Raw genomic sequence first — 57,671 nt, forward strand, 5'->3', positions numbered from 1 at the left:
CCAATATCAATACCGGCATCAGCTTTAATAAACTCTACCAAAACAGGATCTTTAAGCTGGCCATAGGCCTGTGTAGCCATCGCTCCGCCTGCTTTATGAATAGGCACAACACTAACGATTTCTAAACGTTCTTTTCGAGCTAATTCTCTTTCTACTACCAGTGCTCGATTGAGGTGTTCACAGCATTGAAATGCTAAGTGGACACCCGTTTTTTTCCGAAAATCTGCTAGTGTATCAAAAATCATTTCTGCGACTTCCATTGCGCCTGCGGTTCCTATTTTTTCACCAATTACCTCGCTTGTACTGCATCCAATGACAAGTGTATGTTCTGAAGACAACTGCACTTGTGCTAAAAAATCAGATAAAACTGTTTCCAACTGCTCTTTCCATTTCGTAAGTTCAGACACGTTTTTCTTCCTTTCTTTCATTGAATACGTTCACATTATACAGTTACTGTTGCATCGCTTTGCTGCTCATACTGTTTAATTTTATTCACGCGATTTTCATGGCGACCGCCTTCAAATTCCGTCATTAACCAAATTTTCGCAATTTCACGTGCAAGCCCCGGCCCAATGACGCGTTCACCCATCGCCAAAATGTTGCTATCATTATGTTCTCTTGTTGCTTTTGCACTGAATGTATCATGCACTAGAGCGCAGCGAATTCCTTTTACTTTATTAGCTGCTATACTCATACCGATGCCTGTTCCACAAATAAGAATGCCTCGGCTTACTTCTTGGCTCGCCACTTTTTGGGCAACGGGAAGTGCATAATCCGGATAGTCGACAGATGCTGAGCATTCACACCCTAAATCCACATATTCAATATTTAATTCTTCCATTAAAGAGATAATTTCCTGTCGCAAATTTATACCGCCGTGGTCAGATGCAATAGCTACTTTCATCTTTGTTTCCTCCTCATACATACCTTCGTCTTATATTAAATTTCTGTTCATTTTAAGCCAGCAAAAATTTATGGGACCTTTTATAATTTGTCGACTATTTTGTTAATCATACGCTCTAACTCTTCTAAAGTCTGTTCGTACGTCTGTAATGATCCGCCAAACGGATCAGATACTTCACCTTGCTCGTCGGCAAATTCTTTTAGCGTAAATAATTTATCACTTACGTATGGAGCTTGGTTCAAAATCAGCATTTTATGCTGCTCCGTCATCGTAAAAATATAAGTAGCCCACATCAATTGTTCTTCCGTTAATGCTGCCGAAGCATGAGAACAAGCTATGCCTTTCTGTTGAAGGGCAACTTGTGCATGAACAGAAGCTTCGCTTCCATTTGAAGCGAATACACCTGCAGACTTCACGTTTATTCCATCTATCTCTTTTGCTTTGAGCAACGCTTCTGCCATAGGGCTGCGGCACGTGTTTCCTGTACATACAAATAAGATGTTTTTCAAGATACATCCTCCCTTGCTTTCACTATGTTCGACTATGTTGACATTCCACCCTATTGTATCTCTATTGCTTGCATAAATCCAGTTCGCTTTTCTGGGTATTTTTTATCCATTACCGCTTCATCCATCTCGAAAAAACGACTTCGCTTTCCTTCTTTTATCGCTACAATCCAAAAGAAGCAAAAAAAGACCATAACCTGCATGGTCATGATCCTTTACCAATTTATATATATTTAAAAAGGTAGTAACAATTTGATTCCAAAAGCTAATAAAATGCTCCCGCCCAGCGCCTCACTATATGAACCAAGCCAACCTTGTACTCTTCTGCCTAGCAGCAGTCCTAACCAAGTTAATAGCATACTCACTACACCAAAAACAATAATGGTCAAAAACGTTCTTGCCCCAAAAATACCTAAGCTAAGTCCAACAGAAAAACTATCTAGACTCACGCTGAGCGCAAAAAATAACAGTCCAAAGCCAACTGGTTTGATAAACGGCGTATCGTCATGCTTAAAGGAGGAATAAATCATCTGGGCTCCAAGAATCAGCAATAAAATCCCACCGCCATAGGTAGCAAACATTCCAAGTTTATCAGACAAAAGTCGTCCAATAAACATGCCTAACAGTGGCATCCAAATATGAAATACACCGATAACAACACCAATGTAGAAAATTTGGCGAAAGCGTAAACGAATTAATCCCATTCCCAAACCAACTGAGAAAGCATCCATTCCTAAGGCAAACGCCATAATGACTAACGTGATCATTTCACTAATTAACTGAGATACATTCATCTTTACCCTCCTCGGACGTGCTCCTATTTCAAAATATGCACATTCGAAAAGGTTTAGAAGATGAATTTTATTGCTTAATCACATGATGTCCTGCCGCTTTCATTAATCGATTCATAACGGCATGACCGACTCCTTCTTCAGAAAAACTTTCACTAACGATAATATCTACATCACACTCATTAAATGAACGAAGCGACTCGTATAAGTGGCTAGCAACCGTCTCTAAATTTGAACGAGATCCACATGTGATAACCGCATCCGCTTTATACGCATCTTCATGTTCAGATGTCGTTAATACCCCCACTCGCTTACCCCGATCTTTATAGCGATCAATAATAGATTGGAAAAAATCTGAACTGCCGTCAACGATGACAAGCGGTGCATCAGGTGCGTAATGCGTATATTTCATACCTGGAGATTTTGGCGCTTCTTTATCACTTAATAACGCTCGATCTACTTTTACGGGACCAATTACATTTTCCAACTCTTTCTGAGTAATGCCGCCCGGCCGTAAAATAATAGGAATCTCTTCGGTACAGTCAAGGACAGTCGACTCTACTCCTACCCCTGTTGCTCCTCCATCCACAACTCCGCTAATACGCCCTTCTAAATCATTCATCACATGATGAGCTAGAGTGGGACTTGGCTTGCCGGAAAGGTTTGCACTAGGAGCTGCGATAGGCAAAGCCACTTTCTTTAATAATGCGAGGGCTACCGGATGTGATGGCATTCTCACTGCAATGCTGTTTAAACCAGCCGTAACCTTATCTGAGACTCCATCTTTTTTGGGTAATATTACTGTAAGAGGGCCCGGCCAAAAAGCATCGATCACTTTCTCTGCTTTTGAAGGAATCGACTCTACAAATGTATGAAGCTGCTCTTTATCTCCAATATGAACAATAAGAGGGTTATCACTAGGACGTCCTTTCGCTGCAAAAATTTTATCCACAGCTTTATCTGATGTGGCATCTCCTCCTAATCCATACACCGTTTCTGTAGGAAAAGCAACTACTTCGTGATTGCGCAGCAAATCTGCCGCTTCTTCTATCTGTGGATAAATACCTTTTTCGTTCATAAAATTATCCACAACCCATAACTTAGTTTCCATCTTCTTCAACTCCTTTTTCTTTCTATATCTAGGTTTTTTTTACTTTAAAAGTACAATATGTATTAAAAGCAGTAAAATACATGCATTCATTATATCAACAAACAAGCTTTATCCACAAAATGTGGATAAAGCTTATATTTTTGTGAATAACATTGTGGATACCCCGTTAAAATGATTTATCCACATTTTCTTTTAACTAGCTGCATAAAACATCACGTAGACCTCCTGAGGGTTTGGTAACTTTTTTAAATAAGAATGCTCTTTTAACAACTCAGGCAGTGCACTGTAAGATGTTTGCTGAAAGTTCATCATTTGAAAAAAATGTAGAGAAGATGCCTTATTTGTTAGTAAATATAGTTGCTTCACGCCGTGCTTTTGAGCCAACTGGACGATGCTTTTAAATAGCAGCAGAATATCAGATTGCATTAAAGAAGGTGATACGACAAGGGAGCGGAGAATTCCATCCACACCCTCTTTTTCAAACCCAACTGTTGCTAGCAGCTCGCCTTCTTCATTTTCCATTATGACAAATTGATGAATATGCTCTTCCACGCCAGCTGTGCTAATGCCCGCTTTTTGTAAGAACTGTTGAATTCGAATATAATCATTTTCACTAGCAATTTTTAATTGTTCTCTCATTTTAATCACCTCAACTTGTTTTCTAGTAACAAATCTATGAGATGATTAAAAAAAGTAGAACTGAATTTTATTTTTAATGATTCTATTAATTAAATACTGACGATACCCATTCTACTACAAAAAACTTAACTTCTACAGAATCTTCTTTTGATTTAGAATCAGCTTTTTTCTTAGATGGAACAGACTTTTCAGCTTCTTTACTTTCCTTTTTTTCAGCCTTAGCACTTGTTTCTTCCTTTACTGTGCTGCGTGTATCTTTTGCAATTGCTTCTTTAGAAGATACTGTTGGTTGAGAAGGTTCCTCAGCCTTCTGCTCAATAGAATCCGATGTAATAGTTGCAGATTGAATTTCTGTTTTCGCTGCGGGTTCTTTACTTTCAGCCGATTTGTCATCTGTTTTGTCTGCAGATTTTGATTCAGAAGCTGCTGGTTTCTCTTTTTCTTCCTTTGGCTCTTCTTCAGATGGCTCCGGCGCTTTTACCGCTTCACCGTTTGAGAAATCTAAGAAGCATAAAGGAGGAAATAGTACACACCACCAGTTTGCTCCCTCTCCTTTGCCAAGAGTAATAAGCACGGCTTCGTACTCACCTGCTGGATATAAGAACTGACCGTACAACTTAGTAGGAAACTCTACTTTTCCGAATTTAACATGAACAGATTCATTTACGCCTTCTTCTTTTAACACTTCTTTCGCAATTGTTTCAAGCGCCGGCAAATTTTCTTTAATTGTTTTTCGAGCTACCGCTACGGATGTTAAATCTTTTACCCATTCTGTAATTTGTTCATTCACCCGGTCACGAATCAGACGTTTTACGTACTGGTCTTTTTCACCATCGCTGTTTGCTAAAATGCGCAGTCGAATCGCCTCGTCTGGAATGACTGCAGGCTGATCTGCCTGCACTTGGTTATGTGTATATATAAGTTGAGCATTTGCCCCAATAATTAATAAAATAAAATAAATGATAGCATAGTTCTTCATTTCGGCCACCGCCCTTTCATAGGAACAGTATGGCCGAAAGCAAGATATCTTAAACTAGTAATTTAGTAAAAAATGCATGATTTTCAAAAATCAAAGGGAAAATCATTCCCTCTGATTTTTTTAGTTCTCGCGAAGTTGTGCAAAAACCATTCGATCTTTTCCATTAATGTCATATACACATTCTACAAAAGCTGTCGGAAACGTTTTTTGCAGCATCTCAGCTACATCTTTTGTCTGTCCAGCCCCGACTTCAAACCCAATAATACTATTTGACTTCGTCACATATGGCAGCTCTTCCATGAAACGTCGATAAAAATCCAGGCCATCTTTTCCACCAAAAAGAGCTCGGTTTGGCTCATGATCTTTTACCACTGTGGACAACTCATCATCTGCTGGAATATAAGGCGGATTAGACACAATTACATCAAATTTCTGATTTGATAATAGAAATGGTTGTAATAGATCTCCCTGTATAAACGTGACAGCAGCGTCCAGGTTTTGAGCATTTTCTTTGGCTACGCTTAAAGATTCTATAGCTATATCTGTTGCTGTAACTTCCACTCTGTCAAGCTCCAAAGCTAAAGTGATAGCAATTGCCCCACTTCCCGTTCCAATATCTACAAGCTCAATAGGCTGGTGTTGAAATTCTTTTTTTATTCGAGAAATCATTCCGTATACCAGCTCTTCCGTTTCCGGTCTTGGAATTAATACATGTTCGTTTACAATAAATGAACGCCCGTAAAATTCTTCTGTCCCGATTAGATATTGTACAGGCATACCTGCTTTATGAGCATGGACATCTTGTTCAAATCTTTTTAGACTTTCTTCTTCTAGTTCTTCCTGCAGAGCACCTAGCAAATGAGTTCTCGTCATCTGCAAGTGGTGGCGAAGCAAAAGTTCTCCCGCGTTTTCATCTCGCTTTGCCTCTTTCAAAAAAGAAGAAGCCCACTTAAGGGCTTCAAATACTTTCATTAGTTCGAATCTTCCATTCGGCGCGCTTGGTCTTCCATGACTAATGCATCGATAATTTCATCAAGCTTGCCTTCTAAGATTTGATCTAGCTTTTGAATCGTCAGACCAATACGGTGGTCCGTTACGCGATTTTGCGGGAAGTTATACGTACGGATACGCTCGGAGCGATCTCCTGATCCAACTGCTTGTTTGCGCGTTGCATCGTACTCTGCTTGTGCTTCTCGCTGAAACTTATCGTACACGCGAGCACGCAACACTTTCATTGCTTTTTCTTTATTTTTAATCTGAGACTTTTCATCTTGACATGATACCACTGTATTTGTTGGTAAATGCGTTAAACGAACGGCTGACATCGTCGTATTAACACTTTGACCACCAGGTCCACTTGAAGCAAATGTATCTACACGGATGTCTTTTTCATGAATGTCCACTTCGACTTCTTCTGCTTCAGGAAGACATGCTACCGTTGCTGTAGATGTATGAATACGACCACCTGATTCTGTTTCAGGAACTCGTTGAACACGGTGTGCACCGTTTTCAAATTTCATCTTTGAGTACGCACCTTTACCGTTAATCATAAAGATAATTTCTTTATAACCGCCTACTCCAGTAGTCGTTGCTTCCATTACTTCTGTTTTCCAGCCTTGTGATTCAGCAAAGCGTGAATACATGCGGTACAAATTAGCTGCAAATAATGCCGCTTCATCTCCACCAGCAGCTCCACGAACCTCCATGATTACGTTTTTATCATCGTTTGGATCTTTTGGAATTAATAAAATACGTAGCTTTTCAACTAGCTCTTCTTGCTGCGTTTCTAACTCGGCAATTTCTTCTTTTACCATGTCACGCATATCTGCATCAAGCTTATCTTCAAGCATCGTTTTCGCTTCTGATAACTGCTCTTTTACATCTTTGTATTCCTGATAAGCGGCTACCGTTTGTTGTATATCTGATTGTTCCTTCGAATATTCTCTCAACTTAGAGGGGTTGTTTACGATCTCAGGGTCACTCAGAAGTTCGTTTAACTTCTCATAGCGCGCCTCTACCGCTTCTAAACGATCAAACACGTCATTCACCTCATTCTTTATCCATAACATTGTAATTATAGTATAGCTTTAAAATAGAGTCAAAACCTTGTTAATACACGTATATGAACAAAAAAACAGAACTGCGCGTTCTGTTTTTATCATCATAAAATTCTTGCTTTATTTTTCGACCATTTCGCTTGAGTCCACAGACACAGCTTGTCCTTTAGACTTTTGCACAACGTGGCAATGACGACATCTTGGTTCGTACGATTCAGACGCACCGACTAAAATAATAGGGTCGTCATAAGAAGCAGGCTCACCGTTAATCAAACGCTGCGTACGGCTCGCAGGAGAGCCACATGAAGCGCACACGGCCTGTAGCTTTGTTACCGATTCTGCAATAGCCATTAACTGCGGCATTTGTCCAAAAGGTTCACCTTTGAAGTCTTGATCTAACCCCGCTACAATCACACGAAAGCCTTGATCTGCTAAAGATTGAACAATTTCTAGAATATCTGTGTCAAAAAACTGTACTTCATCTATCGCTACTACGTCTGTCTCTTCATTTACTCGCTTTAAAATATCGCGCGATGCCGAGATTGAATAAGCCATAACAGATGTACCATTATGTGAAACGACAGCTTCTTCGCTATATCGATTATCAATTGCAGGCTTGAACACTTGTGCTTTTTGTTTAGCAAACTGCGTACGGCGCACACGTCGAATCAACTCTTCTGATTTCCCTGAAAACATACTGCCACAAATTACTTCTATCCAACCGCTTTGTTTCATTACGTACACCACTGCGGGACTCTCCCTTCTTCTCGTTCCGTTTCTGAGCGAACCGCTACTAACTTAATCTACGTCTTCTATGTAGATCTTATTCCTATGATAAAGTACCCACTTTTTTATCAAGCAGACACTGTTTTTCTACTTTTATAAGCAAAAAAACAGGCAAGAAGTTAAGCTACTTGCCTGTTTGTTTCGACAATGTGATTATTTAAGACCGTATTTTTTGTTGAAGCGATCAACACGGCCACCAGCTTCAGCGAATTTTTGACGACCAGTGTAGAATGGGTGACATTCAGAACAAGTCTCAACGCGGATCTCTTCTTTTACAGAACCACTTTCAAATTCGTTTCCGCAAGTACATTTAACCATAACTGTTTTATAGTTTGGATGAATTCCTGTTTTCATTCGTTTCATCTCCTTCCGCCCTGAATCATTCTGAAACAGAGTTTATTGATAAAGATAGTGATGAAATAATAACTATTTCACTGTGTACTTTATCAACACACATGATGAAATTATAACAAGGGTTGTATGCTTTTGCAACCACATGTTTTATAACTTATCGTTTATTTGCTAGAAGCGTTTTTTTCTCTTCCGTTAACATCGAGAAGAACTCTTCATTTGTCTTTGTTTGACGTAAACGTTTTAAGAATTTTTCTGCAAAATCAGGAGCATCTGCCATTGATTTACGAATTGCCCATAAATGGTCTAAATGCTCTTTTGGAATTAACAGCTCTTCTTTACGTGTGCCTGAGCGGCGAATGTCAATCGCAGGGAAGATACGTTTTTCAGCTAGTGAACGATCTAGATGCAGTTCCATGTTACCTGTACCTTTAAATTCTTCATAAATAACATCATCCATACGAGAGCCTGTATCAATTAAGGCTGTTGCTAGAATGGTTAAGCTGCCTCCATCTTCAATGTTACGAGCAGCTCCAAAGAATCGTTTTGGACGGTGAAAAGCAGCCGGGTCAATACCCCCTGATAGTGTACGACCGCTCGGTGGAATAACTAAGTTATAAGCACGAGCAAGTCTTGTGATGCTATCCATCAAAATGACAACATCTTTTTTGTGTTCGACTAATCTCATCGCACGTTCAAGGACAAGTTCCGCTACTTTAATGTGGTTTTCTGGCACTTCATCAAATGTAGAACTGACAACATCACCGTCAACCGAACGCTCAATGTCCGTCACTTCCTCAGGACGCTCATCGATAAGAAGGACAATTAATTCTGCATCAGGATGATTCGTTGTAATGCTATTGGCAATTTCTTTTAACAGCATCGTTTTACCTGCTTTTGGCGGCGCAACAATTAGTCCCCGTTGCCCAAATCCAATCGGTGAAATCAAGTCAATAATACGCGTAGAGAAACTTCTTGGCTGAGTTTCTAGCAGCATTTGCTCATTTGGATAAATCGGCGTTAGCGCTGGAAAATGCACGCGATCTTTTGACGTTTCTGGATCTTCTCCGTTTACCGCTTCTACATGTAATAATCCGTAGTAGCGCTCATTTTCTTTTGGAGGACGAACTTTCCCCGATACCTTGTCTCCATTACGCAGATCGAAGCGACGAATTTGTGAAGCTGAGATATAAATATCTTCTGAACTCGGTGAATAGTTAATTGGTCGTAAGAAACCGAATCCTTCTGACTGAATAATTTCAAGAACGCCTTCCATAAATAAAAGCCCATCTTGTTCAGCTTGAGCCTTTAAAATAGCAAAGACAAGTTCTTTTTTCGTTAATTTACTATAGTACGAAACTTTATACTCACGAGCATGTTCATATAGCTCTTTTAATTTCATATTTTCTAAACTGGATAATGTTAAGTTCATTAGGACACCACGCTTTATAATGAATAATTTTTAACCGTTCCTCCCATATTAAATTCAAATATAAAATTGAGAGATGATATGGATGGAATAAATCTGTGAAAATGGAGAATATAACCTTTGAAGTATAATAAGTAGAATCAATTGATTAACTATACACTTTTAGAAGAATAATTCCGACATAAAACCATTTATATTATCTTGATAAATTTAACGTAGCAATTTATATTCTAACCTTTTTCTATCTTTTTAATCAATCTTTTTTTACTTTAGAAGATGAATAAAAAAAAGGAAATTTAATAGCTTACGAGAAGCGAGGAAAACCTTTTCATAATTTCACATTAAAGGAAATAAACTGGACGTTAGAATAAGAAGTGAAATTTTTCTTTTAGCTTCCCTTTTTATCTATTTACCCTATTCATAAATATATAAGCTACACAGACATAGAAGAACGCTCCTACGCCTGTGTAGCTTATTAAAAAGCTCATTTCTAAACTTTGCTTTCATGACTGTGGCACCGATTTGCCTCTATGAATTTTGAAATTGCTCAATTTCCTCTTGAGTCATCTCTTCACGCCAAATCATTGCCCCTAAATCCGATAGCTTGTCTACTAAATGACTGTAACCTCGGTCAATGTGCTCTAAACCCGTTACCTCTGTAATCCCTTTGGCCATTAAGCCAGCGGTTACGAGAGCTGCTCCTGCTCGTAAGTCCGACGCTTTCACACGTGCACCTTGCAAGTGAATGGGACCATTAATAATAGCAGAACGTCCTTCTACCTTAACAGATGCATTCATTCGTCTCAGCTCATCAATATGCTTAAACCTTGCACCGTAAATTGTATCCGTCACAACGCTTGTACCAGACGCTCTTGTTAGAAGCGTCGTAAATGGCTGCTGTAGATCAGTTGGAAAACCTGGATATACTAGCGTCTTAATATCTACGGGCTTCAGTAGCTGACGAGTCGCTACAAGAATCTGATCTGAGCTTGTTTCGATATGAATACCCATCTCACGCATTTTAGCCGTTAATGACTCCAAATGCTGAGGGATAACGTTGTCAACAACAACTTCTTTTCCCATACTCGCTCCCATGATCATATACGTGCCTGCTTCAATTCGGTCTGGAATGATGGAATGACGGCATCCTTTTAATTGATCTACCCCATCAATTCGAATAACATCCGTACCTGCACCTTTAATACGGGCACCCATACTTGTCAGTAACGTAGCTACATCAATAATTTCAGGCTCTTTAGCAGCATTCTCAATAACGGTACGCCCTTTTGCTCTTACAGCAGCGAGCATAATATTGATTGTTGCTCCTACGCTAACAACGTCTAAATAAATTCGAGCACCAATCAGCTCCTCAGCTCGAATGTAAATAGCTCCTTGCTCATTTGTTACTTTAGCGCCAAGAGCTTCAAATCCTTTAATGTGCTGATCGATTGGTCTAGGACCAAGGTAACATCCTCCTGGAAGCCCAACTACCGCTTTTTTAAAGCGTCCCAACATCGCCCCCATTAAATAATAAGAAGCGCGTAATTTTTTTACTTTTCCGTTCGGTAAAGGCATTGCAACCATTCCGGATGGATCTACTGTTAATTCGTCGTTATCAATGGTTACTTTCCCACCAATTTCTTCAACTAAATCCCCTAATAACTGCACGTCTGAAATATCGGGCAGACCTTCAATTGTAACAGGTGACTCGGCTAAAATTGTTGCTGGAATAAGCGCAACGGCACTATTTTTAGCACCACTGACGCGGACGGATCCACTTAAGGTAAAGCCACCTTGTATTTTTAACTTTTCCATTTATAGCTCCCTTCTAGTGAAAGAAAGTTTCTCACCTAGTAATTGAGGAAAATTTTGGTACAAAGAATACCTAAAAGAATGGTTATTTTTCCTATTACCTACTAGTGTACACGAAAATGAAAAAATCATGTATAGTTTCGACAAGATAAAAGAAAAATATGGCATTCACCTGTCAGGATGGTAAATGCCACACAAATTTATACATGTTTAGACATTTCGCTTTTCCCAATCTGCTAAAAATTGGTCAATCCCTGCGTTTGTTAACGGATGTTTGAACAATTGCATTAAAACTTTGTAAGGAATTGTCGCAATATGTGCTCCATTTTTTGCAGCTTCTGTTACGTGCATCGGATGACGAATAGATGCTGCAATAATTTCTGATGGAATGTCATGAATCGCAAAAATATCTGCGATATCTGAGATTAAATCGAGACCATTAAAACCAATATCGTCTAATCTTCCTAAGAAAGGCGATACGTAAGTAGCACCTGCTCTTGCTGCCATTAACGCTTGGTTAGCTGAGAAAATAAGCGTAACGTTTGTCTTAATACCTAAACTAGTAAATTCTTTTACTGCTTTTAAGCCATCTGGAGTCATCGGTACCTTGATTGTGATATTCGGCGCGATCGCAGCAAGCTCTTTTCCTTCGCGAATCATGCCTCCTGCATCAAGCGCAATCACTTCTGCACTTACAGACCCTTCAACGAATTCTGTAATTTCACGAAGACGATCTTCAAACGTGATGTTCTCTTTAGCTACTAAACTAGGATTTGTTGTAACCCCCGCTAACAAACCCAATGAATGCGCTTCCTTAATTTCGTCTAAATTAGCCGTATCAATAAAAAACTTCATGAATGCCATCTCCCTACGTTATGTATTCAGAATGATAAGAAAATTATAGTAAAAATAAAACCGCCTTACAATAAAAATAAGACGGTTTTATTTTTCAGACTCAACTAACTGCAAACAGGCAATCCGAAGATTTCAAATTATGCTTTGTTAGAAGAACCGAATTCACGCATTTTACCTTGAACCGTTTCTTTGATTGCTTCGCGAGCAGGTCCTAAGTATTTACGTGGATCATATTGTTCAGGTTGCGCAGCTAATACTTCACGAACAGCTTTAGCTGAAGCAATTTGGTTTTCAGTGTTTACGTTGATTTTAGCAGTACCTAAAGAAACTGATTTTTGGATATCTTTTGTAGGAATACCAGTTCCACCGTGTAAAACTAATGGTAAGCCTGTACGATCTCCGATTTCTTTCATTTCAGCAAAACCTAGGTTTGGTTCACCTTTGTATGGTCCGTGAACTGATCCTAATGCTGGAGCTAAGCAATCGATACCTGTACGTTTAACAAGTTCTTCACACTCGTTAGCATCTGCATAGATAACGCCCTCAGCAATAACGTCGTCTTCTTGTCCACCAACAGTTCCTAGTTCTGCTTCTACAGATACTCCGTGGAAGTGAGCTAGTTCAACTACTTTAGAAGTAATTGCAATGTTTTCTTCAAATGGGTGGTGAGAAGCATCGATCATTACAGAAGTGAATCCAGCATGGATTGCTTTTGCACATGATTCAAAGCTTGAACCGTGGTCTAAGTGAATTGCAACTGGTACTTGAACGTCGTAATCTTCGATTAGAGCTTCAACCATTGCTACAACAGTTTTGAAACCGCCCATGTAGCGTGCTGCACCTTCAGATACACCAAGAATAACTGGAGAGTTTTCTTCTTTTGCTGCTTGAAGAATAGCTTGAGTAAACTCTAAGTTATTTAAGTTAAATTGACCTACTGCATAGCCTTGTTCTTTTGCTGTAATAAGCATTTCTTTCATTGATACTAAAGGCATATTGAAATCCTCCTTAAAATCAACCTTAGATTAGATGCTAACCAAAAGGCACACTCAAATAGTATGCTCTTGAATTGAGTGTTTCATGTAGAAACAAAGCGCATCTTTACATAATAGATTGTCGAATTATGAATACAGTAATTAGGATACCAACTAACAATGAAAACAGCAACATTTTTAGGCTGATATTCAAAATTTGTTAGGATGAAAACCCTACCAAAACCTTAATTCGACTTTACTGGTATATATTCCCTAACAACTTTTCGGATTTCATCAATATCAAACGGTTTTGCAAAGTGTGTTAATGCTCCTAAATCTTTTGCTTCTTGAATCATATCCAATTCACCATAAGCGGTCATAATGATGACTTTAATCGTTTCATCGTGCTGCTTTAACCTTTTTAAAATTTCAATTCCATCCATTCCTGGAATTTTCATATCTAATAAGACAAGATCCGGTGCTTGCTCTTTTGTAATATCAATCGCCTGGAAGCCGTTCGCCGCTTGAAATGTCGTATAGCCTTCTTTTTGCAGCACTTCCGTTAATAAAATACGTATACCATACTGATCATCAACAATTAAAATTTTCTCTGCCAATATAATCCCACCTTTTATATTCCTCTTCTACAGACAAAACTAACATATGTATTTCGCCTTTAAAACAAAAATCCCTGCTAATTAGAGAAATTGTTACAAAACATAGCTTTTTTTGTCATCTATCCAACTTCATTGCACTTTACTTTCATTGTAGCTCATTTCAAGATAGAATACAGATAGCTTTTTTCGTTATAATGTGTAGATAGACGGCTTTAGCCGCTTAAATCGAAGGGAGATTCTATGCTTAAAATTTTCACAACTCAACTTTCAGGTTTTTTTAAACGAATTGAAGAACAAGAAGAATTCCAATTTGAAGATGCCGCGCGTATTTTAGCACAAGCCTCTGTCGGAGAAGGATTTATTTATATTTATGGCGTAGAAGAAATGCACGCCATTACGCTTGAAGCACTAAGCAGTGCAGAACCTTTAAGTCAGGCAAAAGCTTTGTCTTTACATGAATTAGATCAGCTGACTAGCGTTGATCGCGTACTGCTCGTCTCTCGATTTTCAACAGATAATAAAGCAGTGGAAATAGCTGAACGTTTAAAGAAACACGATATTCCATTTGTTAGCATTGCTGCTGTTCCTAAAGAGATAGCCGAACCTTCTTTAACAGCACTCGCAGATGCTCATATTGATACAAAATTGTTAAAGCCGCTTATTCCTGGAGAAGACGGCTCAAGATTTGGTTTTCCAGCAATGATGGTCGCTTTATACGCATACTACGGTTTAACTTTCACATTAAAAGAAATCGTAGAAGAATATGAATAAAAAACACGCTGTCTAAAGACAGCGTGTTTTTATTTCACTTATTTGTTTTGGCTTGATTCCATTGATGCGCGAATAAATTCTTTGAACAATGGTTGCGGTCTAGTTGGACGAGAAGTAAACTCTGGGTGGAATTGTGAAGCCAAGAACCATGGGTGGTCTTTTAGCTCTACAATTTCAATTAAACGGCCGTCTGGGCTTGTACCAGAGAAGATAAAGCCTTTCTCTTCCATTTGTTGACGGTATTCGTTATTAAATTCATAACGGTGACGATGACGCTCATATACCACTTCATCTTGATATGCTTCATATGCAAGCGTATCTTCAGACAATTTACAAGGGTATAGTCCTAAACGCAGTGTACCGCCTAGGTCTTCTACGTCTTTTTGTTCTGGTAATAAGTCGATAATTGGATAGTTTGTTTCAGGTGCAATTTCTGCTGAATGTGCGCCTTCTAAGCCTAATACATTACGCGCAAACTCAACTGATGCCAGCTGCATACCTAAGCAAATACCTAAGAATGGAACTTTTTGCTCACGTGCATATTGTGTTGCTACAATTTTACCTTCAATTCCACGATCACCAAATCCACCTGGAACTAAGATACCATCTACATCACCAAGTAAATCTTGAACATTTTCTTTTGTTACGAATTCCGAGTTTACCCACTTGATGTTTACATCTGCATCGAATGCATATCCAGCATGTTTCATTGCTTCTACGACAGAAATATAAGCATCTTGAAGCTCTACATACTTACCAACCAATGCAATTTTTGTTGTATTTGAAAGTCCTTTTACTTTCTCAACCAGTGCTTTCCACTCAGTCATTTCTGCTTCTTTGCAATCTAATTTCAAATGATCGCATGTGATTTGATCTAGGTGCTGTTCTTGTAGAGATAGTGGAATTTCATATAATGTTTCAGCGTCTGCACACTCAATAACCGCTTTTGGATCAATGTCGCAGAATAAAGCTAGCTTGTCTTTCATATCTTCAGAAATTGGCATTTCTGTACGAACAACGATAACATTTGGCTGAATGCCTAAGCTACGTAACTCTTTTACACTATGCTGTGTTGGTTTTGTTTTCATTTCACCAGCAGCTTTTAAATATGGCACAAGTGTACAGTGGATATACATAACATTGTCACGGCCAATATCACTTTTGATTTGACGAATAGCTTCTAGGAAAGGAAGTGATTCAATATCTCCTACCGTTCCGCCGATTTCAGTAATAACAACGTCCGCATTTGTTTCTTTACCTGCACGGAAAACGCGTTCTTTAATTTCATTTGTGATGTGCGGAATAACCTGAACTGTTCCGCCTAAATAATCACCGCGACGCTCTTTTTTCAATACTGTTGAATATACTTTACCTGTTGTTACGTTGCTGTAGCGATTTAAGTTGATATCGATAAAACGCTCATAGTGACCTAAGTCTAAGTCTGTTTCCGCGCCGTCATCCGTTACGAATACCTCACCGTGTTGGTATGGACTCATTGTTCCTGGGTCTACGTTAATATATGGATCAAACTTTTGAATCGTTACGTTCAACCCACGGTTTTTTAATAAACGGCCTAAAGAAGCTGCTGTAATCCCTTTTCCTAGAGATGATACAACACCGCCTGTTACGAAAATATACTTTGTCATCTATACTTCCCCCTCTAAATAATTTGAACTGTACAATATTAAAAGTTTTCACATAAACAATCACAATTCATTCATTGTGCATGCGAAATTATAAGAAACCTTATGAATGTGAAACGTTCAAGAACCAAAAGAAAGTTTCTATCAAGGATTTATAAGAACATATCGGGGTGTAAAACATGGATAGATAAAATAAAAAAATTGCTCCCAATACCAAAACTGGATTGGGAGCAATAGTCTATTTTAAATAAAAACTTTTTAAATGCTTGTTTAAAGAGCCCAAAAAAGATTCTACCTACTTCGCTTGAAAAAGTCAAGAAGGATTATTTTTCTTTTTCGTCCTCATAATCTTCTTCTTCGTCTTCCTCATCATCGTCTAGATCATCTTCTAAATCGTCAAAATCGTCTTCTGCAAGATCATCTTCATCTTCTTCTAGCTCGTCAATGTCTTCAAAATCTTCTTCTTCGTCTAGATCATCAACATCTTCATAATCCAAATCTTCTTCTAAATCATCAAAATCTTCAACTTCTTCAACAACAGCTTTTTTCGCTTTTTTCTTTTTAGGTTTTGCAACCGGAATAACTTCTTCTTCAGCTTGGTCAAAAGGATACCACCCACGAAGACCCCAGTGGTTGTCCCCTACTGTTAAAAAGCGACCATCAATATTAATATCTGTATAAAACTGAGCTAATCTCGTTTTTAATTCTTGATCTGACATTTCAGCTGCTGCTTTAATTTCAGCAATAATTTCTTGGAATGACATTGCTTGACGATCTGTTTTTTCTTCTAGAAGCGCATAAGCAATCTCAATCATCGACATTTCTTTTAAATCCGTTTTTGAGTACTGTGCTAAACTCAAATCTGGCACATCCTTTCTATGGCTATGTATATCGAAAATCTATTAAATCAATTCATCATATGTGTAAATGATGGAAACGAATAAATACATACCATTCATTATAAACAAATTCAATACATTTATGCTAGCCTCGTTTCTAAAATTCTCGAGAATTTCGCATAAAACAACAAAAAAATAGACATTTTATCACTATAATACATTCTACTTAATACGCCAACAGCATCCTTTAACCAAAAGGAATTCACCATCAGTTATTCTGACTCTGCTAGGGTTAGGTCTATAAAAGCCGAGACGACCAACAAACGGTCATCTCGGCTTTTAATATATCACTATATACTAACGATACATTATTACATATTTCGGCGATATTGCCCACCGCATTCATATAAAGCTCGCGTAATTTCTCCTAAGCTGGCTACTTTAACGGTCTCCATTAACTCTTTAAAAATGTTCTCTCCTTCTGTTGCAGCTTTCTTTAACCTTTTCAGCGCATCTTCTCTTTTTTCTTCATGCTGCTGTTGAAACTTCTGAAGCTGATTAATTTGATGATTTTTTTCTTCTTTTGATGCGCGGGCTAACTGCATGTCATCAACCGAGGAATTTTCCTCTTCATTTGGATTAATATACGTATTTACTCCTATAATAGGTAAAGCTCCCGTATGTTTTTGCATCTCATATTCCATCGATTCATCTTGAATCTTACCTCGCTGATACTGCATTTCCATCGCACCTAAAACGCCGCCTCGATCATTTAAGCGTTGGAACTCAGCCAAGACCGCTTCTTCTACCAAGTCTGTTAGTTCATCAATAATAAAAGAGCCCTGTAGTGGATTTTCGTTTTTAGTTAATCCATGCTCTTTTGTAATGATTAATTGAATGGCCATCGCTCTTCGTACAGATTCCTCTGTCGGTGTTGTAATTGCTTCATCATACGCATTGGTATGAAGAGAGTTGCAGTTGTCATGAAGAGCCATTAAGGCTTGCAGCGTCGTACGTATATCATTAAAATTAATTTCCTGTGCATGAAGCGATCTGCCGGATGTTTGAATATGATACTTAAGCTTTTGACTGCGTTCATTCGCGCCGTATTTATCACGCATCACAATTGCCCAGATTCTTCTCGCTACACGTCCAATAACCGTGTATTCAGGGTCAAGTCCATTACTAAAGAAGAAAGATAAATTAGGAGCAAAATCATCAATGTGCATGCCTCGGCTCAAGTAATATTCCACGTACGTAAAACCGTTGGCTAATGTAAACGCGAGCTGAGAAATTGGATTCGCTCCTGCTTCAGCAATATGATAGCCTGAAATAGAAACAGAATAATAGTTGCGCACTTTCTCGTCAATAAAGTACTGCTGAATATCTCCCATCATTTTTAATGCAAATTCTGTGGAAAAAATACACGTATTCTGTCCTTGGTCTTCTTTTAAAATATCCGCTTGAACGGTTCCTCTCACTTGTTTCAACGTACCCGATTTTACGTCCTCGTATTCCTCTTCTGTTAAAGGACGCTTCAGCTCCTCTTCCTTCTTTTCCACCTGCTGACTGATAGCTGTATTCATAAACATAGCTAGTAATATTGGAGCCGGCCCATTGATGGTCATCGAAACGGAAGTCGACGGATGGCAAAGATCAAATCCTTTATACAAGAGTTTCATATCATCAAGCGTACAGACATTTACGCCGCTTTCGCCAATTTTCCCGAAGATATCCGGCCTTGGATCCGGATTTTCTCCATAAAGCGTTACAGAATCAAACGCTGTACTTAAACGCTTAGCCTCATCATCTTTTGACAAATAGTGAAAGCGGCGATTTGTTCGTTCTGGTGTTCCTTCGCCTGCGAATTGACGCTTAGGATCTTCACCTTTTCGTTTGAACGGAAAAACACCTGCTGTATAAGGAAACGCACCTGGCACATTTTCTTTATAAAGAAAACGAAGAACTTCCCCGTATTCTTTAACTTTTGGAAGGGCCACGCGCGGAATACGCAGTCCTGATAGGGTATCAACTTGCAGAGAGGTTTTAATTTCTTTATTTCTTATCTTTGTAATAAGTTCTTCTTGCCCATACTGACTTTTTAATTTCGGCCAGTTTTCCAGCTTTTCAATTGATTCAGCCGTTAGCTGTTTTTGATATTTCTCCTTTAGCTGAGTGAGCTCTTGCTTGGCTGTTTCTGTTTCCACTTCTTCCAGAGCACCCTCTAGCTGATAAAATTTACGCGCTGTTTGCACTTGAACATCCGCATTGCGGTGATAAGAGCGAACGCTGTTTACAATCTCCTGTAAATATTGCTGTTGATCATTAGGAATGATGGTATATTTCTTTTCACTTACGCGCTCTGATGATTTTTCTACGTGCCAAGACGTACGGCATGTTTGATGCAGATGATTTACAAGATCTTCGAATAAAATATTTGTTCCCCCGTCGTTGAACTGACTCGCAATTGTTCCGTAAATTGGCATGGTAGAGAGATTATTTTCAAACAGCTGATGATTGCGCTGATACTGACGCTGCACTTGTTTTTTTGCGTCTTCGGAACCTTTTTTTTCAAATTTATTGATTACAATAAAGTCTGCGTAATCAATCATTTCAATCTTTTCTAACTGCGACGGCGCGCCAAATTCGCTTGTCATTACATAAAGAGAGACGTTTGCAATATCTTTGACTTGAGCATCAGCTTGCCCGATGCCGCTTGTTTCGACAATGATAATGTCGAAACCCGCTTTTTTCACGACGGCAATTCCATCTCGAATGGCGGCCGATAGCTCATGTCCAGATGAACGCGTGGCCAAACTTCTCATATACACACGAGGAGACGCTGCGATGTTCATGCGAATTCGATCCCCAAGAAGCGCTCCTCCGGTTTTTTGTTTAGTTGGATCAACGGATAAGACAGCTACATGAATATCTGGAATATGTTCAATAAACCTTCTTACTAATTCATCCGTAAGCGAACTTTTCCCCGCTCCTCCTGTTCCTGTGATTCCAATGACCGGTATTTTTTGATCCGTCTCGCTTTCGATTACACTTTCTCGGATTTCTTCAAGAGCAGCTGCGTGCTCTTTTGTGTATTCATAGGCTTCATTTTCAGCGCATGTAATAAGCTGGGCAATTAAACGGTCATTAGCTGGCGTTAAGGTTCGATCCTTCGGCAGTGCAGGGGGATTTGTGTAATAACAATCATCGATCATGAATTGAATCATGCCTTCTAACCCCATTTTTCGTCCATCTTCCGGAGAAAAGATTTTAGAAATGCCGTAATCATGAAGCTCTTGAATCTCACTCGGAATAATGACCCCTCCTCCTCCGCCATAAATTTTAATATGAGAAGCCTGTTGTTCTTGGAGTAAATCGTACATATACTTAAAATATTCTACATGGCCGCCTTGATAAGAAGAAATGGCAATCCCCTGAACATCCTCTTGTATGGAAGCGTTAACAACTTCTTCAACAGATCGGTTATGTCCCAGGTGAATGACTTCTACCCCCTTGGCTTGAAGAATTCGTCTCATAATATTAATGGACGCGTCGTGGCCGTCAAACAGGCTAGAAGCGGTTAAAAAACGAAGCGGTCTTTTGCTTGTATTCAAACTGTCTCCCCCTCACAAAGTTGTTGAAATGAAAAATTTTTAAGTAAAAAATCTAACTGCATATTTGTATATTCTTCTAATGAATAATGCTTTTGCAGCCACCATCTGCGAAATGCCCACATCTGACCTTGAACAAATAAATGATGAGCAAACAGCGAAATTTCTTTATCCGTAAGTGCAAATTGATTGTTTTCTACGCAGCCTTCGATAATAACCTTAAACATCTCAACCATATCCAGCTCTTTTTTTAATACATATGGAAGCGCATCTTTAGACAGTGATTTCGCTTCTTGGTACATGACTAATACTTCATCTTGAAGCTCATCCACAACTTTAAAATAGTGCTGAATCGCTTGTTGAAGCTCAGCGATTGTATAACGATCCACGACCATCTCTTCTAATCGCTCTCTCACTTCATCGTAAATATTGTCACATACAAGATATAAAACATCTTCTTTAGATTGAATATATTCGTAAAGTGTACCGATACTGAACCCAGCGGCTTTGGCAATTTCCCTTGTTGTTGTTCGGTGAAAACCTTTTTCCTTAAATAGCGTGACGGCCCCTTTAATCATTTGATTACGACGCTCTACAATCAGCTTTTCATCTTTAATAGATGTGAGAACTTCTCTCTTTTTCATTTTTTCACCTCTCCTACAACAAGTGTTTTATTTGGCAAGATACCTAGAAATGACGAGACGCTGAATTTCTTGTGTGCCTTCATAAATTTGCGTGATTTTTGCATCTCTCATAAAACGTTCTACTGGATAATCTTTTGTATAACCGTACCCTCCAAATACTTGAACCGCTTCTGTCGTTACTTTCATTGCGGTATCCCCGGCATATAATTTTGACATGGCTGATTCTTTGCCATATGGCAGCCCTTGGGACTCCAGCCAAGCGGCTTGATAGGTTAACAGTCTTGCAGCTTCTATACTCGTGGCCATGTCGGCTAACTTAAACGCAATTCCTTGCTGAGAAATAATTGGCTTACCAAATTGCTGACGTTCCTTGGCATAAGCTACGGCCGCATCTAACGCCCCCTGAGCAATTCCTACAGCCTGCGCTGCAATGCCATTTCGGCCGCCATCTAGTGTCATCATCGCAACTTTAAATCCTTCTCCTTCATTTCCCAGCAAATTTTCTTTTGGAACACGGCAGTCCTCGAAAATAATTTCTGTGGTAGGTGAAGAGCGAATGCCCAGTTTCTTTTCTTTTTTACCAACTGAAAATCCGGGCATATCTTTTTCAATAATAAAAGCGCTCGTGCGTTTTTCATTGGGGTCGATGCGAGCAAATACGACGTAAATATCCGCTTCGCCGCCGTTTGTAATAAAGATTTTAGAACCATTTAAAATATAATCTTCTCCGTCTTTTACAGCGAGCGTTCTCATTCCTCCTGCGTCTGATCCAGCACTCGGTTCGGTTAACCCATAAGCACCTATTTTCTCACCTGTTGCCATAGGTTTCAGGTATTTTTGTTTTTGTTCTTCTGTTCCGAATGTATAGATTGGCCAGCCGGCAAGAGAAGTATGAGCCGACAAAGTAACACCTGTTGATGCACATACTCTAGACAGTTCTTCAACAGCAATGCAATAAGCTAGATAGTCACTGCCAATTCCTCCGTATTGCTCCGGCCATGGAATACCTGTTAATCCTAGATCAGCCATTTGCGTAAAGATTCCTCTGTCAAAACGCTCTTCTTCATCTCGTTGTGCAGCTGTCGGAGCCACTTCGTTTTTGGCAAAGTCCCGCACCATTTTTCGAATCATTTCGTGTTCTTCTGAAAGTTTAAAAAACATGATTATTCCCCCTATAATTGACTGCTAATGACGATGCGCTGAATTTCGCTTGTACCTTCGTAGATTTCGCATACTTTGGCGTCACGAAAATACCTCTCTACTGGATAATCTTTCATATAACCATAGCCTCCCAAAACTTGAATCGCATCGATTGCTACATTCATGGCCGTTTGGGAAGCAAATAATTTCGCCATTGAGGCTTCTTTTTTACAAGGAAGTTTTTGATCATATAAAAAAGCGGCTCTATACATTAAAAGCTTCGCTGATTCAACAGCCGTTTCCATATCAGCCAGCTTAAAGGCAATACCCTGCTGAGATAAAATCGGTTTTCCGAATTGATATCGTTCATTTGCATAGTTTTTAGCTGCCGTTAACGCACCTTCAGCAATTCCTACCGCCTGAGCAGCAATACCAATTCTTCCTGCATTTAAATTAGCCATAGCAATTCGAAAGCCTTCACCTTCTTCTCCAAGACGATTTTCTACGGGCACCTGTATATTTTCAAAGTGCAGTTGAACCGTTCGAGAACCGTGAAGGCCCATCTTATGTTCATCTTTTCCTACTGAAAATCCCTCCATGGTCTTTTCAACGATAAAAGCGCTCATCCCTCTGGACCCGCGTTCGGGATTCGTTTTAGCAAATACAATATACGTATCCGCTTCTCCGCCGTTTGTAATGAAAAGCTTTGAGCCATTTAAAAGATAGTGGTCTCCTTTTCGTTCTGCCTTTGTTTTTAAGCTCGCAGCATCAGACCCTGCACTAGGTTCTGTTAAACAAAAAGCACCTAAATATTCACCTGTCGCCAGTTTTTTTACATACTTTTGTTTTTGATCTTCCGTCCCAAATACGACAATAGGATTCGTACCTACAGAAGTATGAACAGACAAAATGACGCCCAGGGCTGGACTTACTTTTGATATTTCGTGGATGGCAATCATATAGGACACAAAGTCCAGTCCGCCCCCTCCGTAAATTTGAGGAACGGGAATGCCCATCAGGCCAAGGTCAGCCATCTGCTTTAATAAACCTCGAGGAAATTCGCCCTTTTCCATGTTTGGCACAGCCGCAGCGACTTCTTTTTCACTAAAATCAGCTACCATCTTTTTAATCATGTGTTGTTCAGACGTAAAAAAGATCATTTCGCCACTCCTTTATATTTCGTACGTAAAAAATCCTTTTCTTGTTTTTCGACCAAGCCACCCTGCCTTTACATATTTCCTAAGCAATGGACAAGGACGATATTTGTCATCACCAAACCCTTTATGAAGCGTTTCCATAATAAATAAACATGTATCGAGGCCGATAAAATCTGCTAATGTCAAAGGTCCCATTGGATGATTCATTCCTAGTTTCATGACTTGATCAATATCCTCTTCGTTTGCTACACCTTCATAGAGCGTAAACACAGCTTCGTTAATCATTGGCATTAAAATTCGATTTGAAACAAACCCTGGAAAATCATGAACTTCCACCGGGGTTTTATTTAATTTTTTCGTTGTTTCATAGACTGCTTGATACACTTCATCGTTAGTAGCCAGCCCTCTAATAATTTCAACGAGCTTCATCACCGGAACAGGATTCATAAAATGCATGCCAATTACTTTTTCAGGTCGAGTGGTCACAGCTGCAATTTCAGTAATAGGAAGCGAAGACGTGTTGGTTGCTAAAATAGTATGACTCGGGGCTAACGAATCCAACTCCGCAAAAATGGCTTGTTTGACTTCCATCTTTTCCACAACCGCTTCGACGATTAAATCTGCTTTTTGTGCTGCCGTTATTTCATTTGCCAGGTGAAGGCGCTCCATAATCCCTTCATATTCCTTAGCTGAGAGAGAACCTTTTCCCACCTGTTTTTTCAGACGTTTATCAATACCTTCTATTCCCTTTTGTGTATTTTTTTGATCAACGTCATACAAAGAAACTTGATATCCGCTCGCAGCAAATACTTGTGCAATGCCTGCCCCCATCTGACCTGCTCCAATAACCATAACTGTTTCAATATTCAAGTTGATATCCCCCTTTTACACCTCTACCATGATGGCATCGCCTTGGCCGCCGCCGCTGCAAATAGAAGCAATGCCTAGACCGCCGCCTCGTCGTCTTAATTCATGAATGAGCGTGACAACAATACGGGCGCCGCTTGCGCCAATTGGATGTCCAAGTGCCACAGCCCCGCCGTTCACATTTACTTTTTCAGCCGGAAGCCCTGCAATCTCCATACTCATCAACGCTACTGCTGAAAAAGCTTCATTGATTTCAAACAGCGCAATATCGTCTACTGTCTTATTTGTTTTTTGCAGTAGCTTGTTAATAGCAAACCCAGGCGTTTTCGGAAATTCCCTTGGCTCCATCGCAAGAGAAGTATGGTTTATAATCGTAGCCAACGGCTCATAGCCATTTGTTTTTGCCACATCTTCATCCATTAGCATGAGCGCAGCTGCTCCGTCATTTACGCTAGGTGCATTTCCTGCTGTAATGGTTCCGCTGTGGCCAAATACAGGCCGAAGAGACGAGAGTTTTTCTATCGACGTATCTTTTCTTGGTCCTTCATCTTTTTGAACCGTTATCGTTCCTTTTTTAGACGGAATATCAACTGAAATTCTTTCTGCGATCCATCTCCCTTTCTCTTCTGACTCTACCGCTAACTGATGACTGCGAAGCGCCCATTCATCCTGCTTTTCTCGGGAAATATTCATTTCAGAAGCTATTTCATTTCCATACGTACCCATTTGAACCCCTGTAAAGCTGCATGTCAAACCGTCATGAACCATCAAATCCGTCACAACACTATCTCCCATACGGAATCCCCATCTTGCTTTTGGAAGAAGATACGGCGCGTTACTCATCGATTCCATTCCACCTGCAATGATTGTTTTTGCTTCTCCTAATCGAATCAGCTGATCAGCAGTTGTAATACTGCGCATGCCCGATGCACAAACTTTATTAATGGTTTCCGTCTCTACTTGCCACGGTAAACCTGCATAATGCATGGCTTGCCTAGAAGGTAGCTGTCCTTGGCCTCCTTGCAGCACGCACCCCATAATAACGGAATCAATTTCTGTACGTCCCTTTGATGCTGCTTGAATCGCTTTCCCGCCTAGTTCTGCCGCTTTTAGTCCGCTTACGCTGCCACCTAATTTTCCAAAAGGTGTTCGAACTGCACTCACAATAACTGTTTTCCCCACTATTGTTTCCTCCTCTTTTTCCTAATCTTTGTCCTTGCTGATTGAACGCTTGCTCAATTTCCTTTCTGTAAAAAGTAGAGATGAATACCATCTCTACTTCTCCTTTATGAAAGCTGTTCTTGCACGTCGCCATAAATTGACTTTTCAAGCAGTTCTGCTACGTCATACGTATGAACTTTTTCTTCTACTTCTTTTGCTTTTGTTCCGTCACTTAGCATCGTCAAGCAGTACGGACAACCTGAACTGATAATGCTTGGGTTAACGGCTAAGGCTTGTTCCGTGCGCGCTACGTTAATGCGCTGGCCGGTCGTTTCTTCCGTCCACATTAACCCTCCTCCTGCTCCACAGCACATACCATTTTCACGGTTGCGATCCATTTCAATCAAACTAACACCTGGAATCGCTTTCAAAATTTCTCTTGGGGGACTGTATACTTCGTTATATCTTCCTAAATAACAGGAATCATGGAAGGTAATCTTTTCATTAACCGCATGTTTTGGTGTCAGCTTACCTTCTTTCACCAACATAGCTAATAATTCTGTGTGATGATACACTTCTCCTTCAAAACCGAAATCTGGATATTCATTTTTAAAAATATTGTAAGCATGTGGATCAATCGTAACAATTTTTTTGATTTCATTTTTTTCAAATTCAGCGATATTTTTAGAAGCTAACTCTTGGAATAAAAATTCATTGCCCAACCTGCGCGGCGTGTCACCAGAATTTTTTTCTTTATTTCCTAAAATCGCAAATGAAACACCCGCTTCATTGAGAAGCTTTGCAAACGATAGAGCGATTTTTTGGCTGCGGTTATCATAAGATCCCATCGAACCTACCCAGAACAAATACTCAAACGTTTCACCCGCTTTACTTACTTCTTTAACAGTCGGAATGTGAACATCTTCTCTTACATGTCGCCATTCTTCACGCTCTTTTCGATTTAATCCCCAAGGGTTTCCTTGACGCTCAATATTCGTCATGGCACGCTGAGCATCCGCGTCCATCTTTCCTTCGGTTAATACTAAAAAACGTCGTAAATCTATAATCTTATCTACATGCTCGTTCATTACGGGACATTGATCTTCACAGTTTCGGCACGTTGTACATGCCCAAATTTCTTCTTCCGTAATGACTTCTCCAATTAAAGCGGGATTATATTCCGCTGTTGCTGCGGCTTCTTCTCCGCCTTGGCCCGCCGCCATCATCGCCAGTTGATTTCCTTTTGTTTTAGAGAATGCATACGTAGGAACCCAAGGAGCCTTAGATGTCACAACTGCTCCTTTTTCTGTTAAGTGATCGCGCATCTTTAAAATTAAATCCATTGGAGATAAAATTTTCCCTGTACCCGTTGCCGGACACATATTCGTACAGCGACCGCATTCCACACAGGCATATAAATCAATAAGCTGATGCTGCGTGAATTCTTCAATCTTTCCAACCCCAAACGTCTCCTGCGTCTCGTCTTCAAAATCAATCTTTTCAAGCTTACCTGGCTTAGAAACACGGTTAAAAAATACATTGGCCGGTCCAGCCAGTAAATGAGCATGTTTTGATTGAGGAACATATACTAAAAACGTCAATAACACCGCTAAGTGAATCCACCATGAAACATAAAAAATGGAGATAGCGGCAACGTCATTGATTCCCTTAAACAAGATGGCAATCGATGACGCAATCGGTTCTGTCCAAGCCGGTTCATGATTATGCCAGATGATTGACATACCGTTTCCAACAAGCACTGAAAGCATAAGCGCTCCAATAAAAATCAGTACTAAACCAGATTTAAACCCTCTTTTTAAACGCACAAGCTTTTCTACATAGCGACGATGAAAAGCCCAGACAACTGCTACTAAAATCAAAAACGTCACAATTTCTTGAAAAAATGTAAAGCCGGGATATAAAGGTCCAAGCGGCAAATGTTTACCTGGAAGCAAACCTTTTATAATGAAGTCTAACGCGCCGAACTGAACTAAAATAAACCCATAAAAAAACATGACGTGCATAATTCCACTTTTTTTATCTTTTAACAGCTTCTTTTGTCCAAACACGTTCACCCAAATTTTTTGCAGCCTTTCTTTTAACCGCTGATCAAATTCTACTTTTTTCCCTAATTGAATATACTCAATGCGTGTGCGAATTAAATATACAAACAAAGAAACAGCGTAAGCGGTTACAATAATAAAAAAGAGAAAATTCACCCACAGCAACCCTGTCATCTCGTCCCCTCCTTAAATAATTTGTTACCTTTCTTTCCTCCTGACGACTAAATTTTCTGATAATATATCTGTTTTCATTGTATATAATGAATGAGCATTCAGTCAATATCTTTTCGTTCTTTTGTTCATATTCTATTTAAACAAGGTGACACTAAGAACAACATAAAATGTATTTACATCGGGAAAAGAGGTGACATGATGAGCGGCATGGTTGTAATTTTACTTTTTATTATTTTTATTGCTTGGCTTGCAATTGACCTTGGCGTTGGAAAGAAAGTATTTTCTCAGGGTGAAAACACATTTCCAAAGCGCCGTGCTTCTCTTTTTTTGTTCGCAGACGGGAATGTCTTGTATAAAGATTTATTTCATGAAATAGAAAATGCCTCTTCATTTATCCATTTATCGTTTTACATCGTACAAAATGATGAAATTAGCCAAGATTTTTTAGATTTACTAGTCCAAAAAGCACAGCAAAATATTGAAGTCCGGTTATTGGTAGACCGTGTGGGAAGCTATAAAATCAAGAAAAACAAAATTGCATTCTTAAAAAAACAAGGTGTTCATTTTGCTTACAGTCGAACGCTACGGTGGCCTTATTTGTTTTATACACTCAACGCACGTAATCACCGTAAAATGGCCGTTATTGATGGGAAAGTTGGCTACATTGGCGGTTTTAATATCGGAAGAGAATATTTAGGACTCGACCCCAAGCTTGGGGTGTGGAAAGATTACCACCTGCGTATGGAAGGTGAAGGTATCCAAGATCTTCAAATGCAGCTGTTGAGCGACTGGTATGCTGCTACCGGCATAGACCTGCGTAAAGTGGAAAGGTACTTTCCACCAACCTCTGAAGGAGACTATGTTATTCAGCTACAGTCGACTGAAGGTTTTTCACTTGAAGAAAGCTTTTTATCGATTATCAACCAAGCCAATAGGGAATTGTACATAGGTACCCCTTATTTTATTCCAAGTGAACCTTTGATGAATGCGTTACTGCAAGCTCGCGCACGGGGAGTACAAGTTCATATTTTGATTCCAATGCGTGCAGATCAACCGCTTGTTCATCATGCTGCATTTGCCTATCTTCCTACATTACTTCAAGCAGGCTGCATGATTTATCAATATTATTACGGTTTTTACCACGCAAAAGTATTAATTGCAGACAATGTTATCTGCGATGTAGGAACGGCTAATTTTGATAAAAGAAGCTTGTTCTTAAACGCTGAAATCAACTGTTTAATCTACGATGCCACATACATTGAAGAGGTAAAGAACAGCTTTAAAGCTTGTATGGGGGAATGCCCAATTTTGTCTTTAGAAGATGTCAAAAACCGAAAATGGAGTGAAAAACTAAAGCAAGGATTTGCAACCTTTATTTCTCCGTTACTTTAATGAACGAAAAGAGGAAAATTTATCATGAAAATTAGATTTGGCTATGTATCACATGCCCTGTCGCTTTGGGACTGCTCACCCGCGAAAACCCTCACGTTTACTAGATGGGAAAAAATGAAAAAAGACGAGAGGCTGGATAAGCTTCATTACGTCACAAAACAAAATTTGAATCATACTAAGCGCGCTTTACATTTTAATATTGCCCATGAAATTATGCTGTATCGATTATCATCTTCTCTTGTCCCTTTAGCCACTCATCCTGAAGTAGATTGGAATTACATTGATGCGTTCCAAGACGATTGGTCAGAGATAGGAGAATTGATTCGGAATCATCAGCTGCGCGTAAGTTTTCACCCCAATCAGTTCACATTATTTACAAGCGACAAAAAACATATTACAGAAAATGCGGTAAAAGACATGGACTATCATTATAGAATGCTTGAAGCGATGGGAGTGGCCGATCAAGCTCTTATTAATATTCATGTAGGAGGAGCCTATGGCAATAAAGAAAAAGCGATCGGTCGATTTCATGAAAACATTCAAACGCTGCCACCTGTCATTAAAAAGCGCATGACTCTTGAAAATGATGATAAAACATACACGACTGAAGAAACATTAGCTGTATGCGAAAAAGAGAAAGTCCCTCTCCTATTTGACTATCACCACCACAAAGCAAATGAAGGAGAAGAACCTCTTTCATTATTGCTCCCTCGTATCTTTGACACGTGGAAACATATCGGGTTAAAACCAAAAGTACATATCTCTTCTCCTAAATCTGAAAAAGAATTTAGAAGTCACTCTGATTATGTTTCAACTGATTTTATCGCACCTTTTTTGCAAATAGCTAAAGATATCGGACAAGATTTTGACGTAATGATTGAAGCAAAGTTAAAAGATAAAGCGCTGCTAAAATTAGTAGAAGATTTAGTATCAATGAGAGGAGTAAAGCGTACGGGAGGTGCCACGCTTGTTTTTTAAACAAAAAAAGAGCCAAGAGGCTCTTTTTTTTTTACATTTTTTCAGGTGCTGAAACACCAATTAGTTTTAAGGAGTTTTGAAGCGTTACTTGAACAGCTTTCACTAGTTCAATACGCGCTTTACTTGTTTCTACATTATCGCTGTCTAATACTTTTTCTGCATTATAGAAACTATGGAACGTAGAAGCAAGATCAAATACATAGTTCGTAATGCGGTGTGGAATACGTTTTGTTGCTGCTTCCGCTACGGCCTGAGGGAACTCTCCGATTTTCTTCAGCAGTTCCATTTCTTTTTCTGCACTAATTAATGAAAGGTCAGTGCCAGATGTTGATTGAATCCCCATCTCTTCACCTTGACGAAGAATACTGCAAATACGGGCATGAGCATATTGCGCGTAGTATACAGGATTTTCATTAGATTGAGAAACAGCTAAATCTAAATCAAAGTCTAAATGTGTATCCGCACTTCTCATCGCAAAGAAGTAGCGAGTTGCATCAAGGCCTACCTCTTCTACTAGATCACGCATTGTTACTGCTTTACCTGTACGTTTGCTCATCTTCATTTTTTCGCCATTTTGATACAGTTGAACCATTTGAATAATTTCTACTTCAAGCGTATCTTTTTCATAACCAAGCGCTTGAATCGCCGCTTTCATACGAGGAATATATCCATGGTGATCGGCTCCCCAAATGTTAATTAGCTTATCAAATCCGCGTTGAATTTTGTCTTGATGATACGCGATATCTGGTGTTAAGTACGTAAATGAACCGTCATTTTTAATTAACACACGGTCTTTATCATCACCAAATGTCGTAGAACGGAACCACGTAGCACCTTCTTCTTCATATACATGGCCTTGTTTTTTCAGCGTTTCAAGTGCAACTGAGATTTTATCATTTTTATAAAGAGACGTTTCAGAATACCATACGTCAAATTTCACACGGAACTGTTCAAGATCACGCTTTAATTTAGCTAACTCATAATCTAACCCGTATTGACGGAAGAATTCAAAACGCTCTTCTTCAGAAACATTTACATACTTGTCTCCGTGCTCTTTTGCTAGCTCTTTTCCGATGTTTATAATGTCCGCACCATGATAGCCGTCTGCAGGCATTTCTTTCTCTAAACCAAGAGCCTGCATGTAGCGTGCTTCTACTGAATAAGCCAGGTTATTAATTTGGTTACCAGCATCATTGATATAATATTCACGTGACACATCGTAACCTGCTTTTTCAAGAACATTACATAATGAGTCTCCAACTGCAGCACCGCGGGCATGTCCTAAATGTAAATCCCCTGTCGGATTAGCTGAAACAAACTCAACCTGTACTTTTTGTCCGTTCCCTACGTTTGTTTGACCGTACGCTTCACCAGCTTTTACAATCGTTGGGATAAGCTCTGTTAAATAAGAGTTATTCATATAAAAGTTGATGAATCCAGGGCCTGCAATGTCAATTTTCTCGATAGATGCTTTTGATTTATCGAAGTTTGCTACAAGCTCTTCAGCGATAACACGCGGTGCTTTTTTGGCAATACGAGCTAGCTGCATAGCCATATTGGTAGAATAATCACCATGTGTTTTATCTTTTGGGGTTTCTAATAGAACTTCTGGAAGTTCTGCTTTTTCAGCAAGTCCTGCTTTGACCACAGCATCTTGAATTTCAGCTTTTAATTTTTGCTGCACTTGTTCGACGATGTTCATTTTTTCTCCTCCTTGAATGTAATGGTTAACGCATATTTCCCGGTAGGCTGACCCTGTACTTCTAGATCATACGTTAAAAATAACCGACCCTTTTGAGTCATTTGTTTATATTCAATGTTATGAGCGAATGTTAGTAAATCCATACGTCCATAAGGGCTTATATAAGTTCCTTCGATCTGTACCTTTTTACGAAACGATTGCTTCATTTGAACAGCACCGGTTCGATTAATTGATACTTCATCTTCGCTAATTTTCACCATTGTTCTAATATCTCCGATTTCCTCTTGGCGCTCTGTGTATGTAAGATAAATTTTCGATCCTTTTTCATAATACATACCTTTTGCATTTACCGATGTTGTCTCTTTTCGGTGACCATCGCGGATATCCGTCACAATTTTAACTTCAATGGGTTTCTTGACTTCTGAAGCGTTACTCACAAAAGACACTTCCTTATTAAAATGAATACGTTATAACTTAAATAGTATAAACATTCTAAAGAAAGAATTCAATAATACTTCAAAGGAAATATGATAGATACGCCGAGAATTCCTTTTTCACTGTGTTTGACATACTCACATATTTCAAACAAAAAAGGCGGCCGTAGGCGGCCGCCTTTTTACTTTATTTATTTCTTTTGAACCCAGCCTAAGATCATTTCGCGAATAAGCTTGCTTGCTGTATTAGCTGTTTGTTCAGACGGATCATAAATTGGAGCTACTTCGACTAAATCTCCTCCGACAATGCGAAGATCTGATTTAGCAATTGCGTGAATAGAAGCTAAAAGCTCTTTTGATGTGATACCGCCTGCATCTACTGTTCCTGTACCAGGAGCGTGCGCTGGATCTAATACATCGATATCAATTGTTACATAAACAGGACGACCTGCAAGTGTTGGTAGAATCTTTTTTAACGGCTCTAGAACTTCAAACTTTGAAATATGCATGCCGTTTTCTTTTGCCCATTGAAATTCTTCTTTCATTCCTGAACGAATACCAAATGAATAAACATTCTCCGGTCCGATTAGTTCTGCTACTTTACGAATCGGAGTGGAATGAGAAAGTGGTTCTCCTTCATACTCTTCACGAAGGTCTGTGTGAGCATCCATATGGATAATGGCTAAATCAGGATATTTTTTATACATAGCTTTCATAACAGGCCAAGAAACCAAATGCTCTCCGCCCATACCTAACGGGAACTTGTCTGCTGCTAAAAGCTGGTCGATATACTCTTCAATCATATTTAAGCTGCGCTGCGGATTTCCAAATGGAAGTGGAATATCTCCTGCATCAAAATATTTTACTTCCTCTAGCTCGCGATCTAAATACGGGCTGTATTCTTCTAATCCAATTGATACTTCACGAATACGAGTTGGGCCAAATCGTGAACCTGGACGATAGCTAACTGTCCAGTCCATTGGCATTCCGTAAAGAACCGCTTCACTTTCTTCAAAAACAGGGTGACTGCCGATAAATACATTACCTGAATAAGCTTCATCAAAACGCATATTTTGTTCCTCCTTCATTATTCATAGAAAAGATGCCAGCCTTAAACCTCTGGCATCTCACTTGTATGTGATAACTTATTTAATAAGATCTTGCACAAATTTAGGTAAAGCAAATGCGGCTTTGTGCAATTCTTTTGTGTAATATTTTGTATCAATATCGAAGAAACGATCTTCACTTACTTCTAATGGATCATGTTTCTTTGAACCCATTGTAAATGTCCATAAACCGCTTGGGTACGTTGGAATATTTGCTACGTATAGACGTGTAATCGGGAAGATTTCTCTTACATCACGCTGAACATTTGAGATAAGTTCTGGCGTGAACCAAGGGTTGTCCGATTGAGCAACAAAGATACCATCTTCTTTAAGTGCTTTTGAGATACCTGCATAGAATCCTTTTGTAAATAAATTCACAGCTGGACCTACTGGCTCTGTTGAATCCACTAAAATGACATCGTATTCGTTCTCGCTTTTAGCGATGTGCATAAATCCGTCATCTACTTGTACATCAACACGAGGATCTTCTAGTTTACCCGCAATTGAAGGTAAGAATTTTTTTGAGTACTCAATAACTTTTCCATCGATATCAACTAACGTCGCTTTTTTTACGCTTGGGTGTTTTAAGATTTCACGGATTACCCCTCCGTCTCCTCCACCTACAACTAGTACGTTTTCTGGATTTGGATGCGTAAATAACGGTACATGTGCAACCATTTCATGATAAACGAACTCATCTTTTTCTGTTGTCATAACCATACCGTCAAGTAGGAGCATGTTACCAAACTCTTCTGTTTCAACCATGTCTAATTTTTGAAACTCCGTTTGCTCTGTATGTAAAGTGCGATTAATTTTAGCTGTAATACCAAAGTTCTTTGTTTGCTTTTCTGTGAACCATAATTCCATTTCAAACTCTTCCCTTCTATTTTGAGAATTAACCTATGCATAGATTACCCTAACATAATTTATACAAACATGAAAAAAGTATAGATGAATTCAGCAAAAAAGCAAGTAAAATTTTTAGCAATGGAGGTTTAAAACCTCCTTTTCTATTTCATACTGATGATAGATACAAGCTTTAGAATCTACTTGCACCGCTCTTTTAATAGAATTTTGTTGTGTTGAAAACAACATGTATGGTGCATAGTGACACATATTGGTGGTGAATAGAAATGGAAACGGTATTAACCGAACATTTAAAAAAGGCAAGACGCATCTTCCGAATTCTTCTCGTCCTTGGTATATTAGCGGGGGCTTTATTGTTGTTTGCCTACATAAGCATCTTTCTCTACGCCAAAATCGCTGGCCCCCCTCCGCTAAACGTTTCTCAAACAGCTGTTTTCTACTCAGCAAACGGTAAAGTTCTTGATGAAGTTCACAATGGACAAAAGCGCTACTGGGTTTCACTTAATCAAATTTCACCTTACGTAAAAGATGCGACTTTAGCCGTTGAAGATAAGCGCTTCTATGAGCATCATGGCTTTGATATGCATCGAATCGCCGGAGCAATTGTAGCTGATATAAAAGCTATGGGAAAAGTACAAGGTGCGAGTACTATTACTCAGCAGTATGCACGAAACTTGTTTTTAGAGCACGACAAAACGTGGACTCGAAAGCTTCAAGAAGCTCTGTATACGATTCGGTTAGAAATGAATTATAGCAAAGACCAAATTCTAGAAGGCTACATGAACACGATTTACTACGGCCATGGAGCTTATGGAATTGAAGCGGCAGCTAGGCTGTACTTTGATAAGCACGCCAAGAATTTGACGTTAAGTGAAGCGAGTATGTTAGCAGGTATTCCAAAAGGCCCTAGCTACTACTCTCCTCTTATTCATCAAGAAAATGCAAAAAAACGACAAAATATCATTTTATCTCTCATGAAAGAGGATGGAATTATTACAGCTAAGCAAGCAACAAAAGCGCTTGTAACACCTCTAGCATTCGCAAAGCCTGCTGAAAAAGATCCTAACAAAGAAGATGCTTCTTACTTTATGGATGCAGCGCTAGCAGAATTAAAGCAAGATTTAGGCATTGATGAAACCATGATTTATACAAATGGACTTCGCGTTTATACAACGCTGGATGAAAAGATGCAGCGAACGGCAGAAGAAAAAATGAAGGATGTTATCAGCAGCTCTTCAGACGTACAAAGTGCATTTGTTGCGATGAATCCTAAAAATGGACAAGTGAAAGCTCTTATTGGTGGAAGAGATTATGAAAAGAGCCCGTTTAATCGCGCGACTCAAGCAATAAGACAGCCTGGCTCAACGATGAAGCCATTTTTATACTATGCGGCGTTAAAAGATGGTTTTACTGAATCTACTCCAATGAAAAGTGAAGAAACGACGTTCAAATTGGAAGATGGCGTTTCGACATACACGCCTAGTAACTATCACAACTATTATGCAGATGCTCCTATTACAATGGCTCAAGCCATCGCACTTTCAGACAATATTTATGCCGTAAAAACGCATTTGTTTATTGGGGAAAACCGCTTGATTGAAACCGCTAAAACACTTGGAATATCATCACCTTTAAAGAAAGTTCCATCTTTAGCTCTTGGAACTTCGCCTGTCAAAGTCATTGATATGGTTAATGCGTACGGCATCTTTGCTAATGGCGGAAAAGAAATTCGTCCAACATTTATTAAACGAATTGAAACCCATGACGGAGAAGTTGTTTATCAAGCTCCTTCCGAACAGAAACAAGTCATTGATAAGCGCTATGCTTTTCTTACTACCCATTTAATGACAGGCATGTTTAATCAAAAGCTAAATGGCTATACAACCGTCACAGGAAAGCCTATTTCTAAATATGTATCTCGTCCTTACGCAGGAAAATCCGGCACGACCTCTACGGACAGCTGGATGATTGGCTACTCTCCTCAGCTCGTTTCAGGCGTTTGGGTTGGATATGATCAAGGAAGGACAATGGATGATGTAGCTGAAAAAGGATACGCCAAAAAAATGTGGGCATTATTTATGGAAGATGCTTTAAAAGGGAAGAAAAAAGAAAAGTTTAAAGCACCAAACGGATTAATGAGCGTAAACATTAATCCTCAAAATGGAAAGTTAGCATCCAAATCATGCCCTGTTCAATATAAAGCTTATTATTTAACTGGAACACAGCCAAAAACATATTGTACTGATCACATTGATCATGCAGCAAGAACGAAGAAAAAAGAGCATGAAACAGAAGATAAAAAGTTTCACTGGTTCCCCAAATGGTTTGATTAAAAAAGCTTAAGGCCAAGGCCTTAAGCTTTTTTAGCATTACGATGTTTGAAGCGCTTCTTTTAAGTCATCATTAGATAACGTCCAAATTTCTTCATTATGAGACTTCAAAAACTCACGAAGCAAATCCTTAGACTTGTTATCCATTTCTTCTACCATAATGCGTCGTTTTAAGGATTTATCCATTTTGTTCACGTGTTCAGGAAGTGACTTATAGCCGCGGCGAATTTCACGATCAACAGTCATTTCACATGCTGTCATACCTGCGTAGTAAGGTCCTTCTTGCTTGCGATCAATTGTTACCCACACAAGCCAATATAACTTGCCGTTTGGCACCTCGTCTTTATTGGGTAAGAACTTAATTCCTTTTTCCACTACACTTCTTGCATGCATCGCACCGATATCCACAAATACTTCTTCATCGCTCGGACAAACAAAAACGGGTGAAATGTTTTCTAAACTTAACGCTCCAACCCCGTAACCACCGTGGCCGTCGGTTGAATCGTCTTTTATGATATTAAATCCTATACTTTTCTTTTTTGACTGAGTCATAGTAAGCCTCCTCTATTCATTAAATCAGTGGTGCTAATATCTGCTGAAAGATATTCATAACAAATGTTGCTGCTCCGTTTAGAAGCGGCCAGATCACAATTCGATCCAGAGGTGTAATCACAAGAATCAAAAATACAAAAATGCCCCAAGACTCATACTGCGTCATTTTGGCTCGCGTGGATGGCGGAACGAGATCTTCAATCACGCGGTAGCCGTCTAAAGGCGGAAAAGGCAACAAGTTAAATACACCTAGCGTTAGGTTTATTTGAATAAATAATGTAACAAAACGATAAAGCGCATCATTGTCCACTGCGGCGTTATTCATCAAATAATAAATAAGCAAGCCGATAAATGCCAACACCAAGTTGCTAAACGGTCCCGCTATCGATACTAGAATACCAGCTAAACGTGGCTTTTTAAAGAAATAGCGATTAACAGGAACCGGCTTCGCCCACCCAAAACCTGCGATGATTAACAAAAGCGTTCCAAATGGATCTAAATGAGCCAGCGGAGAAAGCGTTAGCCTTCCTTGCTTTTTAGCCGTGTGGTCTCCAAATAAATAAGCTACATACGCATGTGCAAACTCATGCAGCGTGAATGCAACAATAAGCGTCATTACCACGTAAGGAAGGTCTTGCAATGAAAAAGCTAAAAAATGTTCCACTCTTTATCTCCTTTATTTTAAAATAATTTCTACCTATCACATCTACTAGATGAATCTTTTTTTGCGGTAAGAAAGATACAAGGTTTCTTCAAATATGCCCTAAAAGTTCTCAAAGACCAGCGATGTGCTTCCTTTAGGCACACCTGTTTTTTTATATCGATGTTATTATAAAAGTATACTACAGATTATGGCCTCCATCACTATCTCATACTGTCATTTTATTCAGAAAACGGGTACACTAATCATATAACGATCAAAAAGGAGTGTACACATTATGCCAGTTGTAACTGTTAAAATGCTTGAGGGCCGTACAGATGATCAAAAAAGAGCTCTTGTTGAAAAAGTAACGGATGCTGTTGTTGAAACAACAGGTGCAGCACCTGAAAAAGTATCCATTATCATCGAAGAAATGTCTAAAAACCATTACGCTGTAGCGGGCAAACGCATGAGCGATCAATAACGCCTACATAAAAAAGATGCCATAGGAATGAACCTATGGCATTTTTTTAATGGACAGACAGCGTTGCCTGAAGTTTTTCAATATATTTGTATGCTTCTGAAATGTCTTCTTCTGTATAGTTTTGCTTACGCTTTAGCGTAAACACTTTTTCTTTTACTTCTTCTTTCGGTAAATTATCGAAATATAAAATCGTAGAGACAAGCTCCAAAAATTTCGAGCTTTGTTCGTTCATATCCTTCATACATTCCTGCAAGTGAGGAAGTTCTAAGTCATAGTGGCTTAGAAATCCTTCCCCCGCTTCTGTTAATACGTAGCGATACTGCATATACCCGCCTTTTTTCTCTTTAATTTCACTTAAAAAGCCTAAGTTACACAGCTCTTCAATTCGAAGCGTTAATTCCTCAGAATAAGGTCCAAAAAAGTGAAAATTATACTTTTCATAAAAAGGAAACTTCAGCTTTTTTCCGATAAATATCATCTTTTGTAACTTTTTTCTGCCAACAACTTCTCCCGCCGCGGAAAATACTTTCACAATCTTTGCGTGATCGTTTAACACAGCCCCTTCAACTCCTATACTATTTAACTCTGATCTCCTTTTAGTAAGTTTATAATCTGATCTTTAACTTTTCGCTTAGACGACAATTGATCAATGAGATCTTGTGGAAAATATAATTTATGATCGGTTCTCTTTTTCCCTGAAATTGCTTCAACAATCTCCGACTGACGTGATAATTCACGCACTTCATTATTTGGCATCAACAGATGAATCGGCAAACGCTCTTCCTCTTCACCCGGTCGATAAAAATCGTATGGTAAGTCGCTTGAAGAATCGACGACTAAATAATAATCTGGATTAATGCCCGCTTTTTTAAATAATGTTGTAAGCTCCATCCACATCTTCATTTGTGAATTCGGATTAAACTCAATGTATTTAAAAAGCTGACGATTCATAAATCTTCGGCATAGATCAGATAAAATTTCATCCTCTTCTTCTTCCCACGCTTGAAAATAAAATAAAATAACAGATTCATCTAATTTCAAATACTCTTTTAGCGATATTTCTTCTTCAAAAATCGAATAAAAATGAGTTGGCTCCTGCTTAAACTCATAGTAATGATGATGGAGCTCTTTTGCACGATGTAAAATTTTTGTCAAAATCACTTCAGCACTTCTCGTAACAGGATGAAAATACACTTGCCAGTACATTTGATAGCGGCTCATAATATAATCCTCAACCGCATGCATACCGCTGTGTTTAATCACGGCTTGGTCTTCCCGAGGGCGCATAACACGCAGAATTCGCTCCATATCAAAATGACCGTAGCTTACTCCTGTGTAATACGCATCACGCTGCAAATAATCCATGCGATCTGCATCAATTTGACTGGAAATCAAACTAACGACAAGCTTATTTTCATATGTTTTCGCGATTACTTCAGCCACTTTTTTAGGAAAATCCTTTCCTACTTTCGTTAACACTTGATTTACCTCTGTGTCACCTACGATAATGGCTTGTGTAAATTCTTCATGGTCTAAGTGGAAAACCTTCTCAAACGAATGTGAAAACGGACCGTGACCTAAATCGTGCAGTAAAGCAGCACAAAGACAAAGAAGACGCTCATCTTCATTCCATTCAGGGCGTCCTTGAAAACCGTCATCAATAATACGGCGCACAATTTCATAAACACCTAAGGAATGACTAAAACGGCTGTGCTCAGCCCCATGAAACGTTAAGTATGTCGTTCCTAGCTGTCTAATACGGCGCAGCCTTTGAAATTCGGCTGTCCCAATTAGCTCCCAAATAACACGATCTCTTACATGGATATAGCGGTGAACAGGATCTTTAAATACTTTTTCTTCACTGAGTTTTTCATTAGGATATGTCATTTACATACCTCTCTATCTTCACTTTGTTGTTGCTATAATTTTTCGACACTCACTTCCTATTTTCCTATTCAGAATAAAAAATCACCTTGTCAAGCAACCAAGGTGATTTACCTAACAAACAAGGCGATTCTGTTTGTAAGAAGCTCGTTCGACAAATAAGTAGCAGAAAAGCAGCTATTTATTGTTTCACTATCTATTTTTTTACTTTTTTCTCAATCTTCTCGATTAATTCATCCTCTGTTGGCGCTGCTACAGGACGGTTGTTTACAAATGCAAATGACTTTTTACGTCCGGGTCCACAGTAAGACTGGCAGCCGATTTGTACTTCAGCTTGTTCATCTATTTTTTTAAGTCGAGGTAACAACGTTTTGACGTTTGTTGCCTGACAATCATCACAAATTCTAAATTCATTTGCCATGTTGACACAATCCTTTCAAAATTGGTTCATCATTTTGTCTAAGGGGTATTTTACCCCTATTTGAAGTCCGATGCAAGTTAAAGAAGGAAGCAAAATCTATCATACTCCTAGAAGAAATGGTATAAAGTATGGATTTTTTGTACATGATGATACTACAAAACATGATTACTATGAGTCATGGAAAATAGAGGAGTGAACAAAGTGAAAGATAGACAAGATGCTTGGACAGAAGAAAACGACTTATTATTAGCTGAAACAGTATTGCGCCATGTCCGCGAAGGAAGTACGCAGCTGAATGCGTTTGAAGAAGTTGGAGATGAATTAAACCGCACTTCAGCAGCATGTGGATTCAGATGGAATGCTGTGGTACGCCATCAGTATGAAAAAGCACTGCAGCTAGCTAAAAAACAGCGAAAACAGCGCATGCGTGCACTTGGACAAGAGCAAGGCAAAAAGAAATTGTTATATACGCCACCAGCATCTGTAGAGCATGTGGAACAAATAATGTCTGCACCTACAGCAACATATAGCTTACCTGAAACACAAGTAGAAAAAAGCAGCAGCGAGGAGCTTTCAATGGCTGACGTTATTCGCTTTTTGCAAACAATGCCAAATCAAGCGAGCAATTTACAGGCATTGCAAAGCGAAAACAAACGCTTGATGCAAGAAAATGCAGAGCTAGCTAAGAAAAACACAGAGTTGGAAAAACAAATCAAACATCTCGAGGCAAATGCTACTACTATTCAAGAAGACTATGAAACATTAATGCAAATCATGAACCGTGCGCGAAAGTTAGCTCTATTTGATGAAGAAGAACGTTCTTCTACTACATTTAAAATGGATCGTAACGGAAATCTTGAGAAAATGGCTGAATAAGCTACACGAACGAAGAAAGAGGGATGTCAAACTTGGCTCTTCTTTCTTCTTTTTCTATTTTACAGCCAATGACGGGACGCCTTTATGCTATAATATGTTCGTTTACTGTTTATAAAGGGGTTTGAGATATGCAGCAGAATAGTTTGAAGCTTTTAGCACAGCCCGCTTGGCGTATTATTGATCAATCCAGTCTAGGTCCTCATTTTGATGCCCGTCATTCTTTTGCCATCGATGACACGCTTTGTACAACCGTTGGAAGAGGTGAATCTCCAGCTGTCATGCGCTCATGGGTGCATCACGATACGATTGTGTTAGGCATCCAAGATACAAAGCTACCTCATTTAGCTGAAGGGGCAGCTTATTTACATGAACAAGGATATAAAACAATCGTCCGCAATTCAGGCGGCCTCGCTGTCGTACTTGATCAGGATGTTCTAAACATTTCTTTAATTTTTCCTGATGCAGAAAAAGGAATTGATATTGATCGTGGATATGAAGCCATGTTTGATTTGATTAAGGTCATGTTTGCATCTTACGGGACAGCAATTGAAGCGAAGGAAATCGTAGGCTCTTATTGTCCCGGCAGCTTCGATTTAAGCATTCGCAACCAAAAGTTTGCAGGCATTTCACAGCGACGCGTTCGCGGCGGAGTGGCTGTACAAATTTACTTATGCGTTAAAGGAAGCGGTTCTAAACGTGCTTCTCTCATTCAAGAGTTTTACAAAAAAGGTCTCCAAAACACGGAAACTAAATTTTCATACCCAGATATCGAGCCTCACACAATGGCTTCTCTATCTGAACTATTACAGATTGAGTTAACTGTATCTGATGTCATGCTGCTTTTATTGCAAACACTGAATAGTATGAGCTCTTCTCTTGTAAATATGCCTTTAAATGCTACCGAACAAGAGCTGTTTGAGACGCAGCTGCAGCGCATGTATGACCGCAACGAAAAAGCATTAGGTTCATTAGCCGAATAAAAAAAACTCCGCCCTAGGACGGAGTTTTTTATTATAGTGCTTGAGCTGCTGTGATTAAAGCAAGCTTGTACACATCTTCTTCGTTACAACCGCGAGATAGATCGTTTACCGGTTTGTTTAGACCTTGTAAGATTGGACCTACTGCTTCAAAGTTTCCTAGGCGCTGTGCAATTTTGTAACCAATGTTACCTGCTTCAAGGCTTGGGAATACAAATACATTTGCATCTCCTTTAATCACTGAACCTGGTGCTTTCTTTTCAGCTACAGAAGGAACAAATGCTGCGTCGAATTGGAATTCGCCGTCTAATGTTACGCTTGGTGCTAATTCTTTTGCAATTTCTACTGCGTTTGCTACCTTTTCTGTTTCCGGAGATTTTGCTGATCCTTTTGTTGAGAAGCTTAGCATAGCAACACGGGGATCGATGTCGAACATTTCAGCTGTACGAGCACTTTCGATAGCAATTTCAGCTAAATCTTGGCTGTCAGGTGAAATATTGATTGCACAGTCAGCAAATACGTATTTTTGATCGCCGCGAACCATAATAAATACGCCAGATGTTTTCTTAACACCTTGTCTTGTTTTGATAATTTGTAGAGCAGGTCGCACTGTGTCTGCTGTAGAATGAGCGGCTCCGCTTACAAGACCGTCAGCTTTGTTCATATGAACAAGCATTGTGCCAAAATAGTTTTCATCTAATAAAATTTTGCGAGCATCTTCTTCTGTTGCCTTACCTTTACGACGCTCAACAAACGCTGCTACCATTTCATCAAATTCAGAGTAGCTTTGAGGATCTAAAACCTCAACACCGTCTAATTTCACGTTTAGTTCTGCTGCTTTTGATGCTACAGCGTCTTTGTTTCCAACAACGATAGGCTTTAAGATATTGTCGGCAGCTAAACGAGAAACAGCGCCTAATACGCGCTCATCTAATCCCTCTGGGAATACGATTGATACATCGCTAGCTGATACTTTTTGTTTTAAACCTGTAAATAAATCACTCAAAGTAAATCCTCCTCGATATGTAAAAAACTTTTCTCATAATAGGATACTCCACTTTTTTTAAAAATCAAAGGCATGTCCTTCAAGAATCCATGATTACAAAAAAGTCTTTTAATTCTTAATTTTCCACTAACACCTAAAATGAAACCTGTTTTTACTTTGCGACAATTGTTTAAAGTTTAGTCACAAAATCACAGGTTTTTCATTCCAGTTCTTCGGACAAACTATGATATAGTAGAATTGGAATTTATCATAATCGGACAATAGGAGTGAAACGAAATGGCAGAAGCAGCACAAACATTAGACGGTTGGTATGCACTTCATGATTTCCGTTCAATCGATTGGGGCGCTTGGAAGCAGTTATCAAGCGACGATCGCCAAGCGGCTATCCATGAATTTTTAGGGTTGATTGAGAAATGGAAAGGAACTGAAGCTGAGAAGCAAGGCAGTCATGCTTTATATACCATTGTCGGCCAAAAAGCAGACTTTATGCTAATGCTTGTTCGTCCTACTATGGAAGAACTAAATGAAATTGAAACAGAATTTAATAAAACAAAGCTTGCTGAGTTTACCATTCCTACTTATTCATACGTATCAGTAGTTGAATTAAGCAACTACTTACCTGCTGGGGAGGATCCTTATGAAAATCCCCAAATCCAAGCTAGACTATATCCAACTTTACCAAAAGCTAGTCATGTTTGCTTTTATCCAATGGATAAACGTCGTCAAGGAAATGACAATTGGTACATGCTTCCCATGGAAGAGCGACGCAGCTTAATGCGCAGTCATGGAATGATTGGACGTCAATACGCTGGAAAAGTAAAGCAAATCATTACGGGTTCTGTGGGTTTTGATGATTACGAGTGGGGCGTTACTCTTTTTGCAGATGACGTACTTCAATTTAAAAAATTAGTATACGAAATGCGTTTTGACGAAGTAAGTGCTCGATACGGGGAATTTGGCAGCTTCTTTGTCGGAAATTTATTAAAAGAAGAAGCTATTGCACGCTTTTTACACGTTTAAACTAAGCCGCAAAAGCGCTCATCGCTTTTGTAACGCCTAGAACAATAAATATCAATGAGCTTTATCTAAAAAAACCTGTTTCCAAGTGGAAACAGGTTTTTTATTTTCTAGCCATGGCATATTCGCACTTACAGGACCATATATATACAACAGTGTCACAAGTAAGCGAGGTGGGATAATGGCAGTCGTTGCACACAACGAAGAAGATGTTAAGCTCCTAGCCAGACTCATTCGAGCTGAAGCTGAAAGTGAAGGAAAACAAGGGATGTTACTGGTAGGAAATGTAGGCGTGAACCGCGCTAAAGCTCCCTGTTTAGATTTTAGAAATATAAGAACCATTCGTCAGATGGTGTTTCAAAACCCAGGCGGATTTGAAGCAACTCAAAAAGGCTACTTTTATCAGCGTGCCCGCCAGTCTGAAATTACACTTGCACGACGTGTATTAAGAGGGGAACGTTTTAACCCCGCAGAAAACTCACTGTGGTTTTTCAGGCCCAGCGGCGACTGTCCTGCTCAATGGTATAACCAAAATAACACAGGACGATTTAAATCTCACTGTTTCTTTGCACCAACTCAAGCTGATTGTCCAGGAGTTTACTAATTTCTTTTTGTTTGAAGGAGGTTCCTATGAAAAAACCAAAGTCTAATCAACCACAACAGCAATATATGCAAAATCCGTATATGAGTCCAAACTATCCTTATTATATGCCTCAGCCTCAGCAGCCCCAGCCAGGCGGCCAGCAGGTTCAAGGGCAAACCCAAGGAGGTCCGCCCCCTACCTCTTCTGGAGGCAGCGGTGCCCCGCAAGACCCGAATCAACTGCCCATTGAAGAATCATATATTGAAAATATTTTACGTTTAAATCGAGGGAAAATAGCCACTGTATATATGACGTTTGAAAATAACACGCAGTGGAACGCGAAAGTCTTTAGAGGGGAAATTGAAGCTGCCGGACGCGATCATATCATTTTAAGTGATCCACAAACTGGCACTCGTTATTTACTGCTTATGGTTTATCTCGATTACATCACTTTTGAGGGTCCAATCAAATATAATTATCCGTTTAGCGGTGGAGGCCAGCAGTTGAGCAATTATTCTCCGCGTTAAAAAAACCCCTTTTCAGGGGTTTTTTTATAGCCATTTTACAGCTGCAACAACAATTAAAATCCAAGCCACAATAAATGCAACTCCACCTAGCGGAGTAATCGCGCCGAGAACTTTAATACCGGACGTACTTAATACATAGAGACTGCCCGAAAACAGCACAATCCCCGCGAACATAATCCAGCCCGAAGCTGTTAACAAAGAAGATTGAGGAAATTTGCTTAATAGAAACGCAATGACAAACAGCCCCATTGCATGGAACATTTGGTACTGCACTCCCGTTTTCCATACCTCTAAATACTTCTCTGAGATTTTCCCTTCTAACCCATGCGCTCCAAAAGCACCAAGAGCAACCGCTAACATTGCATTGATTGCACCGATTATTAAAAATAGTTTCATGTTTTTCTCCTCACTTTAGAAATCAAACAGACTATCGCCGTTTGCATCATCTGATTTCAATTTCGTTCCTTCAAAATTAGGTTTGGATGACTGAATAATCTGTTGCTGCATAATCTCAGGCGATTGCATAATTTCCGGTGAAGACATTACAACAGGTTTTGAAACCGAGACAGGTTTCGATACTGAAACCTCTCCATTTTGATCTAATGCAAGCTCACATAGTGCTTTTATGGCAACCAATTGATCTCGAACGTTCGCACTATTCGAATGGTGCTTTGCTTTTTGTACTTCTGCACTAATTTTATCAAGGAGCTGCGTCATTTTTATATCCATGTAGACACCTCATCTTACATTCAATATGACTTTATACAGCTATTTTATCAAAAGATGAAATAGGAGGCTATGTCTGAAGCTAATCTTCATGAAATGCTCACTTTTACACATCGTCAATTTGCCAATTAATAGATTGACGTCCTTGTTGGAGCAAAAACTCATTTGCTCGTTGAAAGTGATTATTGCCAAAAAAGCCTCGATTAGCCGAAAATGGGCTAGGGTGCGGGCTTTCCAAAATTAAATGGTGCGAATGATGAATAAGCTCTTTTTTAGCTTGTGCATGCTTGCCCCACAGCAAAAACACGACTGGCTCCTCTTTTTGTGCCACTAATTCAATAATGCGGTCCGTCAGCTGTTCCCACCCTTTTCCTTTGTGAGAGTTCGCTTCTCCTCTTCTAACTGTTAAAACAGTGTTAAGCAAAAGAACACCTTGTTCTGCCCATTTGACTAAATAACCGTTATTCGGAATATGATAATTCATTTCATTTTTCAGCTCTTTGTAAATATTCACTAAAGAAGGCGGTGTTTTTACTCCTGGTTGAACAGAGAAGCTCAGTCCATGCGCTTGATTTGGTCCATGATAAGGATCTTGTCCCAATATGACCACTTTTACATTTTTATAATCCGTATAGTGTAAGGCATTAAAAATATCATATTTATCAGGGTAAATGGTGTGGTGATTATATTCATCCACTAAAAATTCTCGAAGCTGTATGTAATAGTCTTTTTGAAATTCTTCTTCTAATAAAGGAGCCCAGTCATTTTTTAAAATACTCATCGCTTATCACCTCATAATAATCTTTTTTGTTATTTTATCGTAAACTCTGCCCCCTGCTCAAACGTTGCCTGCTTTAAATATGCTGAGAGCCTGGGCATATTTTAATATTGTCATGTTCAATGAAACTTTGTATACACTTATAAAGAGTGTATTTTTATATTAAAGGAGGGATTCCATATGATCATTAGCAATCCCCACCAAATAGATGTAACCTACAGCCTGGGTGTTACACCCGTTGAACCGATGATACCAAGAAAATACACCGTTTTCCCAGGTCAACACACTTCTGTTCCTTCCATTCAAATCGGCATTGAATTTGCCTACGATCATATGCAAAAAGAGCGGAACGAATATTTAGCATCCTTCGTCTTTGATAAAGGCTTTTATTCCCTTACTGTGTATTATTACATCGGTGCGCATACATCAACAGATGAAACCATTACACGCTACCTTCACTTTTTAGAACAGCTCCCTGTTATTCTATCGTCCATCTATCACGCTGATGCTTCTTTTTTCGAAAAACATCCACTTTTAATGCACTGTCCTATTTTTATCATCGCCGATAGCCCTGACTTGCCATTTTTAACAAAAAAATCTATCGGTTCCCTGTATCAATATAAATAAATGAGAAAAGCTACTGTTAAAATAACAGTAGCTTTTTCTCCGTATTCGAAACAAAATACTTTTAAACTTGTTAAAAACATGGAATAATAACTACAAATTGTTTTAATCTATTTGCGTTAACCCTTTAAAATCGTTACAATTTATTAGTAGTTCTATACATAAAGGAAAAGGTAAACAAGCAATCATTCGTTTGTTTATAAAGGCCGAGTTTAACGGGCAATGAATCCCCAGATTTCATTTTAGTGTTGTCTGTTAAAGCGGAAAAAAATTGAACGTAACTACGACAAAGTGAGGTCCTAGAAGTAATGACAAATGTACAACCAAAATCCATTATCGTAATTTTTGGCGCTACAGGTGATTTAGCAAAACGTAAGTTATTCCCCTCTATTTTCCGCTTATATAAAGCGAACAAACTATCGGAAGATTTCGCTGTTGTTGGTGTCGCAAGAAGACCTTGGACTAATGACGAATTACGCGAAAATGTAAAAAAATCAGTGAGCAGTTTCAAAAACAGTGACGCTGACATTGAAAAGTTTGCTTCACATTTTTATTACCAACCGTTTGACGTAACAGATGTCGCTTCTTATCAAGAATTAAAAAGCCTAACAGAAAGCCTTGATGAGCAATACAACGTGCCTGGAAATCGTATTTTCTATCTAGCAATGGCACCTGAATTTTTCGGAACAATTGCTTCGAATTTAAAAAATGAAGGTTTAACACAAACAGAAGGTTGGAGTCGCCTAGTCATTGAAAAGCCATTTGGCCATGATTATCCTTCTGCTAAAGAACTAAATGAACAAATTCGCCATGCATTTAAGGAAGATCAAATTTATCGTATCGACCACTACCTCGGTAAAGAAATGGTGCAAAATATCGAAGTTATCCGTTTTGCAAATGCTCTATTTGAACCGATGTGGAACAACCAATACATTTCAAACATCCAAATTACGTCTAGCGAGACGCTTGGTGTAGAAGACCGTGGCCGTTACTATGAATCTTCAGGTGCCCTTCGAGATATGGTACAAAACCATATGCTTCAAATGGTGGCATTGCTTGCAATGGAACCGCCAATTAAATTAACACCGGAAGAAATTCGTAGTGAAAAAGTAAAAGTACTGCGTGCTCTTCGCTCTTTATCAGTAGATGAAGTAGATGATTATTTTGTACGAGGCCAATACGGCAAAGGTGTACTTGAAGGAGAAGAAGTGATCGGCTATCGCGAAGGAAACTCGGTTGATCCTGAGTCTAATACCGCTACATTTGTATCTGGTAAGCTTATGATTGATAACTTCAGATGGGCTGGGGTACCAATTTATATCCGTACAGGTAAACGCATGAAAGAAAAAGCAACGACAATTGTTGTACAGTTCAAAGACTTACCAATGAACCTGTACTTCAATAAAGATAAAGAAATTCATCCAAACTTGCTTGTCATTCATATCCAACCGGAAGAAGGCATTACGCTTCACTTAAACGCTCGTAAAACGCCGGGTGCAACATCGTCCACACCAATTAACTTGAACTATTGCAATAACTGTGGAGATAAAATGAATACACCGGAAGCTTATGAGCGCCTTATTTATGATTGCATGCTTGGAGATGCAACGAACTTTACTCACTGGGATGAAGTAGCCCTTTCTTGGAAGTTTGTTGATACCATTTCAGAAGCATGGGAAAGCACAAAAGCACAAAACTTCCCGAACTACGAATCAGGTTCAATGGGACCAAAAGAATCAGACGCATTGCTTGCTGAAGACGGTTTTCACTGGTGGCCAGTCGGAGAAGACAACTTCTCACCTAAAGAGTAAATAAAAAAAGCAGCTGTAGTATACAGCTGCTTTTCTTGTTTTTTATTTTAACCACTCAGTATGGAATACGCCCTCTTTATCAACACGTTGATATGTGTGAGCTCCGAAGTAGTCACGTTGCGCTTGTAAAAGGTTCGCCGGTAGCGTTTCTGTACGGTAGCTGTCATAGTAAGCTAATGCACTTGAGAAACTTGGTACAGGAATACCTTGTTTAACCGCAATTGAAATAACTTCACGAAGAGCCGACTGATAGCCTTCTACGATATCCTTGAAGTATGGGTCTAATAATAAGTTTGTTAGATCTGCATCGCGATCGTAAGCTTCTTTAATTTTTTGTAAGAATTGTGCACGGATGATACAACCACCACGGAAGATCATTGCAATATCACCGTACTGTAAATTCCAGTCATATTCTTCAGAAGCTGCTTTCATTTGAGCAAACCCTTGCGCATATGAACAAATTTTACTCATGTACAATGCTTTACGGATTGCTTCTACTAATTCGGTTTTATCGCCTTCAAATGCAGCTGCATTTGGACCGCTTAATACTTTGCTTGCTTTTACACGTTCTTCTTTCATAGCTGAAATAAAGCGCGCAAATACAGATTCAGTAATGATTGGTAGTGGTACACCTAAGTCAAGCGCACTTTGGCTTGTCCATTTACCTGTACCCTTTTGACCTGCAGTGTCTAAAATAACGTCTACAAGTGCTTTACCTGTTTCTTCATCTTTTTTCGTAAAGATATCCGCTGTGATTTCAATTAAGTAGCTATCTAGCTCGCCTTTATTCCATTCAGCAAATACTTCATGTAGTTCATCTGTTTCTAAACCTAATACGTTTTTCATAATGAAGTATGCTTCACAAATTAACTGCATATCCCCATACTCGATGCCGTTATGAACCATTTTTACGTAGTGACCTGCACCATTTGGTCCAATATATGTGCAGCAATCGTCGCCTTCAACTTTCGCTGAAATAGCTGTTAAGATTGGTTTTACAAGTTCATATGCTTCTTTTTGTCCGCCAGGCATGATTGAAGGTCCTTTTAATGCGCCTTCTTCTCCGCCGGATACGCCTGTACCGATGAAATGGATACCTAATTCTTCTAGCTCTTTGTTACGACGAATTGTATCCTGGAAGAATGTATTTCCGCCATCGATTAAAATGTCGCCTTTTTCTAAGTATGGTTTTAACGAATCAATTGTTGCATCTGTAGCAGCACCAGCTTTAACCATTAATAAAATTTTACGCGGTTTTTCAAGAGAATTAATAAACTCTTCCACACTGTATGTACCTGCAAAATTTTTACCTTCTGCTTCTGTTTTTAGGAACTCTTCTGTCTTTTCAGGAGAGCGGTTATAAACTGAAACAGAATAGCCTCTGCTCTCAATGTTTAGCGCCAAGTTTTTCCCCATAACCGCTAAACCGATAACACCGATTTGTTGTTTTGCCATGTTAAATTCTTCCCTTCATGTGTAATATGAATTGGTCAACCTAATCGTAACTGAACATATCATAAAGAAAGTTACAGATTCAAGTTTGATATAACCATAATCATACGTTTTATTATACACATTTGAAAAGAATCATGCTCACCGAACATTGATTATTTTGAAGAAAATTTCGATAAAATAAGTGAAATGAACGCAGTTACTAATCATCCGCACATTCTTAACTACCTTTAGACGCATTTTAACATTTTCTTAAACAATTACTTTTGTTAAAATATTAAGCAGTTAATCATTTCAACGAATTGATGATCAACACGGTTGTTACCGTTTTACTATATTTATTGCAGCTAAAAAAGCTGTACTAGTACTTATTTTGTTTTATGAAGAGGGATTTTATATATGACGAAACCAATCAAAGATCCGTTCAAGGAAAATTTTGATACGCTTGAAGAATTCGCTGATCGCATTAGCGAAGTATTGAACTGTCCTATTACCATTGAAGATGCTAATCATCGCTTATTAGCTTATAGCACCCATGACGAAAGAACGGACCAGGCGCGTATTGCCACGATTATTGGAAGAAGAGTTCCGGAAAAAGTCATCAACAACTTATGGAAAGAAGGCATTATTCCTAAACTGCTTGAGACAAATGAGCCTGTGCGTGTGAAAAATATAAATGAAATTGGGCTTGGAGATCGTATAGCTATTTCCATCTGGAAAAATGAAGAAGTTCTAGGATTCATTTGGGCTGTTGAAATTGAGAAAGCCTTAGGCGACGAAGAAGTAGAGCTATTAAAAAAAGCTGCGAATGTATTAAAAAATAAATTGCTACAGCTTCAAATTCGAAAGTATAAACGAGAGGAACGTTCACAGGAATTTTTCTGGAAGTTATTAACTGGTCACATTAAGTCTCGCCAAGAAATTTCAGAAGCGTTTTATGAAGCTCAAATTACAGCTCCATCAACGTTTTCCATTGCTATCTTCCGCTTCCAAGAAGATATTAGGCCTGAAGCTGAACGTCAAATCTCGTATATGCTAAAAACGATGCACCGCTTGAAAATCGTGCTTTACACGATTGATTGCAATGATTTAATCTTACTGCTTTCTTTGGATGCAGTTGAAAACCCTCTTGATGAACAGCGAGATTTTGTAGACTATTTTAGAGGCAACATGTATGAACGCTTTGATGTTACTCAAATTAAAGCCAGCTGCAGCAGTATTTATTCATCGCACGATCATATCGAAAAAAGTTATAAAGAAGCCTTGAACGTATTAGATATGAAAAGTAAGTTTCCAGAAGAAACGAGAGAGATTATTAACTATCAGGAATTAGGTATTTATCAATTTCTTGACGTTATTTTAGAAAAGCGCGTGCAAGATCAATTTGAAAACCATTCTTTAAAGAAGCTAACTGATTACGATCTTCGTCATAATAGCAACTTGGTGGAGACTCTCGAAGTATTTTTAAATAATGATAATAACATTAACGAAGCAGCAAAAGAATTAAATGTGCATATGAATACACTTAGCTATCGATTAAAGCGAATTTCAGAGATTGGTGATATTAACTTAAAGGACGTTAATCAAAAAATGACTCTTTATATTGATATTAAGTTAATGAAATATAAAAAATAACAGATGATGTTACTTTTTTTAACATTGAGCTATTCGTTTATTGGAAAATAAACGAATAGCTCTTTTTTTTCACTTTTTATTTCTTTATGATGTTAGATTACCTTACACAAAAATTAAAAATTCTGATAAGTAAGCGTTTACATTTGTGTGTTTAAACAAAAACTACTTCTTCAATTCTTCTTTCTAGACAAAGAAATTTCATAAAACTTTCTTTATACTAAAGGTACACAAACGACCAAGGGGGAAATTAATCATGATTATTGGCGTACCAAAAGAAATCAAAAACAACGAAAACCGGGTAGCGATTACACCAGCAGGCGTAGCATCATTTGTTGGTACAGGTCATCGTGTATTAATTGAAAATGAAGCGGGTATTGGAAGTAACTTCACAAACGAAGATTATGTAAAAGCTGGAGCTGAAATTGTTGAGACAGCAGCTGACGTGTGGGCACAAGCTGAAATGGTTATGAAAGTAAAAGAACCACTAGCAAGTGAATACGGCTATTTTAGACCAGGTCTTATCTTATTCACATACCTTCACTTAGCAGCTGAACCAGCACTAGCAAAAGCATTAAAAGATAGCGGCGTAACAGCCATTGCTTATGAAACAGTAGCAGTAAATCGTACATTGCCTCTATTAACGCCTATGAGCGAAGTAGCAGGACGTATGGCTGCTCAAATCGGTGCACAATTCCTTCAAAAATCAAACGGTGGAAAAGGAATTTTACTAGCGGGTGTTCCTGGAGTTAGCCGCGGAAAAGTAACGATTATCGGAGGCGGCGGTGTTGGTACAAATGCTGCAAAAATCGCAATCGGTCTCGGTGCTGATGTAACAATTATTGATTTAAGTCCTGAACGCTTACGTCAATTAGACGATATCTTTGGCAACCAAATCAATACGCTAGTGTCAAACCCTTATAATATTGCGGATGCAGTAGCGGAGTCAGATCTAGTGATTGGCGCAGTATTAATCCCAGGTGCAAAAGCTCCAAAACTAGTAACAGAAGAAATGGTGAAAACAATGAAGCCAGGTTCTGTTATTGTTGACGTAGCAATCGACCAAGGTGGTATTGTTGAAACAATCGACCACATTACAACACACGATCAGCCGACTTATGAAAAGCACGGCGTTGTACACTATGCAGTTGCAAACATGCCGGGAGCAGTTCCTCGCACATCAACGATTGCTCTAACAAATGTAACGGTACCTTACGCACTTCAAATTGCTTCTAAAGGTGTTCACAAAGCAATCGCTCAAAACAAAGCGTTAAAATTAGGAGTGAACGTTGCAAACGGAGCCATTACGTACGAAGCAGTTGCACATGATTTAGGTTATGATTATGTATCAGTAGACGTAGCTCTTGAAAAAGAATTAGCTTCTATTTAATAAAAAGTGAAAAACGCCCTTAACCCTCTGTTAAGGGCGTTTTTATTTTGCATGAACAACAATCAGCGGTAAAAAACACGACTATTTAAAGCTTTGTGTATCTGTTCACTGGTAATCTCCGGTACTATTGGCCAGAATTCAGGAGTAGGAAACATAAGGTTACTAGGCGTTTTATTATGATTTCCATCTAGTTCATGAAAAGGTTCTGGATCATCCGTCTCGTTAAAACGATTCGTAATAAACATAAAATGACCCAATTCATGTGCGAGAAGATACTCATCTGTACTTGCATTTGTCATAATAATAAGCGGAAAAGAGTTATAAGTCACAGCGAGAGTAGATGAATAGTCAAAATTAACAGGCCCAAATCTATTTCCATTCATGTAAAATACATACACATCAGCATTTTGACAAACCTTTCGGCCAGTTTTAAGCATTGCTTGTACCATTGTAAGATGACTAGCCCCTCCAATTGGAAAATTTTCCGCATTACTAACAATGCCATTGATGTTTTCCAAAAAAACAACTGAACGTGTAATAGTAAATGTAACACCTTGGGTTAATCGTTTTTTCTCATATTGTTTCCATATTCTGTTAGCAGCCGCTATGTCTCTTTTTACACGATTGGGAACTATAGACTGATTATCTTTGAAGTTTCTATCAACTTTAGCTCCTGGTAATACAATTATACAAACATTTAAAGTGCCTGCCTTAACAGTTGTGAAGTGATCGTTTGTTAAATTTGAATTCATATAATAATCTTTGTGATTTTTTTTGCGAGGCTGTGATTTATTGAAAGAATACGAATCGTCTTTATAACTGTCATGATTAGAATGTTTTTTTATGTGAATCACCCTTTCTTAAGTTTCTCTTTATTCTATTCATGAAAAGAAAGAGTGCTTGTACCATAAGGTAAAAGAGGCTAAGACAAAAGTATACACTTACGATTCATACAGTTTTTAGAAATTGAATATCTACATTAAAAGCGATAAAATAGAAGAAAAAGTGAATGGAAGAAAGTTATCTAAAACACATTGGGCAGCTAAAAACCGACCGGTGGAAGTTTTACTCTATTTTCTCTATGAACTTAAAATACGGGAGGATTTTTTATGACAATGAATAAAGCATTAACCATTGCTGGTTCTGACAGCAGCGGCGGAGCTGGCATTCAAGCGGATTTAAAAACATTCCAAGAACTGGGTGTTTACGGAATGACAGCTTTAACAACAATTGTAACAATGGATCCCGATAACAGCTGGTCTCATAACGTATTTCCACAAGAAGTTTCAACTGTTGAACAGCAGTTAAAAACAATTGTAAAAGGCGTAGGCATACAAGCTCTCAAAACAGGTATGCTTGGCTCAGTGGAAATTATTGAGCTAGCCGCAAAAACAATTGAAGAATACGGTTTGAAAAATGTCGTAGTAGATCCTGTGATGGTATGTAAAGGAGAAGACGAAGCGCTTCACCCGGAAACAACTGTCAGCTTGCGTGATGTACTAGTTCCAAAAGCAACAGTCGTAACGCCTAACTTATTTGAAGCTAGCCAATTAAGCGGACTTGGTCCTATCAAAACGGTCGATAAAATGAAAGAAGCGGCCGTGAAAATTTCTGAACTTGGTGCCGAATATGTATTGATTAAAGGCGGAAGTAAATTAGAGCACGAAAAAGCAATCGATTTACTTTATGATGGAAAGACGTTTGAAATCTTGGAGTCTGAACGTATTGAAACGACATTTACACACGGTGCTGGATGCACATACTCAGCTGCGATTGCTGCTGAATTGGCAAAAGGCAGTAACGTTAAACAAGCTATTTATACAGCAAAAGAATTTATTACAGAAGCAATTCGTCATTCATTTGCTTTAAATCAATATGTTGGACCAACAAACCACGGTGCGTACCGTCGTAAAAAAGAAAAAGTAGCAAACTAAAAAGCATGCCTAAAGGCATGCTTTTTAGTTTGCTTATTGTTTGACTGTTTCAAGGGCATTTAAAATGGCTTGAGCTACGCCGTGCTCGTCATTCGTTCCTGTTACTAAATCGGCAAACTCTTTAATTTCTTGAGGTGCATTTCCCATCGCTACAGCACGTCCAACTCTCTGAAACATTGATACATCATTATAATTGTCTCCAATGGCCATCGTTTCTTCTAAAGAAATATGACGTTCTTGAACAAATGATGTAACTGCAATTCCTTTTTGAGCATTTTCATCATTTATTTCAATATTTTCTTTACCAGATGCACTGACTGCAATGGAATCTAACTTCACAAGTTCTATTTTTGCCTGTTCTAACTTTTCTTCGTCAAAAGAGAAAGCAAGCAGCTTATAAATATCCTTGTTTGGATCTTGAAACAACGCTTCATACTCTTCAATAAGCTTTACTCTGCCGCTATTGAAACGCTCTTTTGCCGCTTCTAACGATTTTTCATAATTATCTTTTAAGCTAGCGCTTAAATAAATATCCATTAATACCGACAAAGCTTTTTCATAGTCATTTGAATACGTACCTTCACTTGTATAGACTTCAAAGTACAGCTGAAACTTCTTAAAAATATTTTCTACTTCGCGAATAGATTCCATCGTCATGCCTACTGAATATTGTTTTTCCCCTTGTGGATTCCGAAGCTCCGCTCCGTTTGCACAAATTAAATATGTATGAAGTCCTGCTTCTTCTAAAACATAGCGGGCCTCTTCATAAGAACGTCCCGTAGCAACAACAACTTCCACCCCTGCCTTTTGAGCTGTCTTAATCGCTTGGGCATTTTCTTTACTTACAACTTGTTCACTATTTACTAAAGTTCCATCCATATCGATCGCAATACATTTAATCATGATGTACCCCTTCCTATGTATCTTTGCTCTCTTATTTTATTCTAGCATATGTTTTTTTGCGCTTTGCTACTTGCATGTAAAAGATTTACTAATTTTTTGTATACGTGCTGTTATAATCTGTTCCTTTTCTTGCTTTTTCGAAAACCTCTTTGATCGTCTTTAAACGCAAATCAGCTGTTGAATATACGTGAAAATTCATATTCTCTTCCTTCAGATGCTTACCAACGCCGATAGAAACCATATCTGTTTGATTAATAGCTTTTATCCCCGCCTCTCCATCTTCTATAGCCACACATGCATAGGGTGTTACTTTTAATTGATCGGCAGCTGTCAAAAATATTTCTGGATCTGGTTTTCCCTTCTTTATTTTTCTCACATCCACAATGCAATCAAAAAAAAGACGTATTCCTAACGCATCCACTACAGTATTTGCATTTGAACTAGAAGAAGCAATCGCCATTTTAATACCTTGTTTTTTACAATCCTCTAACAACAATTGTATTCCTGGAAGTAAGTGATTCTTTGTCATTTCCTTTATTAATGCTTGATAATGCTTATTCTTTTCATCAGCAAGCTGTTCTTTTTTTTCCACTGTCAGATGTACATTTCCTTGGGCAGCAATGAGCTCTACAGTTTTCACTCGGCTGATCCCCTGCAGCTGCTGATTGAGTTTTTCAGAAAATGAAACGTTAAGTTGATCTGCTACTTTTTTATTTGCTTTATAGTATAAATGTACCGTATCTGCAATAACACCGTCTAAATCA

58 protein-coding genes (2 of these 58 only partly in view) are annotated in these 57,671 nt (G+C 38.8%); 15 read left to right on the top strand and 43 right to left on the bottom strand.

Annotation, left to right across the window (positions count from 1 at the left end; all coding sequences use genetic code 11):
• From MMB69_RS22730 to MMB69_RS22810, 17 genes are all read right to left on the bottom strand, one after another.
• Positions 1-407, bottom strand: partial view of a TIGR01440 family protein gene (locus MMB69_RS22730; RefSeq protein WP_029319400.1) — the 5' portion only. Its footprint begins 145 nt before the window's first position; the window shows 407 of its 552 coding nt (coding positions 1-407); the start codon lies at positions 405-407; its stop codon lies off the left edge, out of view.
• Between the two features lie 35 nt (positions 408-442).
• Positions 443-904, bottom strand: a complete 462-nt coding sequence (gene rpiB / locus MMB69_RS22735) for a ribose 5-phosphate isomerase B (RefSeq protein ID WP_153252777.1) — start codon at positions 902-904, stop codon at positions 443-445.
• Between the two features lie 80 nt (positions 905-984).
• Positions 985-1,413: a low molecular weight protein arginine phosphatase gene (locus MMB69_RS22740; RefSeq protein WP_153252778.1), complete on the bottom strand. Its 429-nt coding sequence runs from the start codon at positions 1,411-1,413 to the stop codon at positions 985-987.
• A 50-nt stretch (positions 1,414-1,463) separates the two neighbouring features.
• Positions 1,464-1,619, bottom strand: a complete 156-nt coding sequence (locus tag MMB69_RS22745) for a hypothetical protein (RefSeq protein WP_221785870.1) — start codon at positions 1,617-1,619, stop codon at positions 1,464-1,466.
• 24 nt (positions 1,620-1,643) lie between these two features.
• On the bottom strand, positions 1,644-2,204 hold the full coding sequence (locus MMB69_RS22750; RefSeq protein WP_013059815.1) for a manganese efflux pump MntP: 561 nt from the start codon (positions 2,202-2,204) through the stop codon (positions 1,644-1,646).
• 67 nt (positions 2,205-2,271) lie between these two features.
• A complete protein-coding gene (locus MMB69_RS22755) occupies positions 2,272-3,312 on the bottom strand; it encodes an L-threonylcarbamoyladenylate synthase (RefSeq protein ID WP_221785871.1) in 1,041 nt (346 codons plus the stop codon).
• Positions 3,313-3,504: 192 nt separating this feature from the next.
• Positions 3,505-3,951, bottom strand: coding sequence for a GNAT family N-acetyltransferase (locus MMB69_RS22760; protein ID WP_221785872.1), 447 nt, complete (start codon positions 3,949-3,951; stop codon positions 3,505-3,507).
• Between the two features lie 85 nt (positions 3,952-4,036).
• Positions 4,037-4,930, bottom strand: a complete 894-nt coding sequence (gene spoIIR / locus MMB69_RS22765; RefSeq protein ID WP_277448478.1) for a stage II sporulation protein R — start codon at positions 4,928-4,930, stop codon at positions 4,037-4,039.
• Between the two features lie 120 nt (positions 4,931-5,050).
• Complete coding sequence (prmC, locus tag MMB69_RS22770; protein ID WP_221785874.1) at positions 5,051-5,902, bottom strand: peptide chain release factor N(5)-glutamine methyltransferase; 852 nt, start codon at positions 5,900-5,902, stop codon at positions 5,051-5,053.
• Positions 5,902-6,969 carry a peptide chain release factor 1 gene (gene prfA, locus MMB69_RS22775; protein WP_013059820.1) on the bottom strand — a complete coding sequence of 356 codons (1,068 nt, stop codon included), beginning with the start codon at positions 6,967-6,969 and terminating at the stop codon, positions 5,902-5,904. Before prfA ends, prmC begins: the two co-directional genes overlap by 1 nt.
• 138 nt (positions 6,970-7,107) lie before the next feature.
• Positions 7,108-7,722: a thymidine kinase gene (locus tag MMB69_RS22780; RefSeq protein ID WP_153252841.1), complete on the bottom strand. Its 615-nt coding sequence runs from the start codon at positions 7,720-7,722 to the stop codon at positions 7,108-7,110.
• 204 nt (positions 7,723-7,926) lie between these two features.
• Positions 7,927-8,127, bottom strand: a complete 201-nt coding sequence (rpmE, locus tag MMB69_RS22785; protein ID WP_013085477.1) for a 50S ribosomal protein L31 — start codon at positions 8,125-8,127, stop codon at positions 7,927-7,929.
• Positions 8,128-8,281: 154 nt separating this feature from the next.
• A complete protein-coding gene (gene rho, locus MMB69_RS22790) occupies positions 8,282-9,556 on the bottom strand; it encodes a transcription termination factor Rho (protein ID WP_013059823.1) in 1,275 nt (424 codons plus the stop codon).
• Positions 9,557-10,081: 525 nt separating this feature from the next.
• The gene (locus MMB69_RS22795; protein ID WP_013059824.1) at positions 10,082-11,368 is read right to left on the bottom strand and encodes a UDP-N-acetylglucosamine 1-carboxyvinyltransferase; all 1,287 of its coding nucleotides are present in this window, start codon (positions 11,366-11,368) and stop codon (positions 10,082-10,084) included.
• A 207-nt stretch (positions 11,369-11,575) separates the two neighbouring features.
• The gene (gene fsa / locus MMB69_RS22800) at positions 11,576-12,220 is read right to left on the bottom strand and encodes a fructose-6-phosphate aldolase (RefSeq protein WP_221785875.1); all 645 of its coding nucleotides are present in this window, start codon (positions 12,218-12,220) and stop codon (positions 11,576-11,578) included.
• Between the two features lie 137 nt (positions 12,221-12,357).
• Positions 12,358-13,215 (bottom strand): class II fructose-bisphosphate aldolase, encoded by an 858-nt coding sequence (locus MMB69_RS22805; RefSeq protein ID WP_129705480.1) that lies wholly within the window; start codon positions 13,213-13,215, stop codon positions 12,358-12,360.
• 224 nt (positions 13,216-13,439) lie between these two features.
• Positions 13,440-13,814, bottom strand: a complete 375-nt coding sequence (locus tag MMB69_RS22810; protein WP_087944205.1) for a response regulator — start codon at positions 13,812-13,814, stop codon at positions 13,440-13,442.
• Between the two features lie 237 nt (positions 13,815-14,051).
• On the opposite strand from MMB69_RS22810, the gene MMB69_RS22815 reads away from it, so the two are divergent.
• On the top strand, positions 14,052-14,582 hold the full coding sequence (locus MMB69_RS22815) for a DUF2529 family protein (RefSeq protein WP_221785876.1): 531 nt from the start codon (positions 14,052-14,054) through the stop codon (positions 14,580-14,582).
• A 38-nt stretch (positions 14,583-14,620) separates the two neighbouring features.
• On the opposite strand, the gene MMB69_RS22820 is transcribed toward MMB69_RS22815, so the two are convergent.
• From MMB69_RS22820 to MMB69_RS22860, 9 genes are all read right to left on the bottom strand, one after another.
• Positions 14,621-16,228 carry a CTP synthase gene (locus tag MMB69_RS22820; RefSeq protein WP_014457748.1) on the bottom strand — a complete coding sequence of 536 codons (1,608 nt, stop codon included), beginning with the start codon at positions 16,226-16,228 and terminating at the stop codon, positions 14,621-14,623.
• A gap of 320 nt (positions 16,229-16,548) precedes the next feature.
• Entirely contained in the window at positions 16,549-17,085 is a 537-nt protein-coding gene (gene rpoE, locus MMB69_RS22825; protein ID WP_013059830.1) for a DNA-directed RNA polymerase subunit delta, read from the bottom strand.
• A gap of 350 nt (positions 17,086-17,435) precedes the next feature.
• Positions 17,436-20,678 carry a fused isobutyryl-CoA mutase/GTPase IcmF gene (gene icmF, locus MMB69_RS22830; RefSeq protein ID WP_277448479.1) on the bottom strand — a complete coding sequence of 1,081 codons (3,243 nt, stop codon included), beginning with the start codon at positions 20,676-20,678 and terminating at the stop codon, positions 17,436-17,438.
• Positions 20,675-21,319 (bottom strand): TetR/AcrR family transcriptional regulator, encoded by a 645-nt coding sequence (locus tag MMB69_RS22835; protein WP_014457745.1) that lies wholly within the window; start codon positions 21,317-21,319, stop codon positions 20,675-20,677. The genes icmF and MMB69_RS22835 overlap by 4 nt, the downstream gene beginning before the upstream one ends.
• Positions 21,320-21,346: 27 nt before the next feature.
• Entirely contained in the window at positions 21,347-22,480 is a 1,134-nt protein-coding gene (locus MMB69_RS22840; protein WP_013059833.1) for an acyl-CoA dehydrogenase, read from the bottom strand.
• An 11-nt stretch (positions 22,481-22,491) separates the two neighbouring features.
• Positions 22,492-23,619: an acyl-CoA dehydrogenase gene (locus MMB69_RS22845; RefSeq protein WP_144633615.1), complete on the bottom strand. Its 1,128-nt coding sequence runs from the start codon at positions 23,617-23,619 to the stop codon at positions 22,492-22,494.
• Between the two features lie 12 nt (positions 23,620-23,631).
• On the bottom strand, positions 23,632-24,486 hold the full coding sequence (locus tag MMB69_RS22850; protein WP_221785878.1) for a 3-hydroxybutyryl-CoA dehydrogenase: 855 nt from the start codon (positions 24,484-24,486) through the stop codon (positions 23,632-23,634).
• A 15-nt stretch (positions 24,487-24,501) separates the two neighbouring features.
• On the bottom strand, positions 24,502-25,665 hold the full coding sequence (locus MMB69_RS22855) for an acetyl-CoA C-acetyltransferase (protein WP_221785879.1): 1,164 nt from the start codon (positions 25,663-25,665) through the stop codon (positions 24,502-24,504).
• A 104-nt stretch (positions 25,666-25,769) separates the two neighbouring features.
• Positions 25,770-27,881, bottom strand: a complete 2,112-nt coding sequence (locus tag MMB69_RS22860; protein WP_221785880.1) for a (Fe-S)-binding protein — start codon at positions 27,879-27,881, stop codon at positions 25,770-25,772.
• A gap of 198 nt (positions 27,882-28,079) precedes the next feature.
• Here MMB69_RS22860 and cls point away from each other — a divergent pair, with 198 nt between their 5' ends.
• Entirely contained in the window at positions 28,080-29,273 is a 1,194-nt protein-coding gene (gene cls, locus MMB69_RS22865; protein ID WP_221785937.1) for a cardiolipin synthase, read from the top strand.
• Positions 29,274-29,297: 24 nt separating this feature from the next.
• Positions 29,298-30,251, top strand: coding sequence for a UV DNA damage repair endonuclease UvsE (gene uvsE / locus MMB69_RS22870; protein ID WP_221785881.1), 954 nt, complete (start codon positions 29,298-29,300; stop codon positions 30,249-30,251).
• A gap of 31 nt (positions 30,252-30,282) precedes the next feature.
• Here uvsE and argS read toward each other — a convergent pair whose 3' ends face one another.
• The 4 genes from argS to speE all read right to left on the bottom strand — a co-directional run bounded on the left by argS (position 30,283) and on the right by speE (position 34,360).
• Positions 30,283-31,953, bottom strand: a complete 1,671-nt coding sequence (gene argS / locus MMB69_RS22875) for an arginine--tRNA ligase (RefSeq protein ID WP_221785882.1) — start codon at positions 31,951-31,953, stop codon at positions 30,283-30,285.
• A complete protein-coding gene (locus tag MMB69_RS22880) occupies positions 31,950-32,390 on the bottom strand; it encodes a YwiB family protein (RefSeq protein ID WP_014457736.1) in 441 nt (146 codons plus the stop codon). The genes argS and MMB69_RS22880 overlap by 4 nt, the downstream gene beginning before the upstream one ends.
• A gap of 188 nt (positions 32,391-32,578) precedes the next feature.
• Positions 32,579-33,457, bottom strand: coding sequence for an agmatinase (speB, locus tag MMB69_RS22885; RefSeq protein ID WP_221785883.1), 879 nt, complete (start codon positions 33,455-33,457; stop codon positions 32,579-32,581).
• Positions 33,458-33,532: 75 nt separating this feature from the next.
• The gene (speE, locus tag MMB69_RS22890; RefSeq protein ID WP_013059843.1) at positions 33,533-34,360 is read right to left on the bottom strand and encodes a spermidine synthase; all 828 of its coding nucleotides are present in this window, start codon (positions 34,358-34,360) and stop codon (positions 33,533-33,535) included.
• A gap of 266 nt (positions 34,361-34,626) precedes the next feature.
• On the opposite strand from speE, the gene MMB69_RS22895 reads away from it, so the two are divergent.
• Positions 34,627-36,693 carry a transglycosylase domain-containing protein gene (locus tag MMB69_RS22895; RefSeq protein WP_221785884.1) on the top strand — a complete coding sequence of 689 codons (2,067 nt, stop codon included), beginning with the start codon at positions 34,627-34,629 and terminating at the stop codon, positions 36,691-36,693.
• Positions 36,694-36,729: 36 nt separating this feature from the next.
• Here MMB69_RS22895 and MMB69_RS22900 read toward each other — a convergent pair whose 3' ends face one another.
• Both MMB69_RS22900 and MMB69_RS22905 read right to left on the bottom strand, forming a co-directional pair.
• Positions 36,730-37,242: a YwhD family protein gene (locus MMB69_RS22900; RefSeq protein WP_221785885.1), complete on the bottom strand. Its 513-nt coding sequence runs from the start codon at positions 37,240-37,242 to the stop codon at positions 36,730-36,732.
• Positions 37,243-37,261: 19 nt separating this feature from the next.
• Entirely contained in the window at positions 37,262-37,906 is a 645-nt protein-coding gene (locus MMB69_RS22905; RefSeq protein WP_016765944.1) for a site-2 protease family protein, read from the bottom strand.
• 274 nt (positions 37,907-38,180) lie between these two features.
• Between MMB69_RS22905 and MMB69_RS22910 the strand changes: the two genes are divergently transcribed.
• Positions 38,181-38,366 carry a 2-hydroxymuconate tautomerase gene (locus MMB69_RS22910; protein WP_013059847.1) on the top strand — a complete coding sequence of 62 codons (186 nt, stop codon included), beginning with the start codon at positions 38,181-38,183 and terminating at the stop codon, positions 38,364-38,366.
• Positions 38,367-38,412: 46 nt separating this feature from the next.
• Here the strand turns inward: MMB69_RS22910 and MMB69_RS22915 are convergent, their stop codons facing one another.
• From MMB69_RS22915 to MMB69_RS22925, 3 genes are all read right to left on the bottom strand, one after another.
• Positions 38,413-38,922 carry a YwgA family protein gene (locus MMB69_RS22915; RefSeq protein WP_013059848.1) on the bottom strand — a complete coding sequence of 170 codons (510 nt, stop codon included), beginning with the start codon at positions 38,920-38,922 and terminating at the stop codon, positions 38,413-38,415.
• 23 nt (positions 38,923-38,945) lie between these two features.
• On the bottom strand, positions 38,946-40,253 hold the full coding sequence (locus MMB69_RS22920; RefSeq protein WP_013059849.1) for an HD domain-containing protein: 1,308 nt from the start codon (positions 40,251-40,253) through the stop codon (positions 38,946-38,948).
• Positions 40,254-40,446: 193 nt separating this feature from the next.
• Complete coding sequence (locus tag MMB69_RS22925; RefSeq protein WP_013059850.1) at positions 40,447-40,671, bottom strand: YuzB family protein; 225 nt, start codon at positions 40,669-40,671, stop codon at positions 40,447-40,449.
• A 201-nt stretch (positions 40,672-40,872) separates the two neighbouring features.
• Between MMB69_RS22925 and MMB69_RS22930 the strand changes: the two genes are divergently transcribed.
• Both MMB69_RS22930 and lipL read left to right on the top strand, forming a co-directional pair.
• A complete protein-coding gene (locus MMB69_RS22930) occupies positions 40,873-41,547 on the top strand; it encodes an RsfA family transcriptional regulator (RefSeq protein ID WP_116739811.1) in 675 nt (224 codons plus the stop codon).
• Between the two features lie 128 nt (positions 41,548-41,675).
• Positions 41,676-42,527 (top strand): octanoyl-[GcvH]:protein N-octanoyltransferase, encoded by an 852-nt coding sequence (gene lipL, locus MMB69_RS22935; protein WP_013059852.1) that lies wholly within the window; start codon positions 41,676-41,678, stop codon positions 42,525-42,527.
• Between the two features lie 31 nt (positions 42,528-42,558).
• Here lipL and pta read toward each other — a convergent pair whose 3' ends face one another.
• Entirely contained in the window at positions 42,559-43,530 is a 972-nt protein-coding gene (pta, locus tag MMB69_RS22940) for a phosphate acetyltransferase (RefSeq protein ID WP_013059853.1), read from the bottom strand.
• A 276-nt stretch (positions 43,531-43,806) separates the two neighbouring features.
• On the opposite strand from pta, the gene hemQ reads away from it, so the two are divergent.
• The 3 genes from hemQ (at position 43,807) to gerQ (ending at position 45,657) form a co-directional block, all read left to right on the top strand.
• Positions 43,807-44,550 (top strand): hydrogen peroxide-dependent heme synthase, encoded by a 744-nt coding sequence (hemQ, locus tag MMB69_RS22945; protein WP_013059854.1) that lies wholly within the window; start codon positions 43,807-43,809, stop codon positions 44,548-44,550.
• Between the two features lie 178 nt (positions 44,551-44,728).
• The gene (locus MMB69_RS22950; RefSeq protein ID WP_153252804.1) at positions 44,729-45,151 is read left to right on the top strand and encodes a cell wall hydrolase; all 423 of its coding nucleotides are present in this window, start codon (positions 44,729-44,731) and stop codon (positions 45,149-45,151) included.
• 26 nt (positions 45,152-45,177) lie between these two features.
• Positions 45,178-45,657 carry a spore coat protein GerQ gene (gene gerQ, locus MMB69_RS22955; RefSeq protein ID WP_043977525.1) on the top strand — a complete coding sequence of 160 codons (480 nt, stop codon included), beginning with the start codon at positions 45,178-45,180 and terminating at the stop codon, positions 45,655-45,657.
• 24 nt (positions 45,658-45,681) lie between these two features.
• On the opposite strand, the gene MMB69_RS22960 is transcribed toward gerQ, so the two are convergent.
• The 3 genes from MMB69_RS22960 to MMB69_RS22970 form a co-directional block, all read right to left on the bottom strand.
• Positions 45,682-46,053 carry a DUF423 domain-containing protein gene (locus MMB69_RS22960; RefSeq protein WP_013059856.1) on the bottom strand — a complete coding sequence of 124 codons (372 nt, stop codon included), beginning with the start codon at positions 46,051-46,053 and terminating at the stop codon, positions 45,682-45,684.
• A 15-nt stretch (positions 46,054-46,068) separates the two neighbouring features.
• A complete protein-coding gene (locus tag MMB69_RS22965; RefSeq protein WP_075421472.1) occupies positions 46,069-46,386 on the bottom strand; it encodes a YwdI family protein in 318 nt (105 codons plus the stop codon).
• Positions 46,387-46,489: 103 nt separating this feature from the next.
• Positions 46,490-47,164, bottom strand: coding sequence for a uracil-DNA glycosylase (locus MMB69_RS22970; RefSeq protein ID WP_221785886.1), 675 nt, complete (start codon positions 47,162-47,164; stop codon positions 46,490-46,492).
• A gap of 177 nt (positions 47,165-47,341) precedes the next feature.
• Between MMB69_RS22970 and MMB69_RS22975 the strand changes: the two genes are divergently transcribed.
• Both MMB69_RS22975 and zwf read left to right on the top strand, forming a co-directional pair.
• The gene (locus tag MMB69_RS22975) at positions 47,342-47,788 is read left to right on the top strand and encodes a staygreen family protein (RefSeq protein WP_075421471.1); all 447 of its coding nucleotides are present in this window, start codon (positions 47,342-47,344) and stop codon (positions 47,786-47,788) included.
• Positions 47,789-48,093: 305 nt separating this feature from the next.
• Positions 48,094-49,596: a glucose-6-phosphate dehydrogenase gene (zwf, locus tag MMB69_RS22980; RefSeq protein WP_013085508.1), complete on the top strand. Its 1,503-nt coding sequence runs from the start codon at positions 48,094-48,096 to the stop codon at positions 49,594-49,596.
• A gap of 42 nt (positions 49,597-49,638) precedes the next feature.
• Here the strand turns inward: zwf and gndA are convergent, their stop codons facing one another.
• The gene (gene gndA / locus MMB69_RS22985) at positions 49,639-51,051 is read right to left on the bottom strand and encodes an NADP-dependent phosphogluconate dehydrogenase (protein ID WP_013059861.1); all 1,413 of its coding nucleotides are present in this window, start codon (positions 51,049-51,051) and stop codon (positions 49,639-49,641) included.
• Between the two features lie 396 nt (positions 51,052-51,447).
• On the opposite strand from gndA, the gene MMB69_RS22990 reads away from it, so the two are divergent.
• Both MMB69_RS22990 and ald read left to right on the top strand, forming a co-directional pair.
• Complete coding sequence (locus tag MMB69_RS22990) at positions 51,448-52,683, top strand: PucR family transcriptional regulator (protein ID WP_221785887.1); 1,236 nt, start codon at positions 51,448-51,450, stop codon at positions 52,681-52,683.
• Between the two features lie 253 nt (positions 52,684-52,936).
• A complete protein-coding gene (gene ald, locus MMB69_RS22995) occupies positions 52,937-54,070 on the top strand; it encodes an alanine dehydrogenase (RefSeq protein WP_221785888.1) in 1,134 nt (377 codons plus the stop codon).
• Between the two features lie 62 nt (positions 54,071-54,132).
• Here ald and MMB69_RS23000 read toward each other — a convergent pair whose 3' ends face one another.
• Entirely contained in the window at positions 54,133-54,924 is a 792-nt protein-coding gene (locus MMB69_RS23000) for a hypothetical protein (RefSeq protein ID WP_277448480.1), read from the bottom strand.
• Between the two features lie 255 nt (positions 54,925-55,179).
• Here MMB69_RS23000 and pdxK point away from each other — a divergent pair, with 255 nt between their 5' ends.
• On the top strand, positions 55,180-56,004 hold the full coding sequence (pdxK, locus tag MMB69_RS23005) for a pyridoxine/pyridoxal/pyridoxamine kinase (protein ID WP_277448481.1): 825 nt from the start codon (positions 55,180-55,182) through the stop codon (positions 56,002-56,004).
• A 33-nt stretch (positions 56,005-56,037) separates the two neighbouring features.
• Here pdxK and MMB69_RS23010 read toward each other — a convergent pair whose 3' ends face one another.
• Both MMB69_RS23010 and pgmB read right to left on the bottom strand, forming a co-directional pair.
• On the bottom strand, positions 56,038-56,907 hold the full coding sequence (locus MMB69_RS23010; RefSeq protein WP_153252809.1) for a Cof-type HAD-IIB family hydrolase: 870 nt from the start codon (positions 56,905-56,907) through the stop codon (positions 56,038-56,040).
• Positions 56,908-56,995: 88 nt separating this feature from the next.
• Positions 56,996-57,671, bottom strand: partial view of a beta-phosphoglucomutase gene (gene pgmB, locus MMB69_RS23015; protein WP_221785891.1) — the 3' portion only. 32 nt of this gene lie beyond the right edge of the window; the window shows 676 of its 708 coding nt (coding positions 33-708); its start codon lies beyond the right edge, outside the window; its stop codon occupies positions 56,996-56,998.

The organism is Priestia sp. P5 (assembly GCF_029522155.1).
Lineage (GTDB): Bacteria > Bacillota > Bacilli > Bacillales > Bacillaceae_H > Priestia > Priestia megaterium_E.

Excerpts from the sequence above, each read along its gene's own strand:
- rpiB (WP_153252777.1), bottom strand. The coding sequence starts at position 904 with ATGAAAGTAGCTATTGCATCTGACCACGGCGGTATAAATTTGCGACAG.
- MMB69_RS22745 (WP_221785870.1), bottom strand. The coding sequence starts at position 1,619 with ATGACCATGCAGGTTATGGTCTTTTTTTGCTTCTTTTGGATTGTAGCG.
- MMB69_RS22750 (WP_013059815.1), bottom strand. The coding sequence starts at position 2,204 with ATGAATGTATCTCAGTTAATTAGTGAAATGATCACGTTAGTCATTATG.
- MMB69_RS22755 (WP_221785871.1), bottom strand. The coding sequence starts at position 3,312 with ATGGAAACTAAGTTATGGGTTGTGGATAATTTTATGAACGAAAAAGGT.
- MMB69_RS22760 (WP_221785872.1), bottom strand. The coding sequence starts at position 3,951 with ATGAGAGAACAATTAAAAATTGCTAGTGAAAATGATTATATTCGAATT.
- spoIIR (WP_277448478.1), bottom strand. The coding sequence starts at position 4,930 with ATGAAGAACTATGCTATCATTTATTTTATTTTATTAATTATTGGGGCA.
- prmC (WP_221785874.1), bottom strand. The coding sequence starts at position 5,902 with ATGAAAGTATTTGAAGCCCTTAAGTGGGCTTCTTCTTTTTTGAAAGAG.
- MMB69_RS22780 (WP_153252841.1), bottom strand. The coding sequence starts at position 7,722 with ATGAAACAAAGCGGTTGGATAGAAGTAATTTGTGGCAGTATGTTTTCA.
- rpmE (WP_013085477.1), bottom strand. The coding sequence starts at position 8,127 with ATGAAAACAGGAATTCATCCAAACTATAAAACAGTTATGGTTAAATGT.
- rho (WP_013059823.1), bottom strand. The coding sequence starts at position 9,556 with ATGAACTTAACATTATCCAGTTTAGAAAATATGAAATTAAAAGAGCTA.
- MMB69_RS22795 (WP_013059824.1), bottom strand. The coding sequence starts at position 11,368 with ATGGAAAAGTTAAAAATACAAGGTGGCTTTACCTTAAGTGGATCCGTC.
- fsa (WP_221785875.1), bottom strand. The coding sequence starts at position 12,220 with ATGAAGTTTTTTATTGATACGGCTAATTTAGACGAAATTAAGGAAGCG.
- MMB69_RS22805 (WP_129705480.1), bottom strand. The coding sequence starts at position 13,215 with ATGCCTTTAGTATCAATGAAAGAAATGCTTATTACAGCAAAAGAACAA.
- MMB69_RS22815 (WP_221785876.1), top strand. The coding sequence starts at position 14,052 with ATGCTTAAAATTTTCACAACTCAACTTTCAGGTTTTTTTAAACGAATT.
- MMB69_RS22820 (WP_014457748.1), bottom strand. The coding sequence starts at position 16,228 with ATGACAAAGTATATTTTCGTAACAGGCGGTGTTGTATCATCTCTAGGA.
- MMB69_RS22835 (WP_014457745.1), bottom strand. The coding sequence starts at position 21,319 with ATGAAAAAGAGAGAAGTTCTCACATCTATTAAAGATGAAAAGCTGATT.
- MMB69_RS22840 (WP_013059833.1), bottom strand. The coding sequence starts at position 22,480 with ATGTTTTTTAAACTTTCAGAAGAACACGAAATGATTCGAAAAATGGTG.
- MMB69_RS22845 (WP_144633615.1), bottom strand. The coding sequence starts at position 23,619 with ATGATCTTTTTTACGTCTGAACAACACATGATTAAAAAGATGGTAGCT.
- MMB69_RS22860 (WP_221785880.1), bottom strand. The coding sequence starts at position 27,881 with ATGACAGGGTTGCTGTGGGTGAATTTTCTCTTTTTTATTATTGTAACC.
- cls (WP_221785937.1), top strand. The coding sequence starts at position 28,080 with ATGAGCGGCATGGTTGTAATTTTACTTTTTATTATTTTTATTGCTTGG.
- uvsE (WP_221785881.1), top strand. The coding sequence starts at position 29,298 with ATGAAAATTAGATTTGGCTATGTATCACATGCCCTGTCGCTTTGGGAC.
- argS (WP_221785882.1), bottom strand. The coding sequence starts at position 31,953 with ATGAACATCGTCGAACAAGTGCAGCAAAAATTAAAAGCTGAAATTCAA.
- speB (WP_221785883.1), bottom strand. The coding sequence starts at position 33,457 with ATGCGTTTTGATGAAGCTTATTCAGGTAATGTATTTATCGGCAGTCAC.
- speE (WP_013059843.1), bottom strand. The coding sequence starts at position 34,360 with ATGGAATTATGGTTCACAGAAAAGCAAACAAAGAACTTTGGTATTACA.
- MMB69_RS22895 (WP_221785884.1), top strand. The coding sequence starts at position 34,627 with ATGGAAACGGTATTAACCGAACATTTAAAAAAGGCAAGACGCATCTTC.
- MMB69_RS22900 (WP_221785885.1), bottom strand. The coding sequence starts at position 37,242 with ATGACTCAGTCAAAAAAGAAAAGTATAGGATTTAATATCATAAAAGAC.
- MMB69_RS22910 (WP_013059847.1), top strand. The coding sequence starts at position 38,181 with ATGCCAGTTGTAACTGTTAAAATGCTTGAGGGCCGTACAGATGATCAA.
- MMB69_RS22920 (WP_013059849.1), bottom strand. The coding sequence starts at position 40,253 with ATGACATATCCTAATGAAAAACTCAGTGAAGAAAAAGTATTTAAAGAT.
- MMB69_RS22925 (WP_013059850.1), bottom strand. The coding sequence starts at position 40,671 with ATGGCAAATGAATTTAGAATTTGTGATGATTGTCAGGCAACAAACGTC.
- lipL (WP_013059852.1), top strand. The coding sequence starts at position 41,676 with ATGCAGCAGAATAGTTTGAAGCTTTTAGCACAGCCCGCTTGGCGTATT.
- hemQ (WP_013059854.1), top strand. The coding sequence starts at position 43,807 with ATGGCAGAAGCAGCACAAACATTAGACGGTTGGTATGCACTTCATGAT.
- MMB69_RS22950 (WP_153252804.1), top strand. The coding sequence starts at position 44,729 with ATGGCAGTCGTTGCACACAACGAAGAAGATGTTAAGCTCCTAGCCAGA.
- gerQ (WP_043977525.1), top strand. The coding sequence starts at position 45,178 with ATGAAAAAACCAAAGTCTAATCAACCACAACAGCAATATATGCAAAAT.
- MMB69_RS22960 (WP_013059856.1), bottom strand. The coding sequence starts at position 46,053 with ATGAAACTATTTTTAATAATCGGTGCAATCAATGCAATGTTAGCGGTT.
- MMB69_RS22965 (WP_075421472.1), bottom strand. The coding sequence starts at position 46,386 with ATGGATATAAAAATGACGCAGCTCCTTGATAAAATTAGTGCAGAAGTA.
- MMB69_RS22970 (WP_221785886.1), bottom strand. The coding sequence starts at position 47,164 with ATGAGTATTTTAAAAAATGACTGGGCTCCTTTATTAGAAGAAGAATTT.
- MMB69_RS22975 (WP_075421471.1), top strand. The coding sequence starts at position 47,342 with ATGATCATTAGCAATCCCCACCAAATAGATGTAACCTACAGCCTGGGT.
- zwf (WP_013085508.1), top strand. The coding sequence starts at position 48,094 with ATGACAAATGTACAACCAAAATCCATTATCGTAATTTTTGGCGCTACA.
- gndA (WP_013059861.1), bottom strand. The coding sequence starts at position 51,051 with ATGGCAAAACAACAAATCGGTGTTATCGGTTTAGCGGTTATGGGGAAA.
- MMB69_RS22990 (WP_221785887.1), top strand. The coding sequence starts at position 51,448 with ATGACGAAACCAATCAAAGATCCGTTCAAGGAAAATTTTGATACGCTT.
- ald (WP_221785888.1), top strand. The coding sequence starts at position 52,937 with ATGATTATTGGCGTACCAAAAGAAATCAAAAACAACGAAAACCGGGTA.
- pdxK (WP_277448481.1), top strand. The coding sequence starts at position 55,180 with ATGACAATGAATAAAGCATTAACCATTGCTGGTTCTGACAGCAGCGGC.
- MMB69_RS23010 (WP_153252809.1), bottom strand. The coding sequence starts at position 56,907 with ATGATTAAATGTATTGCGATCGATATGGATGGAACTTTAGTAAATAGT.